Source organism: Streptomyces aurantiacus, from assembly GCF_027107535.1.
Lineage (GTDB): Bacteria > Actinomycetota > Actinomycetes > Streptomycetales > Streptomycetaceae > Streptomyces.
In genome coordinates this window covers 798,857-853,192 of record NZ_CP114283.1, presented here as the reverse complement: position 1 = coordinate 853,192, position 54,336 = coordinate 798,857, and the positions used below count along the sequence as shown (strand labels likewise).

Here is a 54,336-nt window from a genome sequence, read left to right as displayed (position 1 = left end):
TCTACGGCGCACCCGGCGGCGGCGGTCCGCAGGGGCCGGGCGGCCTGCGGGACCGGCCCGCGCCGAACTGGCGGCGGCGGATCAAGTGGATCTCGATCACGGTGGTCACGCTGCTGGTCGTGGTGTCCGTCGGCACGTACTTCTGGGCCGACTCCAAGCTCAACCGGGACGTCGACCTGTCGCAGGTCATCGACCGGCCCGACGCCGGCGAGGGCACGAACTACCTGATCGTCGGCTCCGACAGCCGCGCGGGCATGACCGCGGAGGAGAAGAAGAAGCTCCACACCGGTTCCGCCGAGGGCAAGCGCACGGACTCGATGATGATCCTGCACGTCGGCAGCAACGGGAACACCATGATCTCGCTGCCCCGCGACTCGAACGTGACGATCCCCACGTTCAAGGGCTCCGAGTCCGGCAAGACCTTCCCGGGCACCGGCCGCCAGGTGAAGCTGAACGCGGCGTACGCGGAGGACGGGCCCGAGCTGCTCGTCCGGACGGTCGAGGCCAACACCGGACTGCGCATCGACCACTACGCGGAGATCGGCTTCGCCGGCTTCGCGAAGATCGTCGACTCCGTGGGCGGCGTGGAGATCGACATCCCCAAGGGCGGCATGAAGGACTCCAAGTCCGGCGCCGACTTCGAGGCGGGCAAGCAGACCCTGAACGGCGAGCAGTCCCTCGCGTTCGTGCGGACCCGGTACGCGCTCGCGGGCAGCGACCTGGACCGTACGAAGAACCAGCAGAAGTTCCTCTCGGCGCTCGCCAACCAGACGGCGACCCCCTCGACGGTGCTCAACCCCTTCAAGCTCTACCCGACCCTGAGCTCCGGCCTCGACACCCTCACCGTCGACAAGGACATGTCCCTGTGGGACCTCGGCTCCATGTTCTGGGCCATGAAGGGCATCACCAGCGGTGACGGCAAGTCGATGAACATGCCGATCTCGGGCAACTCCGGCAACGGCAACCTCCAGTGGGACACCGCCAAGGTCAAGACCCTGGTGGACCAGCTGAAGAACGACGAGAAGGTCACGGTGACGAGCAACCGGTAGGCACCGGAAGCGCGATCCGTTCACGTACGGCGGGAGGCCCCCGGCATCTGCTCGATGCCGGGGGCCTCCCGCCGTCCGCGAAGGGGTGTGCCGCATGGTCTGCGGCAGGAGCCCTACGGCAGGTTCCGTGCCATCACGATCCGCTGGACCTGGTTCGTGCCTTCGTAGATCTGCGTGATCTTGGCGTCGCGCATCATGCGCTCGACCGGGTAGTCGCGGGTGTAGCCGTAGCCGCCGAGGAGCTGGACGGCGTCCGTGGTGACCTCCATGGCGACGTCGGAGGCGAAGCACTTGGCCGCCGCGCCCTGGAAGGTCAGGTCCTTGTCACCGCGCTCGGACTTCGCCGCGGCGGCGTACGTCAGCTGGCGGGCGGCCTCGATCTTCATGGCCATGTCGGCGAGCATGAACTGGATGCCCTGGAAGTCGGCGATCGGCTTGCCGAACTGCTTGCGCTCCTGGACGTAGCCCTTGGCGTAGTCGAGGGCGCCCTGCGCGATGCCGAGCGCCTGCGCGGCGATCGTGATGCGGGTGTGGTCCAGGGTCTTCATCGCGGTGGCGAAGCCCGTGCCCTCGTCGCCGATCATGCGGTCGGCAGGGATGCGGACGTTGTCGAGGTAGACCTCGCGCGTCGGGCTGCCCTTGATGCCGAGCTTGCGCTCGGGGGCGCCGAAGGAGACACCCTCGTCCGACTTCTCGACCACGAACGCCGAGATGCCCTTCGAGCGCTTCGTGGGGTCGGTCACGGCCATCACCGTGTAGTACTCCGACTCGCCGGCGTTGGTGATCCAGCGCTTCACGCCGTTCAGGACGTAGAAGTCGCCGTCCCGGACCGCCCTCGTCTTCATGCCGGCCGCGTCCGACCCGGCGTCCGGCTCGGAGAGGCAGTACGAGAACATCCCGTCGCCCTTGGCCAGCGGCGTCATGTACTTCTTCTTCAGGTCCTCGGAGCCCGAGAGGATGACGGGCAGGGAGCCGAGCTTGTTCACCGCGGGGATCAGGGACGAGGACGCGCAGACCCGCGCCACCTCCTCGATCACGATGACCGTCGCCAGCGCGTCCGCGCCCGCGCCGCCGTACGACTCCGGTACGTGCACGGCGTGCAGATCGGCGGCCACCAGGGCGTCGTGGGCCTCCTGGGGGAACCGGGCTTCCTCGTCCACCGCCGCGGCGTGCGGCGCGATCTTCGCCTCGGCCAGTGAGCGGATCGCGTCCCGGAGCATGTCGTGCTCCTCGGACGGGCGGTACAGGTCGAAATCAGCCGATCCGGCCAAGGTCTCTCACGCTCCAAAGACACAGTGATGCTGACGCTAATTACCGTTAAGTAACTCAAATTTTAAGGGCCTGCCCACGGGAGGGATACGTGACCTTGGCGACAAGGGAAAATCTGCCCGGTGAAGCGCTCGAACACGCCCCGACTATGCTCGGTCAGCGCACTCGGGGCGCACTGCCGGCGCATGCCTGACCGATACCTACTGGAGCATCCATGGCCCTCAAGATCACCGTGATCGGCACCGGCTATCTCGGCGCCACGCACGCCGCCGCCATGGCCGAGCTCGGTTTCGAGGTGCTGGGCCTGGACGTGGTGCCCGAGAAGATCGAGATGCTCCAGCGGGGCGAGGTCCCGATGTACGAGCCCGGTCTGGAGGAACTGCTGCGCAAGCACGTCGCCGGGATCGAGGGCGCCAGCGGGCGGTTGCGCTTCACCATGGACTACGCGGAGGCCGCGGCGTTCGGCGACATCCACTTCGTCTGCGTGAACACCCCGCAGAAGCACGGCGAGTACGCGTGCGACATGTCGTACGTCGACGCCGCCTTCGCCTCGCTCGCACCCCATCTGACGGGCCCCGCCCTCGTCGTCGGCAAGTCCACCGTGCCCGTGGGGTCGGCCGAGCGGCTGGCCCGTACCCTCGTCGAGCTCTCCCCCGCCGGCGAGGAGGTCGAGCTGGCCTGGAACCCGGAGTTCCTGCGCGAGGGCTTCGCCGTCCAGGACACCCTGCACCCCGACCGCATCGTCGCCGGCATCCGCAGCGAGCGCGCCGAGAAGCTGCTGCGCGAGGTGTACGCGACGCCGCTGGCCGAGGGCACGCCGTTCGTGGTGACCGACTTCCCGACCGCCGAGCTGGTGAAGACCGCCGCGAACTCCTTCCTCGCCACCAAGATCTCCTTCATCAACGCGATGGCCGAGGTCTGTGAGGCCGGGGGCGGCGACGTCGTGAAGCTCGCCGAGGCGATCGGGCACGACGACCGCATCGGGAGGAAGTTCCTGCGCGCGGGCATCGGCTTCGGCGGCGGCTGCCTGCCCAAGGACATCCGCGCCTTCATGGCCCGCGCGGGCGAGCTGGGCGCCGACCAGGCGCTCACGTTCCTGCGCGAGATCGACTCCATCAACATGCGGCGGCGCGGACAGATGGTGGAGATGGCCCGTGAGGCGCTGGGCGGGGGTTCCTTCCTCGGCAAGCGGATCGCCGTCCTCGGCGCGACGTTCAAGCCGGACTCGGACGACGTCCGGGACTCGCCCGCGCTGAACGTCGCCGGGCAGATCCACCTGCAGGGCGGCCAGGTCACCGTCTACGACCCCAAGGGCATGGACAACGCACGGCGGATCTTCCCCACGCTGGGGTACGCGGAGACGGCGGTGGACGCCGTACGCGGGGCCCACGCCGTGCTGCACCTGACCGAGTGGCGCGAGTTCCGCGAGCTGGACCCTGCGTCGCTCGGCGAGGTGACGACGGACCGCGTCATGCTCGACGGCCGCAACGCCCTGGACCCGGCCGTGTGGCGGGCGGCGGGCTGGACGTACCGGGCGATGGGACGCCCGACGGCCTGAGCGGCCCCTGAGCGGCACCCGGGCCCACCTGGACGGGCTTCCGGACGTGGGCCCTCTCCGGCCCTCTCCGGCCCTCTCCGGTCCTCTGCGGTCCGGTCCGGCTATTTGGCGCGGTAGCGGCGCATCTTGGCCCGGGCTCCGCAGACCGACATCGAGCACCAGCGGCCGCGTCCCGCAGGACTGCGGTCGTAGTACGCCCAGTGGCAGTCCGGGGCCTCGCAGGCCTTGAGCCGCAGCCAGGTGCCGGCGGTGAGGGACTCGGCGACAGCCGCCGCCACCCTGGAGGCCAGCGCTGACGGGTCCGCGGGCCTGAAGGCCGCCGAGCCGTCGCCCGCCGCGACCGTGACGACGAGCGGGGCCGACGCGAGCAGTTCGTCGAGCAGCCGTACCTGCCGGTGGGCCGGGTGGCCCGCGTGGGCGAGACACGCGACCCGCAGCGACTCGCGCAGTTCGCGCGCGTCCCGCGCCTCGCTCTCGCCCTCGCCGAGCCCGAACCGGGCCCGTCCCTCGGCCGTGTCGAGCGCGTCGACGCCCGACTCGATGTCGAGGCTGTTGACCAGGGACTGGATGAGGACCAGTCCGCCGGGTGCGGGCACACGCTCACTCATGCCTGCGACGTTACCCCCGGCGGGTAGCAGGCGGTAACAGCAGTCCTCGCCCCTCTTGTGCCGTTACCCCCAATGGGGCAGCATGCAGTAACGGTTACCTGATGAAACCCATAAGAGGTAACGAACCGAGGAGGAGAAGTCATGGCTCTCGCCAAGCTGGGCGCCGTCGCCCTGGACTGTCCCGACCCGCGCGCGCTCGCCACGTTCTACGCGGAGGTGCTCGGCGGCACCGTCGAGGGTGACGGCAACTGGTTCGAGCTGCGGCTGCCGGAGGGTGGGACGCTGGCGTTCCAGGCGGCCGCCGGTCACGTACCGCCTAAGTGGCCCGCGCCGGACGACTCGCAGCAGTTCCATCTGGACCTGACCGTCGAGGACCTGGACGCGGCCGAGAAGGAGGTCCTGGCACTGGGCGCGAAGGTGCTGGACGCGGAGGACCGCCGGCGCAACTGGCGGGTGTACGCCGATCCGGCCGGCCACCCCTTCTGCCTCTGCGCCTGCTGAGCGTCCGCGCCCTGCCGTGACCGGCCGTCCCCGTGAACCGTGGGCCCGTGGGCCCGTGAGCCCGTGAGCCCTAGCCGTCGAGCTCGGCGATCTTCGCGGTGGACGGCTCGCGTCGCTGCCGGGCGGCGCGGGCCGTGAAGTCCGCGCTGCGCAGGACTCGTTGGACGTTGCCCCAGGTGAGCAGGGCCAGGTCGGCCTCGGACCAGCCACGGCCGAGGAGTTCGGCGACGAGCCGCGGATAGCCCGAGGCGTCGGACAGGTCCCGCGGATGCGCGGCCCCGGAGTCGTAGGTCCCCGAGAGGCCGACGCACTCGGGCCCCGCGAGCGCCCGTACGTGGTCCAGGTGGTCGGCCACGTCACGGACGGACGGGCCCGTCTGCTCGGCGGTCAGCGGGACCAGGCACAGGCCCTTGGTGGCGCCCAGCTCGACGAGCACGTCGTCGGGGAGGTTCGCCGGGTGGGGGCGCAGGGCGCGGGCGGCGGAGCGGGTGCACATGACCGGCGCCTTGGAGATGGTGAGCGCACGGCGGACGGTCGCGTCGGACGCGCCGGAGAGGTCGGCGAGGACACCGATGCGGTTCATCTCGCGCACGACCTCCTCGCCGAAGCGGGTCAGCCCCCGCTCGCCGGCCCAGGAGGCGCCGGAGAGCGTGAGGGCGCGCAGACCGAGGGCGTGCAGTGCGCGCAGGATGCCGAGGGAGTCGTCCAGCGCGGCCGCGCAGGCCGGACCGAGCAGCACGGCGACGCGCCCGCAGTTCCGGGCGTCCGTGGCCTGCGCCGCGCTGTGGGCCATGCGCAGACCCTCCGGGTGCGTCTCCACCACGGTCTTCACCAGGTCGAGCTGCTCCAGCGTCGCTCCGACCGCCCGATCACCGACGAGTCCCTCGGGCAGGTGCAGCGCCCAGAACAACGCTCCCACGTGCCCTTCCCTGAGCCTGGGCACATCCGTGTCGACCGTGCTCTCGCCGAGCTCCAGGTCGTACCAGGGGACGTGCCGCAGCGCCCAGGGCAGACCGCTGTAGCCGTCCGCCACGGGGTGGGCGGCGAGGAGGGCGTGGGCGCGGGTGAGGAGGTCGTCGGCCGTGTCCGCGTCGGGGTCGGCGTCGGATGCGGGCACGGGCCCGGCGTCAGGTCCGACGGGCTCGAACTCCCTCTCCGCATCGGGGCGATCCAGCTCGCCGGCCTCGGCGGTTGCGTGCAGTTCGTCCTGCAGATCTGCCATGGCAGGGCTCCGGGGTCCGGTGGTGGCAACAGGTGATCCCACCGTGACACGCCCCCGGGACGGGGTCGCGGCGAGCGAAGCGTTCGGGCTACCGGCCGCACCCCGCCCGGCACGCGGGGCCACGACGTTGGCGGCTTTGCCACGCGGGCGCGCCCGGCCCCACGGACCGGCAAAGGCGCGGCAGCACTCTCGGCGGAGCGAACCGCGGAGTCCGGAGCGCGCCCTCATCGGGTGCCGAGGCGCGCCCGCGTCCAGCCGTGGCCCTCACTTCAGCGACTCCCACAGCTCGTTCGCCTCCGGCTCGTCCGCCACCACCCGGTTGCGGTCCGAGGGGGCGGTGACCACCGGCATGGTGACGGTCTCGGTGCGGGAGGAGGAGAGGGCCTTCAGGCTCTGGCCCAGACTCATCAGCTCGGTGAGGGAGTTGAGGTCGGTGTCCGTGGTGAGGCTGCTGGTGAGGGCGTCGGCGACCTTGTAGAGGCGGGTGGGGCTGGTGAGGAGGTCGGTGGAGGCGACCTGGTCGAGCAGGGCCTTCACCAGTGTCTGCTGGAGGCCTATGCGGCCGAGGTCGCTGCCGTCGCCTATGCCGTGCCGGGTACGGGCGAGGGCCAGGGCCTCCTTGCCGTCGAGGTGGTGGGTGCCCGCCTCCAGGTCGAGGTGGCTGTCCTCGTCGGAGATGTCCTCGTCCGTCGTCACCGTGACCCCGCCCAGCGCGTCCACCAGATCGGCGAAACCGGCGAAGTCGATCTCGACGTAGTGGTCCATGCGGACGTCCGTCATGGACTCCACCGTCTTGACGGCACAGACGGGCCCGCCGACCGAGTACGCGCTGTTGAACATCGCGCCGTACGCCACCGACGTCGAACCGCCCGAGGGCAGCGGGCAGGAGGGGCGCGTGACCAGGGTGTCGCGCGGGATGCTCACGACGGTCGCGTCGGAGCGGCCCTCGTCGACGTGGACGATCATCGCCGAGTCGGAGCGGGCTCCCCCGTCGCTGCTGCCGCCGCCGAGGGCCTTGTTGCGCTTGCCGCTGCGGGTGTCCGAGCCGAGGACCAGGATGTTGAGCGCGCCGCTCGGCAGCGGGGTCGCGGAGGCCGACGCCGGGCCGGTCGGGGTCGTCATCGCCCGGGGCGGCCGGTCGTCGCCGAGCGCGCTGTCGATGTCGACGCTCTTGATGTTGTGGTTCAGACGCCAGTACGCCCATGTCGCTCCGGCCGCCGAGGCGACGAGTACGCAGCCGAGGGCGACTCCCGCCACCCTGAACAGCCGTGACCGGCCGGACCAGTTCGGCCGTCGCCCCTTGCCGCGTCCCGCGGCGTCCCCGTCCCCGTGCTCGTCTTCTGCGCTCACAGACAGGAACGTAAGTCCGAATTATTACAAGGAGGAACCACTTTCCGTCTTTCCTTCAGAAACTCTCAGATTTCGTTGAGTTTTCTCAGATGCCGCCCGGTGACGGACGGGCGGCCCCGAAAGTCTTCGAAAGTTTCGACGCCACGGGACCGTTCACGACGGCTCCGCCGTGCTGCTCCGGACCACCAGGCTCGTCGCCAGCTCCACCCGGGTGGCCGTCGAGGGCCGCTCCGCGCGGCCGAGGTCGAGGACGAGCCGGGCCGCCGCCTCGGCCATCTCCGTGAGGGGCTGGCGCACGGTGGTGAGCGGCGGGCCGACCCAGCGGGCCACCGGCAGGTCGTCGAAGCCGACGATGCTGAGGTCCTCCGGGACGCGCAGACCCAGTTCGCGTGCGGCCTCGTACAGGCCGAGGGCCTGGAGGTCGTTGCCCGCGAACACGGCGGTCGGGCGGTCCGGCAGTTTCAGCAGCGCCAGCCCCTCCCGGTAGCCGCTCTCGTGGTGGAAGTCGCCGGTGCGCACGAGCGCCGGGTCGACCGGCAGTCCGGCCGTGTCCAGGGCCGCCCGGTAGCCGTCGAGCCTGGCCCGGCTGCACATCATCCGCGAGGGCCCGCTGATCACGGCGATGCGCCGGTGGCCGAGGTCTGCCAGATGCCGGGTCGCGGCAAGCCCGCCCTGCCAGTTGGTGGCGCCGACGGACGGCACGTCGTCGCCGGGGTCGCCCGCCGGGTCGACCACCACGAACGGGATGGAGCGGCTGGTCAGCAGCGCCCGCTGGGACTCGTCGAGCCCATTGAGGACGAGGACGACTCCGTGCGGGCGGCGCGCGGCGACCTGGTCGGCCCAGGTGCGCCCGGGCGTGAGCCGGCCCGCGCTCTCGGACAGGACGACGCTCAGGCCCTCGTCCCGCGCCACGTTCTCCACGCCCCGGATGACCTCCATCGCCCACGCGCTCTCCAACTCGTGGAAGACCAGGTCGATGAGGGGCGACCGGGACGCCTCGGCCCGGCGGCGCCGGTAGCCGTGGTGGCGCAGCAGGTCCTCGACCCGGGTGCGGGTCGCCGGGGCCACGTCGGCACGGCCGTTGAGCACCTTCGAAACAGTCGGGGCCGAGACTCCCGCCTCGCGGGCGATCTCGGCGAGTGTCGCTGACTGGGCTACAGCGGGATTCGGGCGAGTCATGAACGGGATCGTATCCCTGCGCAACCCCTTGACGAAGCCCCTGGACCGCCATACGTTCCCGGAACATTCGAACTACCACCCGAAACATTCGTGACGCGAGCGAGCCGAAGGGGGCGCGTCCGCGTCGGGAGTACGAGCGCGCGCAGGCCCGGGGAGGGCCGAGTGCGGCCGTGCTCCCGGCGCGGGTCGCGGCGCCCCGGTGGCGAGCGAGTCGGAGAAGAAGAGGTGCTGTCATGGAGTCGATCAGCGGGCGGTCCAACGGCGGGCAGCCCACGGGCGGAGGCCTGGGCGGCCGCACGTTCAGCAGGCGCTGGGTCCTCGGCGCCGGTGCCACCACCCTGCTCACCACCGGGCTCACCGCCTGCGGCTCCAGTGACGGTTCCGGCGGGGGCAGCGAGACGATCGACGCCTTCACGTACGGGGACGACGCGGTGAAGGTCCAGGCCGCGGCGGTCGACCGCTTCAACAAGTCCGCGGCCGCCAAGTCGGCCAAGGGCAAGGTGAAGCTGGTGAAGGTCCCGGGTGCGGACTACACGGCCAAGCTCCGTACGGCGATGGGCTCCCCGAGCGCCCCGGACGTCTTCTTCAACTGGGGCGGCGGCTCCATCAGGGCGTACCAGGAGGCGAAGCAGCTCCTCGACCTGACCGACACCATCGAGGGCGATCCGGTCCTGAAGAACGGCTTCCTGCCCGCGGTGCTCGCGGCCGGTGACCTCGGCGGCCGCCACTACGGCGTCCCGATGCGCGGCATGCAGCCGGTGATCCTCTTCTACAACAAGGCCGTCTTCGCCGAGCACAAGCTCCAACCGCCCACCACCTGGGACGAGTTGCAGGGCATCAACGCCAAGCTGAAGGCCGCGGGGATCACCCCGTTCGCGCTCGGCGGGGCGGACACCTGGACCGAGCTGATGTGGCTGGAGTACCTCGTCGACCGCATCGGCGGACCGGAGGTCTTCGCGAAGATCCAGGCCGGCGACTCGTCCGCCTGGGGCGACCCGGCCGTCCTCAAGGCCGCCGAGACGATCAAGGAACTGATCGACGACGACGTCTTCGGCTCCAAGTTCAGCTCGGTGTCGTACGTCAACGGCGGCGCCCCCGCGGTCTTCGCCAAGGGCAAGGCGGCGATGCACCTGATGGGTTCGTGGGAGTACTCGACCCAGCTCGGCAAGTTCCCGTCCTTCGCGAAGAAGAACCTGGGCTGGTGCGCGTTCCCCACGGTCGAGGGCGGCACCGGCGACATCCGCAACGTCGTCGGCAACCCCACCAACTACTGGTCCGTCAACGCCCGTACGCAGAACAAGGACGCGGCGATCGCCTTCCTGAAGGACTGCGCCTCGCAGACGTACGCGAAGGCGCTGGTCGCCAACGGCGACATCCCGACGACCGCCGGCGCGGCCGAACTGCTCGACGCCTCGCCCAACCCGCAGTTCGCCAAGTTCCAGTACGAGATGGTCGAGAAGGCACCGGCCTTCACGCTCTCCTGGGACCAGGCGCTCGGCGCCGACATCGCGACGCCGATGCTCACCGAGATCAACAAGCTGTTCGTCGGACAGTCCTCGCCGAGCGAGTTCGTGTCGGCGCTCAAGGAGCTGAAGTGAGCGCACCGAGCCCCACTAAGGCTCCGGCGGAGGACCGGGCCGCCGAGCACGGAGGGCCGGAGGAGCCCCGTCGGCCGAAGGGACCCGGCTCCTCCGCGGTCGGCCGCCCGCACGCCGCCTGGGCCCTTCCCGGCGTCCTCTTCTTCACCTTCTTCGCCGTGGTCCCGATGGGCCTGGCCTTCTACCTCTCGTTCACCGCCTGGGACGGCCTCGGCGACCCGCGGCCGGTCGGCCTCGACAACTGGCGCAAGCTGCTCGACGACGACCGGATGGTCCAGTCCCTGTGGCTGACCGTCCTGCTGACGGCGGCGAGCTGGGTCTTCCAGACCGTGATCGCCCTGCTGCTCGGCGTCTGGGCGGCGGGCCGCCAGCGCAACCGGGCGATCCTCTCGGCGGTCTTCTTCGTCCCGTTCCTGCTCTCGTCGACGGCGATCGCGCTGCTCTTCTACGCCCTGCTCGACCCGAACTTCGGCATCATCCGGGAGAACATCCTGGGTTCCTCCAACGGCGCGTTCCTCGCGATCGTCTTCATCGGCGCCTGGCAGTTCATCCCCTTCCACACCCTGATCTACCAGGGCGGGGCCCGCCAGATACCCGAGGTGCTCTACCAGGCGGCGGCGATCGACGGCGCGGGCCGCTACCGCCAGTTCTTCTCGATCACGCTCCCGCAGCTGCGCCACACCATCACGACGTCCACCGTCCTGCTGGTCGTCGGCTCGCTCACGTACTTCGAGACCGTGCTGATCCTCACCAAGGGCGGCCCGGGCACTGACACGGCGATCCTGCCGTACCTGATGTACGAGGCGGGCTTCAAGAGCTACGACTTCGGCTACGCCAGCGCCATCGCGTCGTTCCTGGTGCTGACGGCCACGGGTCTGTCCCTGGTCCTCGTACGACTGACCGGCTTCGGCCACATGCGCAGCACCCGCGAAGGGATGTGACGGAGTGTCACACGACACGTTGCCGCGCCCCCGCCCCCCGAAGACCGAGGAGCGTCCTCCTGTGCCGCCTGTGCCGCCCCGCCGCCGGCACTGGACGAAGCGCGCCAACCCCCTCGCGGGCCTGGGCTCGGTCGTCTGGCTCGCGGTCGTCCTCGTACCGATCTACGCGATGCTGTCCGCCTCGCTCACCAGTCAGGACAAGGCGCTCACCGGCAACCCGCTGAGCCCGCCCACGAGTCCGACGCTCGACAACTACAACACCGTGCTGAACAGCGGCTTCGGCCATCTGCTCAGCAACACCGCGATCGTGGCCGTCTCGGTCGTGGCCATCGTCCTCGGCCTCTCCCTCCCGCTCGCGTACGTCGCCGTCCGCACCCGCAACCGCTGGTCGGGGCTGGCCTTCCGGCTCTTCCTCCTCGGCGTGGCGATCCCGGCCCAGGCGGTCGTCGTCCCGCTCTATCTCCTGATCGCCAAACTCGACCTGTACGACAGCCTGTTGGCGGTCATCCTGCCGACGGCGGCCTTCGCGATGCCGGTCTCGGTGCTCGTCCTCGTGGGGACGCTCCGAGACGTCTCGGAGGAGCTGTACGAGGCGATGGCCCTGGACGGCGCCTCCCCGCAGCGGATGCTGTTCCAGCTCGCCGTCCCGATGGCGAAGGGCGGCATCAGCACGGTCGTCATCTTCTCGGCGCTCCAGGCCTGGAACGGCTTCCTCTTCCCGCTGATCTTCACCCAGTCCGACGGCCCGCGCGTGCTGACCCTCGGACTCTTCAACTACGTCAGCCAGTTCGGCGTGAACATCCCCGCCCTGCTCGCCTCGGTCGTCCTCTCCGGCGTGCCGATCTTCGCCGTCTACCTGGTGGCCCGCCGCGCGCTGATCGGCGGTCTGATGGGCGTGGGCGGAAAGTGAACCCACCCGACTCCGGCTCCGACCCCGACAGGAGTTCCATGACCACCGCCCCCTGGCGTGATCCCGCCCTGCCCGCCGAGGCCCGGGTCGACGACCTGCTCTCGCGGATGACCCTGGAGGAGAAGGCCGCCCAGCTGTACGGCGTGTGGGTGGGCGCCGCCACGGACGGTGACGGAGTCGCCCCGCACCAGGACGAGATGACCGCGGACTTCGACTGGGACGAGGTGATCACCCGCGGGCTGGGCCAGCTCACCCGCTCCTTCGGTACGGCCCCCGTGGACCCCGCGCTGGGCGCGCAGGCCCTCGCCCGCGCCCAGCGCCGGATCAGCGAGGCCGGCCGCTTCGGCATCCCGGCCGTCGCCCACGAGGAGTGCCTCGCCGGCTTCACCGCGTGGGGCGCCACCGCGTATCCCGTGCCGCTGGCCTGGGGCGCCTCGTTCGACCCGGACCTGGTCGAGGAGATGGCCCACCGGATCGGCCGCGACCTCGCCTCCGTCGGCGTCCACCAGGGGCTCGCCCCCGTCCTGGACGTCGTACGGGACCTGCGGTGGGGCAGGGTCGAGGAGACCATCGGCGAGGACCCGTACCTCGTCGGCACGATCGGCGCCGCCTATGTCCGCGGTCTCGAGTCCGCCGGGGTCGTCGCCACGCTCAAGCACTTCGCGGGGTACGCGGCCTCGGCCGGCGCCCGCAACCTGGCCCCCGTGCGGGCGGGTGTGCGCGAGTTCGCCGACATCACCCTGCCCCCGTTCGAGTTCGCGCTGCGCGAGGGCGGGGCCCGCTCGGTGATGGCCGCGTACACGGACACCGACGGGGTGCCCGCGTCCGCGGACCCGTACCTGCTGACCGAAGTCCTGCGGGAGCAGTGGAAGTTCGACGGAACGGTCGTCAGCGACTACTTCGGCGTCGGTTTCCTGCAGACCCTGCACCGGGTCGCGGGCACCGAGGCGGGCGCCGCCCACGCGGCCCTGGCCGCCGGCCTGGACGTCGAACTGCCGACGGTCCGCTGCTACGGGGAGCCGCTGGTCGAGGCGGTACGGGCCGGTGACATCCCGGAGTCCCTGGTGGACCGGGCGGCGGCCCGGGTCCTGCGCCAGAAGTGCGAGCTGGGTCTGCTGGACGAGGACTGGAACCCCGAGCCGGCCGGCCCGATCGACCTGGACTCGGCCGCGAACCGCGCCCTGGCCCGCCGCCTCGCCGAGAAGTCCGTCGTCCTGCTCTCCAACCCGGACGGGCTGCTCCCGCTCGCCCCGGACACCCGGATCGCCGTGGTCGGCCCGCGGGCCGCCGACGCCCTGGCCATGCTGGGCTGCTACTCGTTCCCCTCCCACGTCGGCACGCACCACCCCGACAAGCCGACGGGCATCGAGATCGCCACCCTGCTGGAGTCCCTCCGCGCGGAGCTCCCCGACGCCAAGATCACGTTCACCGAAGGATGCGACACCACCGGCCCGGACACCTCGGGCTTCGCGGAGGCCGTCGCGCGCTCCGCCGAGGCGGATGTCTGCGTGGCCGTGCTCGGCGACCGGGCGGGCCTCTTCGGCCGCGGCACCTCGGGCGAGGGCTGCGATGTCGGCGACCTGCGGCTCCCGGGCGCGCAAGCCCAGTTGCTGGACACCCTGACCGCCACCGGCACGCCCGTCGTGCTGGTCCTGCTGACCGGCCGCCCGTACGCGCTGGGCCGCTGGCACGACCGGCTGGCCGCCACGGTCCAGGCGTTCTTCCCCGGCGAGGAGGGCGGCCCGGCGGTGGCGGGTGTCCTGTCGGGCCGGGTGAACCCGTCGGGCCGGCTCCCCGTGAGCGTCCCGCAGGACCCCGGTGGCCAGCCGTGGACCTATCTCCAGCCCCCGTTGGGCCTGGCCGGCGCGGTCAGCAGCCTCGACCCGACCCCGCTCCACCCCTTCGGCCACGGCCTCGGCTACACGGACCTCACCTGGGAGGACACCGAGGACCGCCATGCGGAGATCACCACGGACGAGTCGTACGACGTATCGGTCACGGTCCGCAACACGGGCTCCCGGGAGGGCACGGAGGTCGTCCAGCTCTACCTCCACGACCCGGTGGCCAGGGTGACCCGCCCCGACGTCCGCCTCATCGGCTACCACCGCCTCACCCTGGCCCCGGGCGAGGCCCGCCGGGTCTCGTTCCGCTTCCACCCGGACCTGTCGGCGTTCACCGACCGCGCGGGCCGACGCGTCGTGGAACCGGGCGCCCTGGAACTGCGCCTGTCCAGGTCCAGCACGGACACCCGCCACACGACCCACATCACCCTGACGGGCCCGGAACGCCACCCGGGCCCGGACCGCCGCCTGCGCTGCGACTCGACGGAGACGGAGCCGCAGCCCAGGGGCGCGGGGAGCGACGCGGTCCTCTAGGGGCGCGGGGCCCTCTACCCGTCGACGGACTCGAACCGCCACCGATGAACGGCCCGCGCAACCAACCCCCCAGCCGGCTCCGGCAACTCGGGCAGCTCAGCCTCATACGCGGCATCCCACCACGTGATGACGAGCACCCGATCCCCCGGAGCCCGCAGGACCTCCCGACGCAGGGGCCGCGCCGGGAGGTCCTGCTCCCGCACCCACGCGAGCAGCTCGGCCCCCCTCCCCTGTACGGCCCGGGCTTCCCACATCAACGCGACGGTCATGAGTACAGGTTGTCCTTGCTGACCTCGTGCACATGGTCGTGACCGTGGCTGTGGTCGTGCGAACGCCCGGGGACATGCGGATCCGTGACGGGCAACGAGGAGTCCGCCGACAGATCCCAGTCGGAGGCGGCCCGCCCACGGGCCACCATCTCCGCACCGAGCGCGGCGACCATCGCCCCGTTGTCGGTGCACAGCTTCGGCCGCGGCACCCGAAGCCGGATGCCCGCGGCCTCGCACCGCTCCTGGGCGAGCACCCGCAGCCGCGAGTTCGCGGCGACTCCCCCGCCGATCATCAGGTGGTCGACGCCTTCGTCACGACAGGCCCGTACGGCCTTGCGGGTCAGCACGTCGACAACGGCCTCCTGGAAGGACGCGGCGACATCCCGCACCGGCACCTCCTCGCCCGCCGCCCGCTTGGCCTCGATCCACCGCGCCACGGCCGTCTTCAGCCCGGAGAAGGAGAAGTCGTACGCGGCGTCACGCGGCCCGGTGAGCCCGCGCGGGAACGAAATCGCGTTCGGGTCGCCCTCCTTCGCGTACCGGTCGATGACCGGCCCGCCGGGGAATCCGAGGTTGAGCACCCGCGCGATCTTGTCGAAGGCCTCGCCCGCCGCGTCGTCGATGGTCGCGCCCATGGGCCGTACGTCGCTCGTGATGTCGGAGGACAGCAGCAGCGAGGAGTGCCCGCCGGAGACGAGCAGAGCCATCGTCGGTTCGGGCAGCGCGCCGTGCTCCAGCTGGTCCACGCAGATGTGTGAGGCGAGGTGGTTGACGCCGTACAGCGGCTTCCCCAGCGCGTACGCGTACGCCTTCGCCGCCGACACCCCGACGAGCAGCGCGCCCGCGAGCCCGGGCCCGGCGGTGACGGCGATCCCGTCCAGGTCCCTGGCGCTCACCCCCGCCTCCTTGAGTGCCCGTTCGATGGTCGGCACCATCGCCTCCAGGTGCGCGCGGGACGCGACCTCCGGCACCACACCGCCGAAGCGCGCGTGCTCGTCGACGCTGGACGCGATGGCGTCCGCGAGCAGTGTCGTGCCCCGGACGATGCCGACGCCGGTCTCGTCGCAGGAGGTCTCGATGCCGAGGACGAGAGGTTCGTCAGCCATTGATCTCGGTTCCTTGTACGGAAGTTGACGGGTCGTTGAGGCGCATCACGAGGGCGTCCACGTTCCCCGGCTGGTAGTAGCCGCGCCGGAAACCGATCGCCTCGAAGCCGAAGCGCTCGTACAGCTTCTGGGCACGGACGTTGTCGACACGGCATTCGAGCAGCACCTCGGCGCACTCGAAGGCGGTGGCGGCCCGCAGCAGTTCGGTCAGGATCAGCGCGCCGAGGCCGGTGCCCCAGTGCTCCCGGGCGACGGCGATGGTCTGTACGTCACCGGTGTCCCCGGCGGAGGCGAGGCCCCCGTACCCGACGATCCGCCCGGCGCTCTCGGCGACGACGTACCGCCGTGTCGCCGCCGGCCCGCGCGCGTGGGCCAGGTCGGACCAGAACATGCCCCGCGACCAGGCGTCCTCGGGGAAGAGGTCCTTCTCCAGTTCCAGCACGGGCTCGATGTCCCACCAGCGCATCTCGCGCAGCACCGCGGTCGTCACTTGGGGGTGACCACCTTGTAGTTCTTGGGCACCTGGGCGTCGGGCCGGCGCAGGTAGAGGGGCCGGGGCGCCTCCAGTTCCTCGCCCGCCGCCAGCCGCTCGGCCGCCAGGGACGCGAGGGCGGCCGCCGAGACGTACTCGGGTCCGCGGGCGTCCTTGAAGGTGTCGGGGTAGAGCAGCGCTCCCGCGCCCACGGCGGGCAGCCCACCGATGTCCAGGTCCCCCGGCCGGTCCACGGCGGGCTCGGTGAGGCGCGTGCGGGAGTCGGCGTACCGCGCCCAGTAGACCTCCTTGCGCCGGGCGTCGGTCGCCACGACGAAGGGGCCGTCGGCAAGGGCGTCGTCGGCCGCGTACGCGAGACCGTCCAGGGTGCACAGTCCATGCACGGGGACTCCGAGCACGAGCCCGAACGTGTCGGCGGTCATCAGGCCGACCCTCAGCCCGGTGTACGGGCCGGGGCCCACGCCGACGACGATGCCGGTGACGGCGTCGAGCCGCATCCCGGCCTCGGCGAGCACCCGGTCGACGGCCGGCAGAAGCAGTTCCCCGTGCCGGCGCGCGTCCACCTGGCTGGAGGCGGCGACGACGGACGTCCCGTCGTGCAGGGCGACGGTGACTGCGGGGGTGGCGGTATCCAGAGCGAGCAAGAGCACGCGAACAGCCTACGGCGCCCGGACCCGGAGCACGGCCGCCTCAATCCGGCACCGACCTGCTGATAGCGTCATACCGGCACAGCACGGACAAATGCCGTACGAGAGGTGGCACTCAGGTGGTTCGGAGCAGCTCGGGAATCGTGACCGGGCTCACCGCGGCGGCGCTCGCCACGATCGGCTTCCTCGCCTACCAGGCGGCGGCGCACGTACCGGGCGGACCGGACGCGCCGCAGGCCGCCGACTCCTCCCCGGCCACCGCGCCGAAGGCCCCCCGGGACAGGGCGCACCCCACGGCGCTGCCCGCCGGGTCGGGCAGTGGTCGGCGGGTCGTCTACTCGGTGGACGACGACCGGGTGTGGCTGGTCGGTCCGGGTGACCGGGTCAGGGGGACGTTCGCGGTCACCCCCGGCACGGTGGATCCGCCGCCCGACACGTACGTCGTCACCTCACGCTCCGGCGTCATCACCGGCACGGACGGTGTGGCCGTCGAGCACGTCGTCCGCTTCGCGGACGTGGACGGCGTCGCGGTCGGCTTCAGCGCCGCGGTGGACGGCTCGGCCGCCGCCCCCGACCCCACCAAGAAGCTCGGCGGAATCCGAGAGTCCCGCCCCAACGGCAGAGCCATGTGGGAATTCGCAACAATCGGCACAAAAATCACCGTGATCAAGTAACCCCGCCCGCCCCTCACCCCCCAGCCGACCTCCTTCGGGCGCGGGGAACGGCGCGATCTCCTGGAGCTCGGGGAACTGCGCAGTCTTTTGGGGGCGCGGGGAACTGCGCAATCCCTGACCGGCACGCTGAACCGGCGCGCAACCCCCTCCAGGGGCGCGGGGAACGGCGCAGTCTTTTCAGGGGCGCGGGGAACTGCGCGACCAGCCACAGCGAACCCGCAGAACACCGACGGCAGTCACCGGCGACCCCCTACGCCGCCCGCCGAGGCACAACACACCCCACCGCCCCCACCGCCGGAGGCACCGGCACGGGAGGGGGCGTGGAAACGACCCGAGCGAACTCCCCGGCCGCAAGCAGCGCCGCCATCGACACCCCACGAGGCTCCACGGACCCCCGTCGCGGCACTTCACGTTCCGGCGGCGTCGGCATGGCGGCCTCCTGGGGCTCCGGGAACAGACGTGGTTAGGTAGACCTAACCAGCTCCTCCGCCCATGTGAACACGCCGGAGCCACCGGACGCAACATCTTCCCGACGCCATGTCGGAACGTTGGGCGAACGTACGGACCACGGGTGTGCCGAAGCCGTGAAAGGACCCGCCGTCAGGCGGAGAGCACGCCCGGATCGACCGTCGCCCAGCGCTCCCCGACCCCGGTCAGCGTGACGTGCCGTACCTCGTCCGTCGTGTCGCCGACGGCCCGGTGGATCAGGACGTGCAGCCGGTCGTCGGTCAGCTCCTCGACCTTGCCCTCGCCCCACTCCACGACGATCACGGAGTCGGACAGCGACACGTCGAGGTCGAGGTCCTCCATCTCGTCGAGCCCGCCGCCCAGGCGGTACGCGTCCACGTGGACCAGCGGCGGGCCCTCACCGAGAGGGGGGTGCACACGGGCGATCACGAAGGTCGGGGAGGTGACCGCGCCCCGGACGCCGAGACCCTCGCCGAGCCCGCGCGTCAGCGTGGTCTTGCCCGCGCCGAGCTCGCCGGTGAGCATCACGAGGTCGCCGGCCCGCAACAGCTTGGCGAGCCTGCGACCCAACTCCTTCATGTGTTCGGGGGAGTGGACGGTGATCTCGGTCCTGACGCCGGCCTGGGGACGCTCCGGGGGTCCCGAGGGGTCAGCCGGGTTGTGCGCTGCTGCTGGTGCTTCCATAGCCACCCACGGTAGCCCCTGCCGGGACGGCGCCGACGCGGGTCAGGAGGTCCGCGAGGCGGTCTATGACGACCTCGGGGTGCTCCATCATCACCAGGTGCCCGGCGTCCGGCACGAGCACCAGCTCGGCGTCCGGCAGCAGGTCGGCGATGGCCTCGCTGTGCTCGCTCGGCGTCACGAGGTCCTTGACCCCGGCCAGCACCAGCACGGGCAGCTCGGCGAAACAGGCGAGTGCCTCGGTCTTGTCGTGGTCGGTGAAGGCCGGGTAGAACTCGGCGACCACGTCGATCGGAGTGGCCTCGATGAGCCGCTCGGCGAACCGCGCGACCGCCGGGTCGACGTCCCTGGACGCGAACGAGTACCGCTTGATGATCCCCGCGAAGAGGTCGGCGGTGGCCCGGCGTCCGCGCTCCACCAGCTCGGCCCGCTGCCCGAGCGCCTTCAGCACGCCGGGCAGTATCCGCCGCACCGCGTTGACGCCCGCGACGGGCAGGCCGAAGTTGACCTCGCCGAGCCTGCCGGACGACGTCCCGATCAGGGCCACCCCGACCACACGCTCCCGGATCAGGGCGGGGTACTGGTCGGCGAGGGCCATCACCGTCATGCCGCCCATCGAGTGGCCGACGAGCACGAGCGGGCCCTCGGGCGCGGCCGCGTCGATGACGGCCTTCAGGTCCTGGCCCAGCTGGTCGATGGTGACCGGCTGGTCGTCCCGGACCTGGGCCACGCCCCGGCCCGAACGGCCGTGGCTGCGCTGGTCCCAGTGGACGGTCCGCACGACACCGCGCAGGGCGGCCCGCTGGAAGTGCCAGGAGTCCTGGCTGAGGCAGTAGCCGTGGCTGAAGACGACGGTGACGGGGGCGGGTGCCTTGCGGCCGAAGAGCCTGCGGCGGCGCGGGGCGAGGGTGGAGTCGGCCTCCACCTCGTCGACCTCGTAGTACAGCTCGGTGCCGTCGTCCGCGGAGGCCTTGCCCGGCATGCCGCGCAGCGCCCCGTACGGGCCGGCCGAGTCGAGGGCGAGCCTCGCCTTCATGCGCATGCCGCGGCCGACCGTGAGCCGCTCGATCGCGACTCCGGCGGCGGCGCCCGCGGCGACCACGCCTATCGCGGCGCCGGCGAAACCCGCCCTGCGCCAGCTCGCGGTCCCCGCGGAGACGGCCGAGGCCGCGGCCGTGACCGCTTCCGCCGCTGCCTCCGCACTGCTCTCGCTCACGAACCGCTCCTCTTCACCCAGGTCCTGCCGATGTCGGTTGTGCCCGCCGTTGCCACTGGTGCCCGCTGTGCCGTGTCCGGCACGTCCGCGGTAGCCCGCTTGTTCGTCGGTGTGGTTGTCCGCTGTTTCTCGGTGCGGCTACCCCGCTTGTTGCTCGTTCACGTAGACGCGCGGGACACGGGTTCCGATGCGGGTGACGATTTCGTACGCGATCGTGCCCGCGGCCTTGGCCCAGTCCTCCGCGGTCGGCTCCCCGTGGTCGCCGGGCCCGAACAGGACCACCCGGTCGCCGACCGGCGGCTCGTCCCCGCCGAGGTCGACCGCGAACTGGTCCATCGCGATGCGCCCCGCGACCGTCCGCCACTTGCCGCCGAGCAGCACGGGTCCGGCGCCGGAGGCATGACGGGGGATGCCGTCCGCGTATCCGACGGGCACGAGACCGAGGGTCGTGTCGCCGGCCGTGACGTAGTGGTGTCCGTAACTGACGCCGTGCCCCGCCGGCACGTGCTTGACCAGCGCGAGCGACGCCCAGAGCGTCATCACCGGGCGCAGCCCGAGGTCGGCGGGGGTGCCCAGCTCGGGGCTGGGCGAGATGCCGTACGTCGCGATCCCGGTCCGTACGAGGTCGAAGTGGCTCTCGGGCAGCGTGAGCGTGGCGGGCGAGTTGGCGATGTGCCGCACCTCGGGTCTCAGGCCCTGTCCCTCGGCGTGGGCCAGCATCTCGCGGAAGCGGGTGAGCTGGGCCGCGATGGAGGGGTGGCCCGGTTCGTCGGCGCAGGCGAGGTGCGACCACAGGCCGGTGACGGTGACCAGGCCCTCGGCCTCGGCGCGCCGCGCCTCGGCGACGAGCCCGGGCCAGTCGGCGGGCTGGCAGCCGTTACGGCCCAGGCCGGTGTCGGCCTTGAGCTGGACGCGGGCGGTACGGCCCGCCGCCCGCGCGGCCCGCGCCGCCTCCCGCAGGGACCACAGTCCGCTGACGCCCAGGTCCAGATCGGCCTCGACGGCTTCCCGCCACGGCCCGCCCGGGGTCCACAGCCAGCACATGATCCGGCCCGGCAGGCCGGCCGCGCGCAGGGCGAGGGCCTCCTCTGGGGTGGCCGTGCCCAGCCAGGTCGCCCCCGCGTCCAGGGCCGCGCGGGCGCACGGGACCGCCCCGTGTCCGTACGCGTCGGACTTGACCACCGCCATGAGGGCGGCGGCCGGCGCCTGGGCGCGCAGGGTCCGCACGTTGGCCCTCAGGGCGGCCAGGTCGATCTCGGCGCGGGCACGCGCGGAAGCTGTCTCAGTCATCGCGCCCAGTGTCTCAGAGGGCTCCGGCACCACCCTCAGGTACCGGGCTTGCGGCCCCACACATAGACGCGGTCGCCCGTGTAGAGCACCTTCCACAGGGTGCGGGCGTCGGCGATCCGCATGTTCACGCAGCCCATCGAGCCCGGCGGGTTGTGGACACTGCCGTAGATGCCGTGGAAGGCCTGGCCGCCGCTGAAGAACTGGCTGTACGGCATGGGGGTGTTGTAGAGCGTCGACCAGTGGTTCTTGTGCTTCCAGTAGACCTTGTGCCAGCCGCCCCTGGTCCGGTAGCCGGCCTTGCCGCTGCGGATCGGCACGGGCCCGAACACCACCCTGCTCCCCTTCTGCACCCAGGTCAGCTGCCGGGTGAGGTCGACGCAGGCGGTGCGGCCGGCCCGTACGGGGCACTTCCCGGCCGCGTTCGGCCTCTTCGCGGCGGACAGGAGCTGCATCCGGGCCCAGGTCACGGGCCCGGCGAAGCCGCTGTCGGGCCGGATCCCCTGTCTGTTCTGGAAGGCACGGACGGCCTGGCAGTCCGCCGCCGACTGCTTCCCGTCCACCCTGAGCCGCAGCCACCGCTCGACCTGCCGCTGGTACGGCCCGGTCTGCCTGCTGCACGCCACCGCCCCGGCCTGCCGCGCCACGGCGTCGCTCAGCGGTACGTACTCGATCAGCGCGTCGCTCCCGTCGGCGGCGGCGCGCGGTTCGAGGGCGTCCTCCTCGGCGCTCGGCGTGTACACGTTCGGGGCCAGCGCCTGGTCGGGGGTGTCCAGCTGCCACGGCTGGTACGGGCCCGGGGGCACCCCGGGCACCAGTTCACTCTGCGGTGCGGGGGCGCCGGGGGCCGGTGGAGGAGCCGCGACGGCCCCCGGCACGGCCAGCGCCGCGACGAGTGCGGCCAGGACGACGACGGTTCTGCGACGGGCGGTTCTGTGACGGACCATGGGCCCAGCGAAACCCCCGAGGGCGCCGAGCCGTGGTCAGCCGCGCGGCAGGGTCGCCCGTTGTGCGCACGCGCACGGGTGCCACCGGCTCAGTCCGTGACGTTCCGCCAGGCCTCGCGCACCGCCTCGGCGACGTCGTGCGCGCCGATGGGAGCCCCGGCCGCCGCGAGCCGCCCCGCCAGCCCGTGCAGGTACGCTCCCGCGCTGCCGGCGTCCAGCGCGTCGAGCCCGGCGGCGAGCAGCGACCCGGTCAGCCCGGACAGCACGTCCCCGCTCCCGGCGGTGGCCAGCCAGCCGGTGCCGGTGGAGTTCACCCGCACGGGCCCGCCCCCGGGGGAGGCGACCAGCGTCGTCGACCCCTTCAGCAGCACGGTGGCCCCGTACCGCTCGGCGAGCTCCCGTGCGGACGTCAGCCGCGCGCTCTCGACCTCGTCCCGGGAGACACCGAGCAGGGCGGCGGCCTCCCCGGCATGCGGTGTCAGCAGGGTGGGTGCCCGCCTCGCCCGTACGACCTCACGGTCCGCGAGCCGCAGTCCGTCGGCGTCCACGAGCACGGGCACCTCCGCCTTCAGTACGGCCGCCACGGCGTCGGCGTCGTCCCCGGCGCCGGGACCCACCACCCAGGCCTGCACCCGCCCGGCCCGCTCCGGCGAACCGGACGACACCAGCGTCTCCGGGAAGCGGGCGATCACCGCGTCCCCGGCGGGCCCGACGTACCGAACGGCTCCGGCGCCGCCGCGCAGGGCCCCGGCGACGGCGAGCACGGCCGCCCCCGGATAGCGGCCGGACCCGGCCGCGATGCCCACGACCCCCCGCCGGTACTTGTCGCTCTCGGCGCCCGGCACGGGCAGCAGGGCCGCGACGTCGGCGTGCTGCGGTGCCTCCAGCTCGGCCTCGCCGGGCAGCGACAGCCCGAGGTCGACGAGCCGCACGGAACCCGCGTACTCCCGTGCGGGATCGACGAGCAGGCCGGGCTTGTGCGTTCCGAAGGTCACGGTCACGTCGGCCCGTACGGCGGCTCCGCGCACTTCGCCGGTGTCGGCCTCGACACCGCTGGGCAGGTCGACCGCGACGACGGTGGCGCGGGTCTCGCCCAGCACCTCGACGAGCGACACGGCGTCCGGGCGCAGGCCTCCCTTGCCGCCGATCCCGACGATGCCGTCCACAACGAGGTCGGCCCGTCGGATCGGTTCACCGGCGGTCTCCGGCCCGCGCACCACCGTGCCACCGGCGCGGTTCAGGGCCGCGAGGCCGCCGGGGTGGGTGCGTTCGGGTGCGAGCAGCACCGCCGTGACACCCGCTCCCCGCCGGGCCAGCCGGGCTCCGGCGTACAGAGCGTCACCGCCGTTGTCGCCGCTGCCCACGAGCAGCACGACCCGGCTGCCGTACACCCGGCCCAGCAGCTCCGCGCAGGCGGCGGCGAGGCCGGCCGCCGCCCGTTGCATCAACACCCCTTCCGGAAGCCGTGCCATCAGCTCCCGCTCGGCCGCCCGGACCGTCTCCACGCTGTACGCAGTACGCATGGGATCGAGTGTCCCCCACCGGTCGGTGACGCGGGCGCGGGCACACCAACCGGTGCGCCCCGCCCGGCCCGTGGACCACCGCGCGCCGCCGCCGTGGCGTCCCGCGCGCCGTCAGCCCTCCGCCACCACCACCGCGGACGCCACCCCCGCGTCATGGCTGAGCGACACGTGCCAGGACCGCACCCCGAGCTCCGACGCCCGCGCCGCCACGGTCCCGGTCACCCGCAGCCGGGGCTGCCCACTGTCCTCGACGTACACCTCGGCGTCGGTCCAGTGCAGCCCGCCCGGGGCGCCGAGCGCCTTGGCCAGCGCCTCCTTCGCGGCGAACCGCGCGGCGAGCGAGGCGACACCCCGCCGCTTCCCGCTGGGCAGCAGCAACTCGCTCTCGAGGAACAGCCGCTCGGCCATTCCGGGCGTACGCTCCAGCGACACCGCGAACCTGTCGATCTCGGCCACGTCGATGCCGACGCCGATGATGCTCATCCGCGCACTCTACGAGCTGAGCGCCGACCGCGGCCGAGGGGGACGGAAACAGCTGCGTGGAATCGCGAACTCCCCCGCGCACACCGCCGTCCGCGACTCCACGACCCCGGCCAGGGCCGCCCTCACCTTCCCGGCGGGAGCCTTCGCCGTGTTTCCCGACGGGGTGAAGGGCTACTCCACCGTCACCGACTTCGCCAGGTTCCGGGGCTGATCCACCTCGTTGCCGCGGGCCGTCGCCAGCTCGCACGCGAAGACCTGCAGCGGCACGGTCGCCACGAGCGGCTGAAGCAGCGTCGGGGTCGCCGGGATCCGGATCAGGTGGTCCGCGTACGGGACCACCGTCTCGTCCCCCTCCTCCGCGATCACGATCGTCCGCGCGCCCCGCGCCCGGATCTCCTGGATGTTGGACACGATCTTGTCGTGCAGCACCGACCGTCCCCGGGGCGACGGCACGACCACGACGACCGGCAGGTCCTCCTCGATCAGGGCGATCGGCCCGTGCTTCAGCTCGCCCGCCGCGAAGCCCTCGGCGTGCATGTAGGCGAGCTCCTTGAGCTTGAGCGCACCCTCCAGCGCCACCGGGTATCCCACGTGGCGCCCCAGGAACAGCACGGTGTTCTTCGAGGCGAGGGAGCGCGCGAGTTCCCGTACCGGCTCCATCGTCTCCAGGACCCGCTCGACCTCGCGGGAGATCCGGGACAGCTCGCGTACGACGTCCTGGATCTCGTCGCCCCACTTGGTGCCGCGCACCTGTCCCAGGTACAGGGCCACGAGATAGCAGGCGACGAGCTGCGTCAGGAACGCCTTGGTCGAGGCGACCGCCACCTCGGGGCCCGCGTGCGTGTAGAGCACGGCGTCCGACTCGCGGGGGATCGTGGAACCGTTCGTGTTGCAGACGGCCAGGACCTTGGCGCCCTGCTCCCGCGCGTGCCGCAGAGCCATCAGCGTGTCCATGGTCTCGCCGGACTGCGAGATGGCGATCACCAGCGTCTGCGCGTCCAGGATCGGGTCCCGGTAGCGGAACTCGCTCGCGAGCTCGACCTCGCAGGGGATCCGGGTCCAGTGCTCGATGGCGTACTTGGCGATCAGCCCGGCGTGGAAGGCCGTACCGCACGCGACGATGACGACCTTGTCGACCTCGCGCAGCTCCGAGTCGCCGATCCGCACCTCGTCCAGCGTCAGTGAACCCGCCGCGTCGATGCGCCCCAGCAACGTGTCGGCGACCGCCTTCGGCTGTTCGGCGATCTCCTTGAGCATGAAGTAGTCGTAGCCGCCCTTCTCGGCGGCGGAGACGTCCCAGTCGACGTGGTACGAGCGCACCTCCGCCGGGCGGCCGTCGAAGCCGGTGACGGTCACCCCGTCCCTGCGCAGCTCGACCACCTGGTCCTGCCCCAGTTCGATCGCGGACCGGGTGTGCGCGATGAACGCGGCGACGTCCGAGGCGAGGAAGGCCTCGCCCTCCCCCACGCCCACGACGAGCGGCGAGTTGCGCCGCGCCCCGACGACCACGTCCGGCTCGTCGGCGTGCGCGGCCACCAGCGTGAAGGCCCCCTCCAGCCGCCGGCACACCAGCCGCATGGCCTCGGCGAGGTCGGCGCACGCGGAGAACTCCTCGGCGAGCAGGTGTGCGACCACCTCGGTGTCCGTCTCGGAGGACAGCTCGTGCCCCCGCTCGGCCAGTTCGGCCCGCAGGGCGGCGAAGTTCTCGATGATGCCGTTGTGGACGACCGCGACCCGTCCCGCGTTGTCGAGATGGGGATGCGCGTTCGCGTCCGTGGGTCCGCCGTGTGTGGCCCAGCGGGTGTGCCCGATGCCCGTCGAACCGGCCGGCAGAGGTCTCTCGACCAGCTCCTTCTCCAGGTTGGCGAGCTTGCCGGCCTTCTTCGCGGCGGCCATCCCGCCGTCCGCGAGCACCGCGACGCCCGCCGAGTCGTAACCCCGGTACTCCAGCCGCTTCAGCCCGGCCACGACCACATCGAGCGCCGACTGCGACCCCACGTATCCCACGATTCCGCACATGGCGGCAGCCTAAGGGCCGACGCCCGCCCGTTCGGGGCACCGCGTGCCCGATATCGGAAATCGCCGGGCGCCCGTACGTTCCGCGTCCGCGTGCGGGCGGTCCCGTCCTGGCGGCTCCCCGCCTACTCCCCGCGTTCGATCCGGTCGATGGCCTCCTGCACCATCCCCAGGTACTCGACCTCCTCGCAGCGCGGCTTGCTGCCCATCTCGTACAGGTCGATGCAGTCGTAGAGGTACTCCCCCAGGTCCTCGTCCGGCAGGTCGAGCGCCAGCTCGCTGCACACCCGGCCCTCCACATCGGCCGGCCGCCGACGCCCGGGTCTGCGTCCGACGAGGCCACGCACACGGAACCGTACGGTCATGACGACCATCCCCACCCCTGGCGTCCCGGGAGGCGGCTCGCCCCCGGATGGCCGGACGCTATCCCCGTACGACCCGGCGGTCCAGGGCTGGGACGCGTGCAGAACGCACCGACGTGACGGACTCCACCCTCCCCGGGCCCGAAAGGAGCAAGGGGGATCCCCTTCTCCGTTCAAACTCCCGTAACAATGAACTGTGATCTCACCGGCTCCCTCGTTGCCGCGGAGCGCCCACCGGCCCAGGCCGGAGGCGACTCCCTACGTCGACCTCACCCGCGCGGAGTGGAGCGCGCTGCGTGAGAAGACGCCGCTCCCACTGACCGCCGAGGAGGTGGAGAAGCTGCGCGGTCTGGGCGATGTCATCGACCTCGACGAGGTACGGGACATCTACCTGCCGCTGTCCCGGCTCCTCAACCTCTACGTCGGTGCGACCGACGGCCTGCGAGGCGCCCTGAACACCTTCCTCGGCGAGAAGGGCTCCCAGTCCGGTACGCCGTTCGTGATAGGCGTCGCGGGCTCGGTCGCCGTCGGCAAGTCCACCGTCGCGCGTCTGCTGCAGGCCCTGTTGTCCCGCTGGCCCGAGCATCCGCGGGTGGAGCTGGTCACCACGGACGGTTTCCTGCTGCCCACCAAGGAGCTCCAGGCCCGCGGCCTGATGTCCAGGAAGGGCTTCCCGGAGTCCTACGACCGCCGGGCGCTGACGCGGTTCGTCGCGGACATCAAGGCGGGCAAGGACGAGGTGACGGCCCCCGTCTACTCGCACCTCATCTACGACCGGGTCCCCGGCAAGCGGCTCACCGTCCGCCGCCCCGACATCCTGATCGTCGAGGGCATCAACGTCCTGCAGCCCGCCCTGCCCGGCAAGGACGGCCGCACCCGTGTCGGCCTCGCCGACTACTTCGACTTCAGCGTGTACGTGGACGCCCGCGCCGAGGACATCGAGCGCTGGTACCTGCACCGCTTCCGCAGGCTACGCGACACGGCGTTCCAGGACCCGTCCTCGTACTTCCGCAAGTACACCCAGGTCTCCGAGGAGGAGGCCCTCGACTACGCCCGCACGACCTGGCGGACCATCAACAAGGTCAACCTCCTGGAGAACGTGGCCCCGACCCGCGGCCGCGCCACCCTCGTCGTGCGCAAGGGCCCCGACCACAAGGTGCAGAAGCTCAGTCTGCGCAAACTCTGACCTCAACCCCGTCATCGGGTCCGGCTACCCTGCCCCCATGCTGCACCTGCGCCTGATCACCCCGCCCGACCGGACCGACGCCGTGGTCCGCCTGATCGAGAACACGGTCGGCACCACCCACCTGGCGGTCGTCGCGGGGGCCGCCCGCAACCCCGTCGGCGACATCGTGATGGTCGACGTGGCGCGCGAGGCGGGTGACGAACTGATCGGCGGACTGCGCGAGTTGGAGATCGACGAGTGCGGGTCGATCGCCGTCGAGAACATCGACCTGTCCCTGTCGAAGCGGGCCGACAAGGCGGAGGACGACGCACCCGGCGAGGGCTCGGACGCGGTCCTGTGGGAGCACCTGACGGACGCGACGCACGAGGAGTCGACGCTGTCGGTCACGTACGTCGCCTTCATCACGCTCGCCACGATGCTTGCGGCCTGCGGTGTGGTCCTCGACAACGCGATCCTGATCGTGGGCGCGATGGCGGTGGGCCCGGAGTTCGGTCCGCTGGCGGGATTCAGCACGGCTCTGGTCCGGCGGCGCCCCCGTCTGGCCGTGCGCTCGCTCGTCGCGCTGCTCGTGGGCTTCGCCGTGGCGATGGCGGCGACCGTGGCCTTCAGTGTGCTCATGGACGGCCTGGGGCTGTTCAGCGAGGGCCAGTTGGAGGCCGACCGGCCCAACACGGCCTTCGTCTACGCGCCCGACGCGTTCTCCTTCGTCGTGGCGGTGCTGGCGGGCATTGCCGGCACGCTCTCCCTGACGTCGGCCAAGTCGGGCCTGCTGGTGGGTGTGGCCATCTCCGTCACCACGGTCCCGGCGGCGGCCAACGCGGCCGTCGCCCTCAGCTACGGGGACACCGCCCAGACGATCGGCTCGACCAACCAGCTCCTGCTGAACCTGCTGGGCATCGCCCTGGCCGGCACCCTCACCCTGCTCACCCAGAAGTGGCTGTGGTCGAGGCAGCGCAACCGTACGAACGCCGCGTGAGGGAACGCCTCCGGCAGGACTCCGGAGGCTGAGCGCCCCGAAGGGGCGTGGGGGAACCGCGCGACAGGCCACGACGAACCCGCGGCCCGCGACGAACAGTTCCCCCACTCCCTACCCGGCCCCCGCGATCACCCCAGCGCGGACTTCACCGCGTCGGCGAGCCGCCCCGCGACGGACCGGGCCTGGTCGATGTCAGCCGCTTCCACCATGACCCGCACCAGCGGCTCGGTGCCCGACGGCCGGAGCAACACCCGGCCGGTGGCGCCGAGTTCGCGCTCGGCCTCGGTGACCGCGGAGGCCAGCTCGGCCGACGTGCCCACCCTGGACCGGTCGACGTCCGGCACGTTGATGAGGACCTGCGGCAACCGCTCCATGACGGACGCGAGGTCCTGGAGCGTACGGCCGGTCTCGGCGATCCGTGCCGCGAGCAGCAGCCCGGTCAGCGTCCCGTCCCCCGTCGTGGCGTGGTCGAGGATGATGACGTGTCCCGACTGCTCGCCGCCGAGCGCGTAGTCGTGCTCCTTCATCTCCTCCAGCACGTACCGGTCCCCGACGCCGGTCTGCACCAGGGACAGCCCCTCGCGCTCCATGGCCAGTTTGAACCCGAGGTTCGACATGACCGTGGCGACAACGGTGTCGGACCGCAGCTCGGAGCGCTCCCGCATCGCGAGGGCGAGTACGGCCAGGATCTGGTCCCCGTCGACCTCCGCACCGGTGTGGTCCACGGCGAGGCACCGGTCGGCGTCACCGTCGTGCGCGATGCCGAGGTCGGCGCCGTGCTCGAGGACGGCCGCCTTCAGCAGGCCGAGGTGGGTCGAGCCGCAGCCGTCGTTGATGTTCAGCCCGTCCGGCTCGGCGCCGATCGTGACGATCTCGGCGCCCGCACGCGTGAAGGCCTCCGGCGAGACCCGCGCGGCCGCGCCGTGCGCCTCGTCGAGGACGACCTTCAGACCGTCCAGACGGTTCGGAACGGCCGTGAGGAGATGGGAGACGTAGCGCTCGAAGCCCTCCTCGTACGACCGGACGCGGCCGACACCGGAGCCCGTCGGCCGGTCCCAGGGAGCGCCGGTGCGGTGCTCCTCGTAGAGGGCCTCGATCCGGTCCTCCAGCTCGTCGGGGAGCTTGTGGCCGCCGCGGGCGAAGAACTTGACGCCGTTGTCCGGCATGGCGTTGTGGCTCGCGGAGAGCATCACGCCGAGGTCGGCACCGAGAGCGCCGGTGAGGAACGCCACCGCGGGGGTCGGCAGGACGCCGACGCGCAGCACGTCCACGCCGGCGCTGGCGAGACCCGCGACCACGGCGGCCTCCAGGAACTCCCCGGACGCACGCGGATCCCGTCCGACCACCGCCGTCGGCCGGTGGCCCTCGAACGTTCCCGCCTCGGCCAGTACGTGCGCCGCCGCCACGGAGAGACCGAGCGTGAGCTCGGCCGTCAGATCCGCGTTGGCGACACCGCGTACGCCGTCCGTCCCGAAGAGTCGTCCCACTGGTGTCCTCCGAACTTGCTCAGGCTTACTCAGAATGTGCGGCTCGGGCCGAGGGTCCGGCCACGGCTCTTGTCGGGGTGCGGCTGCTCCCCCTTGCCCGGAGTGCGACTGCGGCCCCCCGGCCAGGGTCCGGCTCCGACCCCTGTCAGGTATATCCCCCGGGCCTGTATATCTCCCAGGCCTGTTCCAGTGCTGTGGCCAAAAGGCCGTGGTGCGCGGCTCACGCACACAGGCTGTGGTAACCGGCTCACACACAGCTTGTGGTAAACGAACGCCCCGGCGGCACAGAACGTGCCGCCGGGGCGATTCGTGCAGAACAGCGAGCGATGTTTAGCGCTTGCTGTACTGCGGGGCCTTACGGGCCTTCTTGAGACCGGCCTTCTTGCGCTCGACCGCACGGTCGTCGCGCTTGAGGAAGCCGGCCTTCTTCAGGGCGCCGCGGTTGTTGTCCACGTCCGCCTCGTTCAGGGCGCGGGCCACACCGAGACGCAGCGCGCCGGCCTGACCGGAGACACCGCCACCCGAGATGCGGGCGACGACGTCGTAGCGGTCGTCGAGCTCGAGCACCTTGAAGGGCTCGTTGACTTCCTGCTGGTGCACCTTGTTGGGGAAGTAGTCCTCAAGGGTGCGACCGTTGATCTTCCACTTGCCGGAGCCCGGGACGATCCGGACGCGGGCGATGGCGTTCTTGCGACGGCCCAGGCCGGCGGCCGGCTGCGGGTCACCGAAGCGGCCGGCGAGGGACTCCGAGGTGTACTCGCCCTCGACGGGCACCTCGGACTCGGTGGTGTAGCTCTCGGTGTCGACAAGCTCGGTCTCAGTCTCTTCGACCGGCTGCTCAACGGTGGTCTCGGCCACGATTCTCCTCAGATTCTTTTTCGTCTTAGGGGGTGGCCGGAACTACTGCGCGACCTGGGTGATCTCGAACGGCACCGGCTGCTGGGCAGCGTGCGGGTGCTGGTCGCCCGAGTAGACCTTCAGCTTCGAGAGCACCTGACGGCCCAGGGTGTTCTTGGGGATCATGCCCTTGATGGCCTTCTCGACGGCCTTCTCGGGGTTCTTCGCCAGCAGCTCGTCGTAGCGGACGGAGCGCAGACCACCCGGGTAACCGGAGTGGCGGTACGCCAGCTTCTGGGTCTTCTTGTTGCCGGAGAGGTGCACCTTGTCGGCGTTGATGATGATGACGAAGTCACCAGCATCGACGTGAGGCGCGTAAATCGGCTTGTGCTTGCCCCGCAGAATGTTCGCGGCAGTGGTCGCCAGACGACCCAGGACGACATCCTGGGCGTCGATGACGTACCACTGGCGAGTGATGTCGCCGGGCTTGGGGCTGAACGTACGCACGGTCGTAGCCTTCGCTTCTTCAGTGAGTGGGTCCTGACATGGACCACCACGGACGATGTACGACAGCCCTGGCGGACCTCGGTGACGCAACCGAGTCCTGCCGCTGGTCATCGGCCCGGTGGACCGGTGTAAGGGCCCCTCACGTGAGAATGAGCAAGCCAATACACATAACGAACCGCAAGAATACCCGCGGTGGCCCGTACGGGTCAAAACGCGGGATCACCCCCCCGGCGCCCACCGGGTTTCAGGGCGGCCCGGCACGGGCACGCGGGGCCCGGCCGCCCGCCCCACCACGCCGGTTCCGCCATGTTTCCGCACCGCCTCCACCCGCGTACGCAGGGCGTCCGCGCGCCACCCGTGCGCGCCGCGCCCCCGGTCCCGGCCCGCGCATCGCGGCGCGTCGGCCGCACCAACCACCCTGAGATGCCCCGTTTGGCCTCATTCACGCTTGACACGTCAGGACTTCGAGTGCTGCGGGACACGGACCAGCACACCCCCTGTCCCGTCTAAGATGCGCCCCATGAGCTTTGGGCAGGGGGGACCCCAGTGGGGTTCCGGGGGATCGGGTTCTCAGCAGCCGCAGTGGAGCAATCAGTCTCCGGACTGGGCGGCGCTGGCAGAGGCGTCCGAAACGCGCAACCGGCGCCGCAGATGGCTGCTGGTCGGCGGCGGAGCCCTGGCCACCATCGCCGTGGGCACGGCCGTCGCCGTGGCCGTGGTCTCGGCGGACGGCAACGAACAGGCCTCGAACAGGCCTGCCTCCGAGCTGCCCGCCTCCGCGGACATCCCGTCGGACACCACCGGCCCCGGCCCGTCCTTCGAGGAGACCTCGGCGCCGCCGCCGCTGGACCCGAAGGACTTCATATCCGACGTGAAGAAGGACACAGCGCCGCTCGCGCCGGACACCTTCTTCCCGGGCACCCAGCTGACGATGGGCGAGACCGTCTACAAGAAGGGCGCGATCGCGTCCACGAAGACCTGCGCGTCGGCCGCCCAGGGCACGCTCGGCGCGGTTCTCACCAAGAACGACTGCACGCGCCTCATGCGCGTCACGTACGAGAAGGACGGCGTCGCGGTGACGGTCGGCGTGGCCGTCTTCGACACCGAGGCCAAGGCGCTCAGGGCGAAGACCGACGCCGACGACAAAAGCGTCGTCGAGTCCCTCTCCGGTGAGGGCGTTGCCGTCTTCTGCCGCTCCGCGATCTGCCGCTCGACCACCAACTCGTACGGCCGCTACGCCTACTTCACGGTCGCCGGCTTCACCAACGGCAAGGACGTGACCCAGAAGGACGCCGCGGTCTTCACCACGGGCGACGACCTGGCCGAGTTCACGTTCCGCCAGATCCGCCGCCGCGGCGAGGCTCAGGCCTCGGAGGCCGCCAACCAGTAGCCGCGCCGGCCCGTCCGGTACAGCGGCCAGGGAGACCCCGGCCGGCCGAAAGAGCGGCGGCCCGCCTGAAGCCGGGCCGCCGCTCTTTCGTCACCCGTGCCCGGGCAGCGGCACTACTTGTGCTTGAGCCGCAGCTTCACCGGCACCATGGCCGACTCCAGCTGCGTGCGCAGGGTCATCTTCGAGACGCCCTCGGTCCGCTCCTCGAAGCGGATCGGGATCTCGACCGCGGAGTGACCGGCTCGTACGGCCTTGTACTTGAGCTCGACCTGGAAGCTGTAACCGGCGCTGTCCAGGGAGTGCAGGTCGACATCGCGCAGGGTCTGCGCGGACCACAGGTTGAAGCCCGCGGTGATGTCGCGGATCTTCGTGCCGAGCACGGTACGCGCGTAGCGGTTCGCGAAACGGGACAGCAGCACGCGGTGCGCGCCCCAGTCGTCGTCGAGCTGGCCGCCCTCGACGTACCGGCTGCCTATGACCAGGCCGACACCCGACGCCACGGCCGTGCCGAGCATCCGTGGGACCGCTTCCACGGGGTGGCTGCCATCGGCGTCCATCTGCACGACGTACTGCGCGCCCTCGTCCACCGCGGCGCTCATGCCCGCGACGTACGCGCGCCCGAGGCCGTCCTTCTCGGTGCGGTGCAGCACGCTCATCCGGCGCCGCCCGTCCCAGTTGAACTTCTCCGCCAGATCCTCGGCGATCTGTCCTGTACCATCCGGACTGGAGTCATCCACTACCTTCAAGTGGAGCCCGTTCAGCGGCAGTTGAAGCACAGCCTCGGCCATTCTCGGCAGATTGGCGGCTTCGTTGTACGTAGGCATCACCACGGTGACAGCCACGTCCGCCCCCACGTCGTACGTCATCTCTTTTCCCTCCCCATTCGATTGCCCCCCAACCGGGCACGGGGTCTCCCGCGCCCGGATCCCAACTCAGGTATGCACCTTGCGCTTGGCGGCGTCGTCCTTCTCCACAGAGGTGTCGTCCGTCGCGGCGCGTGTCCTTTCGAGGAGCACGAGCTGGAGGTATTTCAGCTTCTTGGTCTTCACGACCTTGAAGCTCTTCTGGATCACGGTGGCCGAGGTCTTCGGCATCCCGCTGAACGGCTTCCCGTCGAGCGTCGTCGACACGAGCCACAGCCGGTCGGCCTTGGCCAGGCACTTGGCGGGGTGCGGGCACTCGGCCGCGTCGAACGAGCCCCGCTCCTGCGGTGTGCGGTACATCAGCCAGTCCTTCGGGCGGCCCGCATCGTCGCGCAGCTCGTAGGCCATGGCCCGGCGCTCGGTCATCACACCGCTGAAGACGATGCCGTCGCCCTTCTTCTGCCCGGCCTCGATGATCTGCGCGGCACCCCGGAAGTCCGGCTCGCCCAGCGCGTTCTGGCGGGTCTCCCGGATGCCCGGCAGCGACTGGAAGGCGACCCCGGCGACCATGACGGCCACCAGCACCCAGCCGAAGCCCCGCCTCGCGACCGCCCCCCGCCCGGCCTTCGCCCCGGTCACGGGCCCTGCAATGCGGATCACGGCGACGGCCGCGAGCAGCACCCAGGCGGGCGCCGTGAACAGCAGGTAGCGCGGCAGGAAGAGGTGCAGCTGCGCGGCCGTGACGTAGGTCGCCACCGGCGGCAGCACGATCCACACGGCCAGCGGCAGGGCCAGCCGGCCCGCGAAGAACAGCCCGATCGCGCCGAGCACCATGACCGGCACGGCCACCGCCCAGGTACCGAAGAGGTTCTTGGGGAAGTCCATCAGGTCGTCGACGCCGGGGTTGTTCCAGGCGATCTGCCCGCTCTGCCCCGAGCCCGAGACGGCCATCGGGACGACGAAGCACATGCCCAGGGTGAAGGCCGCGGCGTAGGCCCAGCCCACGATCTTGTCGCCCGCGCGCCGCGCCATCACGATCATCACCAGATGCGCGCCGAGCACCGCCATCGAGGCCAGGTGACTCCAGCCGATCAGCGGCACCGACAGCGTGTAGGCGACCCACACCTTGAACGACGGCTTGTCCAGCGCCCTCGCGAGCAGCAGCGTCGACAGCAGGACCGCCGCCACGGCGAAGGCGTACGGCCGGATCTCCTGGCCGTACCGGGTCGTGATCGGCACGACGGCGAAGGCGAGTCCCGCGAGGATCCCCGCCTGGGTGGTGAACAGCCGTCGCCCGAGCAGGGCGAGCAGGCCGGCGGACGCCGCCATGGCCACCGCGCCGGGGATGCGCAGCGCGGTCGGGGAGTCCCCGGCGACGGCGACCCAGGCGTGCATGAACACGTAGTACGGCGTGAACACGACGTCGATCGAGCGGATCAGCAGGCTCAGGTCGTGCAGGGACAGCGAGGCCGCCCACCAGGTGGCGTGCTCGTCCCGCCACAGCTGGCGGTCGCCGATGCCGCGCAGGATCAGTGCGAAGGCGACCGCCGTGGGCAGGAGAAAGGTCACTGCAGTGGCGAACCGTCCGCCCTTCGGGCCTTCGGGCTCCTCGTCGCCGGGCTCGTCCGCGGGCGGCTCCGGGTCGACCGGATCCGGCGTGACGGGCTCGGCCACGTGCGCTTCCTGCTGCCCGGGGGCGGCATGGGCACCCGGGTCGGCGTACTGCCCGGGAGCCGCGTACCCGCCGGGGCCGCCGTACGCGCCCTGCCCCGGATCGGCGTACGTGCCGTGTCCGGGCTCGGCATAGGGGACCTGACCGTTGCCGCCGTAACCGCCCTGGCCGGTGTACGTGTCCTGCCCGGGGTAGGCGCCCTGACCCGCGTACGGGTCCTGGCCCCCCTGGGCGTCGGGATATCCGCCGCCGTACGGCGGAGAGGCATTGACACTCATCGCTTCACCCAAATCCGGAACGCGCCGTCGCCCTTACTCGTGGTGAAGCGCGACACGGCTGCCAGGCGGTAGTGGGAATTCCCGCGCAGCGCGTCGGTCACGGCCTGGTCGACCTCGGGCGTGACCGTCCCGCGCAGCACGATGATGTCGAACTTCGCGTCCTTGACCGCGGCACGGTAGGCGTCGGGGCCGGAGTACTGCTTGCCCTTCTTGTCCTTGTAGTCCATGCCGAATGTGCTCTGCCACTGGTCGTAGTCGGTCTTGTCCCGCAGGTAGTACGCGGGAACCTCGTGCTCCTCGGCGAGATAGCTGCCCTTGCGGTCGACCATGGTGCGCAGGATCGCCGTCATCTCCTTGGAGTCCGGGAAGCTGTACGCCTGCTGCGACTGCACCATGCCGAACACCAGCGTCAGCACGTACAGGATGATCCCGAGCTGCGGGTGCCGGAAGTGCGGTCCGACGAGCCGCGACATGCCGAGACCCGCCATCGGTCCGGCGAAGAGCAGGCCGAAGCCCACGTGCTTGAACAGCGAGATCTCCGTCTGGAGGTGGATCTGGTAGGCCGGGGCCAGCAGCGCCGTCCCGGTCAGTACCACTCCGAGCGAGATCCGCCGGAACCTCCCGGGCCCCTTCTGGTCGACCCACGGCATCTCGCCCATGTTCGGGCGGAGCACATAGGCGATGGAGCCCCCGAGCGCCGCGAGGAACATCAGCCCGCCCCACTCGGAGCTGTGCTGCAGGATCGTCATCGCCGTGTCGGCGCCCTTGGCACGGTCGGTGGTGGTCTGGCTGATACCGCCGAGCGACCCGGCGAAGACGTAGGCGACGCCCAGCATGAGGGCCATCGCCCCGCCGAGCACCGCACCGCGGACCAGCGCCAGCATCCCGCGGTGGCGGTAGGCGGTCAGCACCGCGAGGACCACCAGGGTCGGCAGGTACAGGCCCGCCGCGTACTTCGTACCGAAGGCCAGGAACGCCGGGGGCGCCGCGAGCACGACCGCCAGGATGTGCGACCGGCCGGTCCGTACGATGATCCAGAAGGCCAGGGCCAGCAGGAAGATCGCCGCGGCGTCGAAGGTGGCGAAGTTGCCGAGGAACACCGTCGACTGGATGACGGAGAAGAGGGCCGCCGCGCCGAGCGCCGCCCGGACGTTGAACATCCGGCGGGTCGTCGCGTACAGCAGCGCGGTCGCGCCGAGCATGAAGAAGAGGCTGACGATGCGCACTCCGGCGAGCCCGCCCACGCTGTCGGCCATGGCCGCGAGCACCGGGTACAGCTTCGGGTAACCCGAGAAGTAGCCCTCGAAGTCACCCGGCACGGGCGTGCCGTGCAGGATGTTGCCGACCTCGTAGTGGCCGGCCGCGATGTAGAGCGCCTCGTCCTGGAACGCGGTGCCGCGCAGCCGCAGCGAGAGCCCCGTCTGGATGAACAGCACACAGAGCAGCACCCAGCGTCCCAGCAGCTTGCTGCGCCCGCCGTCCACCGCCCACGCCGACTCCTGCACAGGCGGCAGCGTGTAACCCGGCTTCTCCGGCTCCGGCGCAACGGGCGCGGCGACCGGCTCGGGCTCGACCGCGGTGTGCGAGGCATACGGGTCGAAGGGCGCGTACGTGTCGTAGGTCTGCTGGTCGGGATACGAGGTCGTCCGGCCGTGGACGTCGAAACGCCAGCTGCCGGTCTCGGTGAAGTAGCCGGGCTGGTAGGCCTGCTCCTGCTGCGGAGGGTAGGCCGACTGCGCCCGGGACGGGGACTGGGCCTGGGCCTGCTGTGCGTACTGCCGCAGGCTCTCCTGCTGCTGGTACCGCTGCTGGTCCACGCCGTGGCCGTACTGCTGCTGTCCCTGGCCGTACTGCTGGTGCTGCCCGTTCTGCTGCGGGTACCCGTTGCCACCGTTGTCGTACTGCTGGTGGTTCTGGGGGTTCTGGTGCTGCTGATGCTGGTGCTGCTGCTGACCCTGTTGCTGCCCGTATCCGTATTCGTCGTACAGCTCGGAGTCGTCCGCCCACGTGGGCGTGCGTCGGTCGGTCATGGCTTCGTCACATCGAATCCGAAGCGCGGGTTCGCGGCCTCCTGCTTGAAGGTCTTCTCGGAGAGCGGGCCGCTGTTGATGCGCCAGTCCGTCTCCTTGTCGAAGTTGAACCAGACGAACCCGATGACGTCGTCGCGCTCGGCCGTCCCCGCGAAGAGGGACTTGATGTCGGCGGGCTTGCGCTCACCGGCCTGCGCGGCCGTCTCCGCGATGATGAACGGTTTCTTCGTGAAGCCGCGGATCTGGGTCATCGTCGGCCCGTACAGCGACTGGTAGGTGTTGGGCCCGGTGGCCGCGTAGTAGCCGATGACACCGACCCAGTCGACGTAGTCGTCGCCCGGCCAGTACGGCTTGAGCTTCACCTTCGGCATCGGGTGGGTGACGTTCGGGCTCCACACCCAGATGACCTGGGTGGCGCCCTCGTCGTCGAAGAGGTCGTGGATGTGCTTGTACGCGGCGGTGAAGTCGGCCGCGCTCGTCTTCTTGGTGCCCCACGGGTACCAGAAGCCGTTCATCTCGTGCGCGAAGCTGATCGCGACCGGCAGGTTCAGCTCCTTGACGGACTTCGCGTACTCACGGATGTACGCGTCCTCCTTGCCGGAGGCGATGTCCTTCATGCTCGTCTCGAAGGGCTCCCAGGCGATGAACGCGACAGCGCCGTAGTCCCACGAGTTCGTCACGAGCTCCTGCTCGTACTGGTCGCCCCACGCGGAGTAGAACTCCATCAGGTTGGGCTTCTTGCCGGCCCGCTTCGCGAAGTCCTGGACGGCCTTCATCTTGGCGGGAGCGCCGTCGGCGGCCACCCCGAGGTACTTCTTCTTCGGCTCCAGCAGCGGCCGCACGTCGTACGGCGGCTCCGGCTTCGCGGACTCACTGGCCTCACCGGTGCCCTCGGGACCCGGCTGCTCGCCCTGGCCGCGCTCGTACTGGTCGCGGCCCTCCTCGGAGAACGTGCTGCACCCGGCCAGCAGCGCACCGGCGAGGAGCGTGGCGACGAGCGCCCGCACGGGCCGTGATGCCCGCACTCGGCGTACGGAGAAACTCATGCGGTCGCTTCCTGCACTTCCTGGGCACGCGGCTGCACGAGAACGCGGCCGACGACCATCGCGTAGAAGAGGCCGGCGGACAGCATCAGCGCGAAGTCCGGCGGATAGAGGGTGAGCATGCGCCAGGCGGCGACGACGATCCAGACCACGGCCGTGCCGCCGGTCCAGAAGATCATGCAGTTCCAGTAGCGGCGCATGCCGTTCTTCTTGGCGCCCGCCGAGCCCGTGGGCTTCCAGCCCATCGGACGGCCCCGCAGCACGTCCCAGACGGCGAAGACGTGCGACCAGCCGTACATGATCCGCACGGCCCAGGCCTCCAGCCGGTACGGCGCCCGGTGCCACAGCGGCAGCACCAGCGTCACGTACGCGATGCTCGGCAGCACCCACATGGCGGCCTCGGCACGCAGCAGGTCGGGGCGCAGGATCATCAGGGCGAGCGGGATGACCGGCGCGATGAACGTGGCGAGCGCGGTCTGGAGGTAGTACAGGAACCCCGACACGTAGCAGAGCCGGGTCTTGAACTTGAGGTCCATCTCCCAGAAACGCTTGCTGGTGAGGAGCTCCAGCGAGCCCATGCACCAGCGGTACTGCTGGTTGTGGAAGGCACCGGCCGTGTCCGGGCACACTCCGGCGGACAGCGCGACGGGCACGTAGCGCAGCTTCCAGCCGAGGGCCCGCAGGTCGAAGCCGGTGTACATGTCCTCGGAGTGCTCGATCAGCGTGATGCCGTTGGTCTGCTCCAGGGCCGCGCGCCGGTAGATCGCACACGAGCCGACGCAGATCGACCCGTCCTTGTCCTCACGGGAGGTCTGCACGGACCGGTAGAACTGCTCCTGCACGGCGCCCGCGCCGCGCTCGATCCAGTTCTGCCGGTCGACGATGCGGAAGAACTGCGGCGACTGCACGATGGCGACCTTCTCGTCGTCGTCCATGTGCGGCAGCAGTTCGTCCAGCAGGTCGGCACGCGGCGCGAAGTCGGCGTCGAGGATGAGGATGTGGTCGCCGTCGGTCTTCTCGAAGGCGTGATTGAGGTTGCCGGCCTTCTTGAACCAGCCGCGGTTGGGCCGCACCACGTACTGGAACCCGAAGTCGGTGGCCATGGCCCCGACCTCGTCCTCGGCCGCGTCGTCCAGGACGTACGTGTTGACGACGCCCTGGTAGCTGCTGGCGAGCCGGTTCACATGGACCCAGGTGTTGTGCAGGACCTCCAGGGGCTCACCGCACACCGGCAGGAAGATGTCCACGCTCGGGTACACCGCGGGCTGCCACTTGCGCACGAGGCGCTTGTGGCCCTTGATGTCGAAGTCCTTGCTGAGCCCGTCGAGGTACAACGAGATCAGGTAGTCCGCGATGATGAACGCCAGCAACGGCAGCGTCAGCCAGAACCACGGGCTCGACGCCGTGAACAGGAACTGGCTCATCGCCAGACACGCGAAGCTGATCAGCGAACCGAACGTCAGCACCCACAGATACCGACGGCTGTACGAGTACTTCTCCACGTCGTCCGGCGGCGTCGGCAGCAGCCCATGACTCTGCGGCGTTTTCTTGCGTTTCCTGTTCTGCGGAACACGAGCAGTCCCCACTGCACTCATGCACAACCCCCGGGGCCGATCCGGCCCGTTACCCCCACCCGAACTCGGCCAACCCCTAATCGAACTCTCAGCCGAGCAGCGAAATCATAACTGAGTTTCAGAGGTTACGTCCGAACGTACGTGTTACGCAGGGGTTTCATCACACATCACAGCGGGCATATGTACCCACTTAGGCACCGTCGGGGGCCCGTCAGCAGCAGCCGGCACCGGGCAGCGAGCGCCGGTTCCGGGCCTCCTTGTTGCGGGCGGCGAGCAGCTCGTCGGCCGGATACCCGACCTCTTCGAGGGTCAGCCCGTGCGGTCGCACGACGTGCACGGCGGAGTCCCGGACCCCGGCGGCGAGCACCTCTCCGGGCCAGTTGGGCCCCCGGTGCCCGTCCCCCACGAACAGCAGCGCCCCGATCAGCGACCGCACCATGTTGTGGCAGAAGGCGTCGGCCCGCACGGTGGCGGTGACGATCCCGTCACTCCCCCGCTCCAGCCGCAGCTCCTGGAGCGTACGGATGGTCGTGGCGCCCTCGCGCTTCTTGCAGTAGGCGGCGAAGTCGTGCTCCCCGAGGAGCCTCTTCGCGGCCTCGTTCATGGCGTCGACGTCGAGCGGCCAGTCGTGCCACAGCACGTGACCGCGCAGCAGGGGGTCGACCCCGCCCTGGTTGTCGGTGACGCGGTAGGCGTACCGCCGCCAGATCGCCGAGAACCGCGCGTTGAAGCCGCTCGGCGCCTCCGCGAGCGCCCACACCCGCACGTCCTTCGGCAACCGCCCGGCCAGCCGCTTCAGCAGCTTCTCCCGGTGCTCGCCCCACAGCTCCTCGGGCAGGTCGACATGAGCGACCTGGCCCCGGGCGTGCACCCCGGCGTCGGTCCGCCCGGCCACGGTCAGCTCGTACGTGGTGTCCCCCGACCGCGTCACGGTCCGCAGGGCGTCCTCGATCTCGCCCTGCACGGTCCGCCGTCCCGCGGCCTGCTTGGCCCACCCGGAGAACTCCTTCCCGTCGTAGGAAAGGTCCAGCCGTACCCGTACGAACCCGGGCTCCACTTCGTCACTCACACACAGATCCTCTCAGTGGCCCGCTCTTGCGGGAACGCGAGAGCGGGCCCGCCCCGTAGGGGGCGGACCCGCTCACTGTCAGGCAGAGCCTCAGGCGTCCTTGGACTCGTCCTTGGCGTCGGCCGGAGCCGCGTCCTCGACGACCTCGTCGGACTTGGCCTCGACGGCCTCGTCCTTCTTGGGGGCGTCGTCCTTCTTCAGGGTGTCTTCCTTGACGGCACGCTTGGTCGCCGCCTCGGCCTCACCGGTGGCCTCCTGGGCCACGGTCAGGGCCTCCACCAGCTCGATGACAGCCATGGGCGCGTTGTCGCCACGGCGGTTACCGATCTTGGTGATACGGGTGTAGCCACCCGGGCGGTTCTCGTAGCGCGGGCCGATCTCGGTGAAGAGCGTGTGCACGATGCTCTTGTCCGTGATGATCGACAGGACCTGACGGCGGTTGTGAAGGTCGCCCTTCTTCGCCTTGGTGACCAGACGCTCGGCGTACGGCCGCAGGCGGCGGGCCTTCGCCTCGGTGGTCGTGATCTTGCCGTGCTCGAAGAGCGACTTCGCGAGGTTCGCGAGAAGCAGCTTCTCGTGCGCGGCGCTGCCACCCATACGGGCACCCTTGGCGGGCTTCGGCATGATGTTTCTCCTAGGTGTCTGCCCCGGCCGTATCAGGTACCGAGGTCAGTGTCCGAGCAGGCGATCGCCTGTCGAAGATCCGAGACCTCTTTCAAGGCCCCGGAGGACCCGCGCCCCGTCAGGGGCGCGGGGAACTGCGACCGGCCACGAACCGGGCCGCAGCCAAGAACCGGCAGTCGGTCCCCAGCTCTTAGTACTGCTCGGTCTCGACGAAGCCCGCGTCCGCGTCGTCGTCGGCGCCGAAGGCGTCAGCGGCGGCGGTCGGGTCGAACCCGGGAGGCGAGTCCTTCAGGGCCAGGCCCATGCCGGCCAGCTTCGCCTTGACCTCGTCGATCGACTTCGCACCGAAGTTGCGGATGTCGAGCAGGTCGGCCTCGGAACGGGCCACGAGCTCACCCACGGAGTGGATGCCCTCGCGCTTGAGGCAGTTGTACGACCGAACGGTGAGCTCGAGCTCCTCGATCGGCAGGGCGAGATCGGCGGCGAGGGCGGCGTCCGTCGGGGACGGACCCATGTCGATGCCCTCGGCGTCGATGTTGAGCTCACGCGCCAGACCGAACAGCTCGACCAGGGTCTTACCGGCCGACGCCATGGCGTCACGGGGACGCATGGCCTGCTTGGTCTCGACGTCGACGATCAGCTTGTCGAAGTCGGTGCGCTGCTCGACACGAGTCGCCTCGACCTTGTACGTGACCTTGAGAACCGGCGAGTAGATCGAGTCGACCGGGATGCGCCCGATCTCCTGACCGACCTGCTTGTTCTGCACGGCGGAGACGTAACCGCGACCGCGCTCGACCGTCAGCTCCATCTCCAGCTTGCCCTTGCCGTTGAGCGTGGCGAGGACGAGGTCGGGGTTGTGGACCTCGACACCGGCCGGGGGCGCGATGTCGGCGGCGGTGACCAGACCCGGGCCCTGCTTGCGCAGGTACATCACGACCGGCTCGTCGTGCTCCGAGGAGACGACCAGCTGCTTGATGTTGAGGATCAGGTCGGTGACGTCCTCCTTGACGCCCGGCACGGTGGTGAACTCGTGCAGGACCCCGTCGATCCGGATGCTGGTGACAGCGGCTCCGGGGATCGAGGAGAGGAGGGTGCGACGGAGGGAGTTGCCGAGGGTGTAGCCGAAGCCCGGCTCCAGCGGCTCGATCACGAACCGGGAGCGGAATTCGTCGACGACCTCTTCGGTCAACGAGGGACGCTGAGCAATCAGCATGTTGCGATCCTTCAGTCATGGGCGCCCGCTATTTGACACCCTGCTGTTACTGCAAGGGTACGGGCGGCACGCCTCCGAGGAGCCGTACCGCCCGAACCCAGGAAAAACTAAGACAACCGTGCGTCAGACGCGACGGCGCTTGGGCGGACGGCAGCCGTTGTGCGGCGTGGGCGTCACGTCCTGGATCGAGCCGACCTCGAGGCCGGTGGCCTGGAGGGAGCGGATCGCGGTCTCGCGACCGGAGCCCGGGCCCTTCACGAAGACGTCAACCTTGCGCATGCCGTGCTCCTGCGCGCGGCGGGCGGCCGACTCGGCGGCCATCTGCGCGGCGAAGGGGGTGGACTTGCGCGAGCCCTTGAAGCCGACGTGGCCGGCGGAGGCCCAGGAGATCACGTTGCCCGAGGGGTCCGTGATCGAGACGATCGTGTTGTTGAACGTGCTCTTGATGTGCGCGTGCCCGTGAGCGACGTTCTTCTTTTCCTTGCGGCGCACCTTCTTGGCAGCGCCCTGACGACCCTTGGGGGGCATCTATAACTCCTACGGGGAGGTGGTCGGTCCTACAGCGAAGACCGCTGGTGAAGCGTTGTCCGCTGAGGACTACTTCTTGCCCGGCTTCTTCTTGCCGGCGATGGCGCGACGCGGGCCCTTGCGGGTACGAGCGTTCGTGCTGGTGCGCTGGCCGTGGACGGGCAGGCCACGACGGTGGCGCAGACCCTGGTAGCAGCCGATCTCGACCTTGCGGCGGATGTCGGCCTGAACCTCACGGCGGAGGTCACCCTCGGTCTTGAAGTTGTTGTCCACGTACTCGCGGATCCTGACCAGCTCCTCCTCGGAGAGGTCACGAACGCGGGTGTCGGGGTTGACGCCGGTATCGGCCAGCGTCTTCTGTGAGAGGGTCCGGCCGATGCCGAACACATAGGTGAGGGCAACCTCCACGCGCTTTTCGCGCGGGATGTCAACACCGGAAACGCGTGCCATTCAATGGCTCCAGTTGTCGTTCGGAGGTCTTCCGCAGAACCGGATCCCGCCCGCCGTCATCTTCGTCACTGGAAGACTCGGTACGAACCGGGTCCCCGGCCTCCGACCGGGGGTGTCGGATCCCTGCGAACAGGCGATCCGGGCTCTGCGTATGAACATGTTCTGCTTGCGTCGCGCGAAGTTCTGCGGGTGCAGAAGGTGCGGTCGTGCGTCAGCCCTGGCGCTGCTTGTGGCGCGGGTTTTCGCAGATGACCATGACCCGGCCGTGACGGCGGATCACCCTGCACTTGTCGCAGATCTTCTTGACGCTCGGCTTGACCTTCATTGGGTGAGGTTCTCCGGGTCAGTGCCACCACCCCGCGGAAGCGGGGCACAGGCAAGATCTACTTGTACCGGTAGACGATCCGGCCACGCGTGAGGTCGTACGGAGACAGCTCCACCACGACCCGGTCGTCAGGGAGGATACGGATGTAGTGCATACGCATCTTGCCGCTGATGTGAGCCAGGACCTGGTGGCCGTTCTGGAGCTCGACCTTGAACATGGCGTTCGGAAGAGACTCGACGACAGTGCCCTCGATCTCGATGGCACCTTGCTTCTTGGCCACGCTTCGCCCTTCGAATCGACTACCTTGATCGACTCCGCGCTTACCGCATGCAGACATGCGGATGCACGAGAGCCGACGAGTCAGTCTACGCCAGGGCCCTCGGAAAGACGAATCGAGAAAGTCTGCCCCATACGGAAGATCCCTAAGCAGCGAGCTCGGAGCCGCCCTCGCGAACGGCTGGGCACGGGCGCCCCGTCAGGGGCGCGGGGCTGTGACACATACGGCTCCGCCGCGCGGGCGCGACCAGCCACGGACAACCCGCAGCCGACGCACAACAGGACCCCGACACCCACTCCGAGGGCGGATTCAGCCCAGGGGATCAGGCGCGGCCGTGATCCCGTACTCGGCGAGCTTCGCCTTGCCCCCGTCGGGAGCGGTGAGAACCAGCGGGCCCTCATCCGTCAGCGCGACGGAGTGCTCCCAGTGCGACGACCACGTGCCGTCGGTCGTGATGACCGTCCAGTCGTCGGAGAGGACCTCGGTCCTCGGCGTACCCAGCGACACCATGGGCTCGATGGCGAGGCAGAACCCGGGCACCAGCTTCGGGCCCTTGCCCCGCCGGCGCTCCACGTAGTTCAGCAGATGCGGGTCCATGTGCATCTCGGTCCCGATGCCGTGGCCGCCGTAGTCCTCGATGATCCCGTACTTGCCGCCGCCGGGCTTCGGCTGGCGGCGGATGTACGTCTCGATGGCCCGGGAGACGTCGACGAGCCGGTTCCCCAGCTTCATCGCCGCGATTCCGGCCCACATCGACTCCTCGGTCACCCGGGAGAGCTCAATCAGTTCCGGAGCGTGACCGGACCCCACGAACGCCGTGTACGCGGCGTCCCCGTGCCAGCCGTCGATGATCGCGCCCGCGTCGATCGAGATGATGTCCCCGTCCTTGAGGACGACGTCGTCGCTCGGGATGCCGTGGACGACGACCTGGTTCGCCGAGGTGCAGATCGTGGCGGGGAAGCCGCCGTAGCCCAGGAAGTTCGACTTCGCCCCGTGCTCGTCGAGCACCTTGCGGGCGACCTGGTCGAGATCGCGTGTCGTGGCGCCGGGCACCGCCGCTTCCCTCGTCGCCTTGTGGACGGCGGCGACGACCAGGCCCGCCTCACGCATCTTGGCGATCTGCTCGGGGGTCTTGATCTGCACCATGGGGGCCCGCGCTCTCCGTCTTCCGTCTACTCGGATACCTACACAACAGTAAGGCCGCGGCGCCCGTCGAGGGCACCGCGGCCGAACCAGCCAGGACGACTACTTGTCGCCGTCGCCCTCGCTGTCGTTCTTGCCCTCGGCCTGACGCTTGAGGGCGTCCATCGCACGCTTGGTGACCTCGTCCACCTTGCCGAGCGCGGTGATCGTCACTACCAGGCCCTGGGCCCGGTAGTAGTCGATGATCGGCTCGGTCTGGGTGTGGTAGACCTCCAGGCGCTTGCGGACGGTCTCCTCGGTGTCGTCGTCACGCTGGTACAGCTCGCCGCCGCAGACGTCACAGACGCCTTCCTTCTTCGGCGGGCTGTACGTCACGTGGAAGACGTGGGCCGAGTCCTTCCGGCAGATGCGGCGGCCGGCGATGCGCTTGACCACCTCGTCCTCGGGGACCTCCAGGTCGAGCACCCCGTCCAGCTCCACACCATCGCCCTTGAGGGCCTGGTCGAGCGCCTCGGCCTGCGAGACGTTCCGCGGGAAGCCGTCGAGCAGGAAGCCGTTCACGGCGTCCGACTGCTCCATGCGGTCCCTGGCCATCGCGATGGTGACCTCGTCCGGTACGAGGTTGCCCTCGTCCATGTACGACTTGGCCAGTTTGCCCAGTTCCGTCTGGCGGCTGATGTTCGCACGGAAGAGGTCGCCCGTGGAGATGTGCGGGATCGACAGGTTCTGGGCGAGGAACGCGGCCTGCGTTCCCTTGCCCGCACCGGGTGGCCCGACGAGGACGATTCGCATCAGCGGAGGAACCCTTCGTAATTGCGCTGCTGGAGCTGGCTCTCGATCTGCTTCACCGTCTCCAGACCGACACCCACGATGATGAGGATGCTGGTACCACCGAACGGGAAGTTCTGGTTGGCGCCGAAGCCCGCCAACGCCATCGTCGGCACGAGAGCGATCAGACCCAAGTACAGCGAACCCGGCCAGGTGATCCGGTTGAGCACGTACGACAGGTACTCAGCGGTCGGTCGGCCAGCCCGGATGCCCGGGATGAAGCCACCATACTTCTTCATGTTGTCCGCGACTTCCTCGGGGTTGAACGAGATCGCCACGTAGAAGAACGCGAAGAAAACGATCAGGAAGAAGTAGAGGACGATGTGCGGTGGCGCGGCCGTGTCCGCGAGATTCTGCTCGATCCAGGTCTTCCAGCCGGAGGTGCCACCGGCGAACTGCGCGACGAGCGCCGGGATGTAGAGCAGCGACGAGGCAAAGATCACAGGGATGATGCCCGCCTGGTTCACCTTCAGCGGGATGTACGTCGACGTGCCGCCGTAGGACCGGCGGCCGATCATGCGCTTGGCGTACTGAACCGGGATACGGCGCTGAGCCTGCTCCACGAAGACGACCAGGCCGATCATGACCAGGCCGACCGCGACCACGGTGCCGAACTCGATCCAGCCGTCCGCCAGGTTGCCCTGCTGCTTGATGGCCCACAGCGCCGACGGGAAGGTGGCGGCGATCGAGATGAACATCAGGATCGACATGCCGTTGCCGATGCCGCGGTCGGTGATGAGCTCACCGAGCCACATGACCATGGCCGTACCGGCGGTCATGGTGACCACCATCGTGATGGTCACGAAGATCGACTGGTCGGGCACGATCTGGTTGCGGACCGGGCAGGTGGCGAACAGCGCACCGCTGCGGGCGGTGGCCACCAGGCCCGTGCCCTGCAGGATGGCCAGAGCCACCGTGAGGTACCGGGTGTACTGCGTGATCTTCGCGGTACCCGCCTGGCCCTCCTTCTTGAGGGCTTCGAGGCGCGGGATCACCACGGTCAGCAGCTGCAGAATGATGCTCGCCGTGATGTACGGCATGATGCCCAGTGCGAAGATCGTGATCTGCAGCAGGGCGCCACCGCTGAACATGTTGACCAGGCCGAACAAGCCGGTGTTCTGGCTCGCGTCGTCGATACAGGTCTGGACGTTCTTGTAGTCGACACCAGGGATCGGGATGTGCGTGCCCACCCGATAGACCACGATGATGCCGAGCGTGAAGAGCAGCTTCTTGCGCAGGTCGGGCGTCTTGAACGCCCGGGCGAACGCGGTGAGCACGGTGCCTCCTGCGACCCCCGCGCAAGTGCGCCAGAGGTGACGGTCTTGAGGTTCGACGAATAAGTAACGGACAGCTAACTAACAGTCAGAAGCCGCCCGGAGTTCCCTGGCGGCACACCGGGCGAAAATCAGCAGCGCAGGCCACCTTACCGGCGACACCGCTCCCCTAGGAACGACCAACCGGGGATGCCCCTTTTGTGGGGCATCCCCGGTCGGGATCGCTCAAGTCATCGAGGCGCCTGCTGAATTCAGACGAGCTCGGTGACGGTACCGCCGGCGGCGGTGATCTTCTCCTTGGCGGAGCCGGAGACGGCGTCGACCGTCACCTGCAGTGCCACGGAGATCTCGCCCTGGCCGAGGACCTTGACGAGGCTGTTCTTGCGAACCGCACCGTTGGCGACGAGTCCCTCGACGGTGACTTCGCCACCCTCCGGGTACAGCGACGCCAGCTTGTCGAGGTTCACGACCTGGTACTCGGTCTTGAACGGGTTCCGGAAGCCCTTGAGCTTCGGGAGACGCATGTGGAGGGGCATCTGGCCACCCTCGAAGCGCTCCGGAACCTGGTAACGGGCCTTCGTGCCCTTGGTACCACGACCGGCCGTCTTACCCTTCGACGCCTCACCACGACCAACACGGGTCTTGGCGGTCTTGGCGCCCGGGGCGGGACGGAGGTTGTGGATCTTGAGCGGGTTGTTCTCCGCCATGATCAGTCGACCTCCTCAACCGTCACGAGGTGGCGGACGGTGTGAACCATTCCGCGGAACTCGGGGCGGTCCTCCTTGACGACCACATCGTTGATCCGCTTGAGGCCAAGCGAACGAAGGGTGTCGCGGTGGTTCTGCTTGCTGCCGATGTACGACTTCGTCTGCGTGATCTTGAGCTGAGCCATGACTACGCACCCGCTCCCGCACGTGCACGCAGCAGAGCCGCGGGGGCGACGTCCTCGAGGGGCAGACCACGGCGGGCCGCGATCTCCTCGGGACGCTGCAGGCCCTTGAGGGCCGCCACGGTCGCGTGCACGATGTTGATCGCGTTGGACGAGCCGAGCGACTTCGACAGGATGTCGTGAACGCCGGCGCACTCGAGGACAGCACGCACCGGGCCACCGGCGATAACGCCGGTACCGGGGGAGGCAGGCTTGAGCAGGACGACGCCCGCGGCCTTCTCGCCCGTGATCGGGTGCGGGATGGTGCCCTGGATACGGGGGACCTTGAAGAAGTGCTTCTTGGCCTCTTCAACACCCTTGGCGATCGCGGCCGGCACCTCCTTGGCCTTGCCGTAACCGACACCCACGGTGCCGTCACCATCGCCCACTACGACGAGCGCAGTGAAGCTGAAGCGACGACCACCCTTCACAACCTTGGCGACGCGGTTGATCGCGACAACGCGCTCAACGTACGCGGTCTTCTCGGCAGCAGCGCCGCCGTCACGGCCCTTCCGGTCCCGCCGCTCGCCGCCACCGGCACCGCTTCCGCGGCGCTGGGGTCCAGCCATTGGAATTACCTCTCTCTGTTTCCGCTAGCTACGGAACCAGGACTCAGAACTTGAGTCCGGCTTCGCGGGCGGCGTCCGCCAGAGCGGCAATGCGCCCGGCGTACTGGTTTCCACCACGGTCGAATACGACAGCCTCGACACCGGCGGCCTTGGCGCGCTCGGCGACCAGGGCGCCGACCGACTTGGCCTGCTCGGACTTGTCGTTCTCGCCGCCGCGGATCGACGTGTCCAGGGTGGACGCCGACGCGAGGGTGTGACCCTTAACGTCGTCGATCACCTGGGCCACGATGTGGCGGTTCGAGCGCGTCACGACCAGGCGAGGACGCTCAGCCGTACCCGAGATGTGCTTACGGATCCGGATGTGACGCCGCTTGATGGCAGCACGCTTGTAAGCGTCGCCCTTAGCAATCTTGACACCGTATGCCATGGCTTACTTACCCGCCTTTCCGACCTTGCGCCGGACGACTTCGCCCTCGTACTTGACGCCCTTGGCCTTGTACGGGTCGGGCTTGCGCAGCTTGCGGATGTTGGCCGCAACCTCGCCGACCTTCTGCTTGTCGATTCCCTCGACCGAGAAGTGCGTCGGGTTCTCGACCTTGAACGAGATGCCCTCGGGCGCCTCGACCGTGATCGAGTGGCTGTAGCCGAGCGAGAATTCCAGGTTGGAACCCTTCGCCAGGACGCGGTAACCGACACCGCTGATTTCGAGCTTCTTCACGTAACCCGTGGTCACGCCGGTGATCATGTTCGCCACCAGCGTGCGGGACAGGCCGTGGAGGGCCTTGTTCTGACGCTCGTCGTTCGGGCGGGTGACATTGAGAATGCCGTCCTCACCCTTGGCGACCTCGATCGGCGCCGCGACGGTGTGGGAGAGAGAGCCCTTCGGGCCCTTCACCTGGACCGTACGGCCGTCGATGGTGACGTCCACGCCGGCGGGAACCGTGATGGGGAGCTTGCCAATACGCGACATAGCTGTTTCCTCCGTTCCCTTCCGCTACCAGACGTAGGCGAGAACTTCTCCGCCTACGCCCTTCTTGCCGGCCTGCTGTCCGGTGAGGAGGCCGTGCGACGTGGAGATGATCGCCACGCCGAGGCCACCCAGCACCTTGGGCAGGGAGGTGGACTTCGCGTACACACGCAGACCCGGCTTCGAGATCCGCTTGATGCCCGCAATGGAGCGCTCGCGGTTCGGGCCGAACTTCAGCTCGAGGACGAGCTTCTTGCCGACCTCGGCATCCTCGACCTTCCAGCCGGTGATGAAGCCCTCCTGCTGGAGGATCTCCGCGATGTGCGACTTGATCTTGCTGTGTGGCATCGCGACATCGTCGTGGTACGCCGAGTTCGCGTTACGCAGACGAGTAAGCATGTCTGCGATGGGATCAGTCATGGTCATGAATTGGCCTTCGGCCTCTCTCGCCGGGGTTTCCTGTATGCGCCATCCCTCTCCCCACTCAGTGGCGGGACGGGTGCGGTGCGGGGACCTACGGCGTAGTAAGCGTTAACTAGTGGGCTGTGCCCACGGGCGGTCAGACGCCCAACCCTCCTAGCCTAAGCCATGGAGGGGTGGGCATCCGACCGAACCCATTGCTTACCGAGAGCCTCTGGAGTCCAGAAGTACTGGACTACCAGGAGCTCTTGGTCACGCCCGGCAGCTCTCCACGGTGAGCCATCTCACGAAGGCACACGCGGCAGAGGCCGAACTTGCGGTACACGGAGTGCGGGCGGCCGCAGCGCTGGCAGCGGGTGTAGCCACGCACACCGAACTTGGGCTTACGAGCAGCCTTGGCAATCAGAGCCTTCTTCGCCATCTCGCTTACGCCTCCTTGAAGGGGAAGCCGAGGTGACGGAGAAGGGCACGGCCTTCGGCGTCGTTGGTCGCCGTGGTGACCACGGTGATGTCCATACCCCGGACGCGGTCGATCTTGTCCTGGTCGATCTCGTGGAACATGACCTGCTCGGTGAGACCGAAGGTGTAGTTGCCACGACCGTCGAACTGCTTGGGAGACAGACCACGGAAGTCGCGGATGCGCGGAAGCGCCAGCGACAGGGTGCGGTCCAGGAACTCCCACATGCGGTCGCCACGAAGTGTGACGTGGCAGCCGATCGGCTGTCCCTCACGCAGCTTGAACTGCGCGATGGACTTGCGGGCCTTGGTGACGGCCGGCTTCTGACCGGTGATCGTGGTGAGGTCGCGGATGGCGCCATCGATCAACTTGGAGTCGCGGGCGGCGTCGCCCACACCCATGTTGACCACGATCTTGACGAGACCCGGGGTCTGCATGACGTTCTCGTACGAGAACTCTTCCTGCAGCTTGCCCGCGATCTCCTCGCGGTACTTCGTCTTGAGACGCGGAATGGTGGTGGTAGCCATCAGATGTCCTCACCCGTCCGCTTGGCAACGCGGATCTTGTTGCCCTCGTCGTCGAAGCGGAAACCGACGCGCGTGACGACCTTGTTGCCGTCCTTCTCAACGACCAGCTGGACGTTGGAGACGTGGACGGGCGCCTCGGTCGTGACGATGCCGCCGGCCTGCGAACCGCGAGCGGTGGGACCGGCCTTCGTGTGCTTCTTGACCCGGTTGACACCCTCGACCAGGACGCGCTCGTCGCGCGGGTAAGCGGCAATGACCTTGCCCTGCTTGCCCTTGTCCTTGCCGGTGATGACCTGGACCAGGTCGCCCTTCTTGATCTTCATGCTTACAGCACCTCCGGCGCGAGCGAGATGATCTTCATGAACTTCTTCTCGCGCAGCTCACGGCCGACGGGGCCGAAGATACGGGTGCCGCGAGGGTCGCCGTCGTTCTTCAGAATGACGGCGGCGTTCTCGTCGAAGCGGATGTACGAGCCGTCCGGACGGCGGCGCTCCTTGACGGTGCGAACGATGACCGCCTTGATGACGTCACCCTTCTTCACGTTGCCGCCGGGGATCGCGTCCTTGACGGTGGCGACGATGACGTCACCGATGCCCGCGTAGCGGCGACCGGAGCCACCGAGCACACGGATGCAAAGGATTTCCTTCGCACCAGTGTTGTCGGCGACACGCAGTCGCGACTCCTGCTGGATCACGTCTATCTCCTGATTGTCTGCCGGTTCCCGGGACGGGGCCGCTTGTTACGGCGACCCCGCCCCGAGCCTGGCGGAACCAACCTGAGGGAATGCCCTCAGGTAATTACTTGGCCTTCTCGAGGATCTCGACGATGCGCCAGCGCTTCGTCGCGGACAGCGGCCGAGTCTCCATGATGATGACTCGGTCGCCGACGCCTGCGGCGTTCTGCTCGTCGTGGGCCTTGAGCTTGTTCGTACGGCGGATGACCTTGCCGTACAGCGCGTGCTTGACGCGGTCCTCGACAGCGACGACGACGGTCTTGTCCATCTTGTCGCTGACGACCAGACCCTCACGGGTCTTGCGGAAACCGCGGCTCGTCTTGGTCTCTTCAGTCACGTTGCTCTCGCTCATCAGGCGCTCTCCACCGTCTCGATGCCCAGCTCGCGCTCACGCATCAGGGTGTAGATCCGCGCGATGTCCTTGCGGACGGCCTTGAGCCGCCCGTGGTTCTCGAGCTGACCGGTCGCCGCCTGGAAGCGGAGGTTGAACAGCTCTTCCTTGGCTTCGCGGAGCTTCGCGAGAAGCTCCTCGTCACCCAGTTCGCGCAGCTCGGACGCCTTGGTACCGGCCGACATCACGCTTCACCTGCCTCGCGCTTGACGATCCGGCACTTCATCGGCAGCTTGTGGGCTGCGCGAGTAAGGGCCTCACGGGCGATCTTCTCGTTGGGGTAGGACAGCTCGAACATGACCCGGCCGGGGTGCACGTTCGCGACCCACCACTCGGGGGAACCCTTACCGGAACCCATGCGGGTCTCGGCGGGCTTCTTGGTCAGCGGGCGGTCCGGGTAGATGTTGATCCAGACCTTGCCGCCACGCTTGATGTGACGGGTCATCGCGATACGAGCCGCCTCGATCTGGCGGTTCGTCACGTATGCCGGCGTGAGGGCCTGAATGCCGTACTCGCCGAACGAAACCTGCGTACCGCCCTTGGCCTGACCACGGCGCTTCGGGTGGTGCTGCTTGCGGTGCTTGACCCTACGAGGGATCAGCATGTCGGTCAGGCCTCCGTTCCGGTGCTCTCAGCCGGAGCGGCAGCGGCGGCGGGAGCCTCGGCCTTGGGGGCCTCGGCAGCCGGCGCGGACTGCTGCTGCGGCTTGCGGCCGCGGCCGCCACGCTCGCCACCACGACCACCACGGGCAGGGCGGTCGGCGCCGCCACCGGCACCGCCACGGGCCGGGCGGTTACCCGCGCGGGCCGCAGCGTTCTCGGCGCGGACCTCGGCGATGTTCTTGACGTCGCCCTTGTAGATCCAGACCTTCACGCCGATACGGCCGAAGGTCGTCTTGGCCTCGAAGAAGCCGTAGTCCACGTTCGCGCGGAGCGTGTGCAGGGGCACACGGCCCTCGCGGTAGAACTCCGAGCGGGACATCTCGGCGCCGCCGAGACGGCCACCGCACTGGATCTTGATGCCCTTGGCGCCGGCCTT

The 54,336-nt window shown here is 69.7% G+C and carries 61 protein-coding genes (2 of these 61 only partly in view); 12 read left to right on the top strand and 49 right to left on the bottom strand.

Going from position 1 to position 54,336, the window contains the following annotated elements; all coding sequences use genetic code 11:
• Positions 1-1,049, top strand: partial view of an LCP family protein gene (locus O1Q96_RS05600; protein WP_269247115.1) — the 3' portion only. 217 nt of this gene lie to the left of the window's left edge; the window shows 1,049 of its 1,266 coding nt (coding positions 218-1,266); the start codon falls outside the window, past its left edge; the stop codon is at positions 1,047-1,049.
• Between the two features lie 113 nt (positions 1,050-1,162).
• Here the strand turns inward: O1Q96_RS05600 and O1Q96_RS05595 are convergent, their stop codons facing one another.
• A complete protein-coding gene (locus tag O1Q96_RS05595; RefSeq protein ID WP_217454786.1) occupies positions 1,163-2,320 on the bottom strand; it encodes an acyl-CoA dehydrogenase family protein in 1,158 nt (385 codons plus the stop codon).
• Between the two features lie 212 nt (positions 2,321-2,532).
• Here O1Q96_RS05595 and O1Q96_RS05590 point away from each other — a divergent pair, with 212 nt between their 5' ends.
• Positions 2,533-3,876: a UDP-glucose dehydrogenase family protein gene (locus O1Q96_RS05590; RefSeq protein ID WP_269247114.1), complete on the top strand. Its 1,344-nt coding sequence runs from the start codon at positions 2,533-2,535 to the stop codon at positions 3,874-3,876.
• A 101-nt stretch (positions 3,877-3,977) separates the two neighbouring features.
• Here the strand turns inward: O1Q96_RS05590 and O1Q96_RS05585 are convergent, their stop codons facing one another.
• Positions 3,978-4,484, bottom strand: coding sequence for a CGNR zinc finger domain-containing protein (locus O1Q96_RS05585; protein ID WP_269247113.1), 507 nt, complete (start codon positions 4,482-4,484; stop codon positions 3,978-3,980).
• A 141-nt stretch (positions 4,485-4,625) separates the two neighbouring features.
• Between O1Q96_RS05585 and O1Q96_RS05580 the strand changes: the two genes are divergently transcribed.
• On the top strand, positions 4,626-4,985 hold the full coding sequence (locus O1Q96_RS05580) for a VOC family protein (protein WP_269247112.1): 360 nt from the start codon (positions 4,626-4,628) through the stop codon (positions 4,983-4,985).
• 70 nt (positions 4,986-5,055) lie between these two features.
• Here O1Q96_RS05580 and O1Q96_RS05575 read toward each other — a convergent pair whose 3' ends face one another.
• From O1Q96_RS05575 to O1Q96_RS05565, 3 genes are all read right to left on the bottom strand, one after another.
• The gene (locus O1Q96_RS05575) at positions 5,056-6,207 is read right to left on the bottom strand and encodes a dipeptidase (protein ID WP_269247111.1); all 1,152 of its coding nucleotides are present in this window, start codon (positions 6,205-6,207) and stop codon (positions 5,056-5,058) included.
• Between the two features lie 264 nt (positions 6,208-6,471).
• Positions 6,472-7,557 (bottom strand): LCP family protein, encoded by a 1,086-nt coding sequence (locus O1Q96_RS05570; protein ID WP_419586426.1) that lies wholly within the window; start codon positions 7,555-7,557, stop codon positions 6,472-6,474.
• A gap of 153 nt (positions 7,558-7,710) precedes the next feature.
• Entirely contained in the window at positions 7,711-8,736 is a 1,026-nt protein-coding gene (locus O1Q96_RS05565) for a LacI family DNA-binding transcriptional regulator (protein WP_269247110.1), read from the bottom strand.
• A gap of 233 nt (positions 8,737-8,969) precedes the next feature.
• Between O1Q96_RS05565 and O1Q96_RS05560 the strand changes: the two genes are divergently transcribed.
• From O1Q96_RS05560 to O1Q96_RS05545, 4 genes are read left to right on the top strand one after another with little or no spacing between them, the layout of a single operon-like run.
• Positions 8,970-10,334: an ABC transporter substrate-binding protein gene (locus O1Q96_RS05560; protein ID WP_269247109.1), complete on the top strand. Its 1,365-nt coding sequence runs from the start codon at positions 8,970-8,972 to the stop codon at positions 10,332-10,334.
• Positions 10,331-11,275, top strand: coding sequence for a carbohydrate ABC transporter permease (locus tag O1Q96_RS05555; RefSeq protein ID WP_269247108.1), 945 nt, complete (start codon positions 10,331-10,333; stop codon positions 11,273-11,275). The genes O1Q96_RS05560 and O1Q96_RS05555 overlap by 4 nt, the downstream gene beginning before the upstream one ends.
• A 4-nt stretch (positions 11,276-11,279) precedes the next feature.
• The gene (locus O1Q96_RS05550) at positions 11,280-12,185 is read left to right on the top strand and encodes a carbohydrate ABC transporter permease (RefSeq protein ID WP_419586425.1); all 906 of its coding nucleotides are present in this window, start codon (positions 11,280-11,282) and stop codon (positions 12,183-12,185) included.
• 38 nt (positions 12,186-12,223) lie between these two features.
• Positions 12,224-14,560: a beta-xylosidase/alpha-l-arabinosidase gene (locus O1Q96_RS05545; protein ID WP_269247106.1), complete on the top strand. Its 2,337-nt coding sequence runs from the start codon at positions 12,224-12,226 to the stop codon at positions 14,558-14,560.
• 14 nt (positions 14,561-14,574) lie between these two features.
• On the opposite strand, the gene O1Q96_RS05540 is transcribed toward O1Q96_RS05545, so the two are convergent.
• From O1Q96_RS05540 to tsaB, 4 genes are read right to left on the bottom strand one after another with little or no spacing between them, the layout of a single operon-like run.
• Positions 14,575-14,829, bottom strand: coding sequence for a hypothetical protein (locus tag O1Q96_RS05540; RefSeq protein ID WP_269247105.1), 255 nt, complete (start codon positions 14,827-14,829; stop codon positions 14,575-14,577).
• Positions 14,826-15,935 carry a tRNA (adenosine(37)-N6)-threonylcarbamoyltransferase complex transferase subunit TsaD gene (tsaD, locus tag O1Q96_RS05535; RefSeq protein ID WP_269247104.1) on the bottom strand — a complete coding sequence of 370 codons (1,110 nt, stop codon included), beginning with the start codon at positions 15,933-15,935 and terminating at the stop codon, positions 14,826-14,828. Before tsaD ends, O1Q96_RS05540 begins: the two co-directional genes overlap by 4 nt.
• A complete protein-coding gene (gene rimI / locus O1Q96_RS05530; RefSeq protein ID WP_269253483.1) occupies positions 15,928-16,401 on the bottom strand; it encodes a ribosomal protein S18-alanine N-acetyltransferase in 474 nt (157 codons plus the stop codon). Before rimI ends, tsaD begins: the two co-directional genes overlap by 8 nt.
• Before the next feature lie 20 nt (positions 16,402-16,421).
• A complete protein-coding gene (tsaB, locus tag O1Q96_RS05525; RefSeq protein ID WP_269247103.1) occupies positions 16,422-17,078 on the bottom strand; it encodes a tRNA (adenosine(37)-N6)-threonylcarbamoyltransferase complex dimerization subunit type 1 TsaB in 657 nt (218 codons plus the stop codon).
• Between the two features lie 116 nt (positions 17,079-17,194).
• Here tsaB and O1Q96_RS05520 point away from each other — a divergent pair, with 116 nt between their 5' ends.
• Positions 17,195-17,749, top strand: coding sequence for a hypothetical protein (locus O1Q96_RS05520; protein ID WP_269247102.1), 555 nt, complete (start codon positions 17,195-17,197; stop codon positions 17,747-17,749).
• A gap of 600 nt (positions 17,750-18,349) precedes the next feature.
• Here the strand turns inward: O1Q96_RS05520 and tsaE are convergent.
• The 6 genes from tsaE to O1Q96_RS05490 form a co-directional block, all read right to left on the bottom strand.
• Positions 18,350-18,901 (bottom strand): tRNA (adenosine(37)-N6)-threonylcarbamoyltransferase complex ATPase subunit type 1 TsaE, encoded by a 552-nt coding sequence (gene tsaE, locus O1Q96_RS05515; protein ID WP_269247101.1) that lies wholly within the window; start codon positions 18,899-18,901, stop codon positions 18,350-18,352.
• Positions 18,867-20,114 (bottom strand): alpha/beta fold hydrolase, encoded by a 1,248-nt coding sequence (locus tag O1Q96_RS05510; RefSeq protein WP_269247100.1) that lies wholly within the window; start codon positions 20,112-20,114, stop codon positions 18,867-18,869. The genes tsaE and O1Q96_RS05510 overlap by 35 nt, the downstream gene beginning before the upstream one ends.
• A 138-nt stretch (positions 20,115-20,252) precedes the next feature.
• Positions 20,253-21,404: an alanine racemase gene (gene alr / locus O1Q96_RS05505; protein WP_269247099.1), complete on the bottom strand. Its 1,152-nt coding sequence runs from the start codon at positions 21,402-21,404 to the stop codon at positions 20,253-20,255.
• A gap of 35 nt (positions 21,405-21,439) precedes the next feature.
• Positions 21,440-22,348: a L,D-transpeptidase family protein gene (locus tag O1Q96_RS05500; RefSeq protein ID WP_269247098.1), complete on the bottom strand. Its 909-nt coding sequence runs from the start codon at positions 22,346-22,348 to the stop codon at positions 21,440-21,442.
• A gap of 89 nt (positions 22,349-22,437) precedes the next feature.
• The gene (locus O1Q96_RS05495) at positions 22,438-23,871 is read right to left on the bottom strand and encodes an NAD(P)H-hydrate dehydratase (protein WP_269247097.1); all 1,434 of its coding nucleotides are present in this window, start codon (positions 23,869-23,871) and stop codon (positions 22,438-22,440) included.
• A gap of 111 nt (positions 23,872-23,982) precedes the next feature.
• Positions 23,983-24,354, bottom strand: a complete 372-nt coding sequence (locus O1Q96_RS05490) for a holo-ACP synthase (protein ID WP_269247096.1) — start codon at positions 24,352-24,354, stop codon at positions 23,983-23,985.
• Between O1Q96_RS05490 and O1Q96_RS05485 the strand changes: the two genes are divergently transcribed.
• Positions 24,344-24,565: a DUF397 domain-containing protein gene (locus tag O1Q96_RS05485; RefSeq protein ID WP_269247095.1), complete on the top strand. Its 222-nt coding sequence runs from the start codon at positions 24,344-24,346 to the stop codon at positions 24,563-24,565. The two genes, O1Q96_RS05490 and O1Q96_RS05485, sit on opposite strands and share 11 nt — an antisense overlap.
• Here O1Q96_RS05485 and glmS read toward each other — a convergent pair.
• Positions 24,526-26,373 (bottom strand): glutamine--fructose-6-phosphate transaminase (isomerizing), encoded by a 1,848-nt coding sequence (glmS, locus tag O1Q96_RS05480; protein WP_269247094.1) that lies wholly within the window; start codon positions 26,371-26,373, stop codon positions 24,526-24,528. The two genes, O1Q96_RS05485 and glmS, sit on opposite strands and share 40 nt — an antisense overlap.
• A 122-nt stretch (positions 26,374-26,495) precedes the next feature.
• Positions 26,496-26,735, bottom strand: a complete 240-nt coding sequence (locus O1Q96_RS05475; RefSeq protein WP_217454825.1) for a hypothetical protein — start codon at positions 26,733-26,735, stop codon at positions 26,496-26,498.
• Positions 26,736-26,928: 193 nt separating this feature from the next.
• Here O1Q96_RS05475 and coaA point away from each other — a divergent pair, with 193 nt between their 5' ends.
• Positions 26,929-27,918, top strand: a complete 990-nt coding sequence (gene coaA, locus O1Q96_RS05470; protein ID WP_269247093.1) for a type I pantothenate kinase — start codon at positions 26,929-26,931, stop codon at positions 27,916-27,918.
• Positions 27,919-27,955: 37 nt separating this feature from the next.
• On the top strand, positions 27,956-28,894 hold the full coding sequence (locus O1Q96_RS05465; protein WP_269247092.1) for a DUF389 domain-containing protein: 939 nt from the start codon (positions 27,956-27,958) through the stop codon (positions 28,892-28,894).
• A 128-nt stretch (positions 28,895-29,022) separates the two neighbouring features.
• On the opposite strand, the gene glmM is transcribed toward O1Q96_RS05465, so the two are convergent.
• From glmM to rplM, 3 genes are all read right to left on the bottom strand, one after another.
• Complete coding sequence (gene glmM / locus O1Q96_RS05460) at positions 29,023-30,381, bottom strand: phosphoglucosamine mutase (RefSeq protein ID WP_269247091.1); 1,359 nt, start codon at positions 30,379-30,381, stop codon at positions 29,023-29,025.
• A gap of 330 nt (positions 30,382-30,711) precedes the next feature.
• The gene (gene rpsI, locus O1Q96_RS05455) at positions 30,712-31,239 is read right to left on the bottom strand and encodes a 30S ribosomal protein S9 (protein WP_217454762.1); all 528 of its coding nucleotides are present in this window, start codon (positions 31,237-31,239) and stop codon (positions 30,712-30,714) included.
• A gap of 42 nt (positions 31,240-31,281) precedes the next feature.
• Positions 31,282-31,725, bottom strand: coding sequence for a 50S ribosomal protein L13 (rplM, locus tag O1Q96_RS05450; RefSeq protein ID WP_055614906.1), 444 nt, complete (start codon positions 31,723-31,725; stop codon positions 31,282-31,284).
• A gap of 520 nt (positions 31,726-32,245) precedes the next feature.
• On the opposite strand from rplM, the gene O1Q96_RS05445 reads away from it, so the two are divergent.
• Positions 32,246-33,115 carry a hypothetical protein gene (locus O1Q96_RS05445; protein ID WP_269247090.1) on the top strand — a complete coding sequence of 290 codons (870 nt, stop codon included), beginning with the start codon at positions 32,246-32,248 and terminating at the stop codon, positions 33,113-33,115.
• A 113-nt stretch (positions 33,116-33,228) separates the two neighbouring features.
• Here O1Q96_RS05445 and O1Q96_RS05440 read toward each other — a convergent pair whose 3' ends face one another.
• The 29 genes from O1Q96_RS05440 to rpsC all read right to left on the bottom strand — a co-directional run.
• On the bottom strand, positions 33,229-33,981 hold the full coding sequence (locus O1Q96_RS05440) for a polyprenol monophosphomannose synthase (RefSeq protein ID WP_217454760.1): 753 nt from the start codon (positions 33,979-33,981) through the stop codon (positions 33,229-33,231).
• Positions 33,982-34,047: 66 nt separating this feature from the next.
• Positions 34,048-35,928 carry a glycosyltransferase family 39 protein gene (locus O1Q96_RS05435; protein ID WP_269247089.1) on the bottom strand — a complete coding sequence of 627 codons (1,881 nt, stop codon included), beginning with the start codon at positions 35,926-35,928 and terminating at the stop codon, positions 34,048-34,050.
• Positions 35,925-37,958: an ArnT family glycosyltransferase gene (locus O1Q96_RS05430; protein WP_269247088.1), complete on the bottom strand. Its 2,034-nt coding sequence runs from the start codon at positions 37,956-37,958 to the stop codon at positions 35,925-35,927. Before O1Q96_RS05430 ends, O1Q96_RS05435 begins: the two co-directional genes overlap by 4 nt.
• Positions 37,955-39,004 carry a glycoside hydrolase family 26 protein gene (locus tag O1Q96_RS05425; protein WP_269247087.1) on the bottom strand — a complete coding sequence of 350 codons (1,050 nt, stop codon included), beginning with the start codon at positions 39,002-39,004 and terminating at the stop codon, positions 37,955-37,957. The genes O1Q96_RS05430 and O1Q96_RS05425 overlap by 4 nt, the downstream gene beginning before the upstream one ends.
• On the bottom strand, positions 39,001-40,596 hold the full coding sequence (locus tag O1Q96_RS05420; RefSeq protein WP_269247086.1) for a glycosyltransferase family 2 protein: 1,596 nt from the start codon (positions 40,594-40,596) through the stop codon (positions 39,001-39,003). Before O1Q96_RS05420 ends, O1Q96_RS05425 begins: the two co-directional genes overlap by 4 nt.
• Before the next feature lie 190 nt (positions 40,597-40,786).
• Entirely contained in the window at positions 40,787-41,644 is an 858-nt protein-coding gene (truA, locus tag O1Q96_RS05415; RefSeq protein WP_269247085.1) for a tRNA pseudouridine(38-40) synthase TruA, read from the bottom strand.
• A 90-nt stretch (positions 41,645-41,734) separates the two neighbouring features.
• Positions 41,735-42,268 carry a 50S ribosomal protein L17 gene (gene rplQ, locus O1Q96_RS05410; RefSeq protein WP_269247084.1) on the bottom strand — a complete coding sequence of 178 codons (534 nt, stop codon included), beginning with the start codon at positions 42,266-42,268 and terminating at the stop codon, positions 41,735-41,737.
• 190 nt (positions 42,269-42,458) lie between these two features.
• Positions 42,459-43,481 carry a DNA-directed RNA polymerase subunit alpha gene (locus tag O1Q96_RS05405; RefSeq protein WP_003966937.1) on the bottom strand — a complete coding sequence of 341 codons (1,023 nt, stop codon included), beginning with the start codon at positions 43,479-43,481 and terminating at the stop codon, positions 42,459-42,461.
• Between the two features lie 123 nt (positions 43,482-43,604).
• Positions 43,605-44,009 (bottom strand): 30S ribosomal protein S11, encoded by a 405-nt coding sequence (gene rpsK / locus O1Q96_RS05400; protein WP_003956432.1) that lies wholly within the window; start codon positions 44,007-44,009, stop codon positions 43,605-43,607.
• A gap of 69 nt (positions 44,010-44,078) precedes the next feature.
• Positions 44,079-44,459: a 30S ribosomal protein S13 gene (gene rpsM / locus O1Q96_RS05395; protein ID WP_055513621.1), complete on the bottom strand. Its 381-nt coding sequence runs from the start codon at positions 44,457-44,459 to the stop codon at positions 44,079-44,081.
• A 211-nt stretch (positions 44,460-44,670) separates the two neighbouring features.
• A complete protein-coding gene (gene rpmJ / locus O1Q96_RS05390; protein ID WP_003998809.1) occupies positions 44,671-44,784 on the bottom strand; it encodes a 50S ribosomal protein L36 in 114 nt (37 codons plus the stop codon).
• A 58-nt stretch (positions 44,785-44,842) separates the two neighbouring features.
• Positions 44,843-45,064 (bottom strand): translation initiation factor IF-1, encoded by a 222-nt coding sequence (gene infA, locus O1Q96_RS05385; RefSeq protein ID WP_003948620.1) that lies wholly within the window; start codon positions 45,062-45,064, stop codon positions 44,843-44,845.
• A gap of 306 nt (positions 45,065-45,370) precedes the next feature.
• A complete protein-coding gene (gene map / locus O1Q96_RS05380) occupies positions 45,371-46,207 on the bottom strand; it encodes a type I methionyl aminopeptidase (RefSeq protein WP_269247083.1) in 837 nt (278 codons plus the stop codon).
• 99 nt (positions 46,208-46,306) lie between these two features.
• Positions 46,307-46,996 (bottom strand): adenylate kinase, encoded by a 690-nt coding sequence (locus O1Q96_RS05375; protein ID WP_269247082.1) that lies wholly within the window; start codon positions 46,994-46,996, stop codon positions 46,307-46,309.
• Positions 46,996-48,309, bottom strand: a complete 1,314-nt coding sequence (secY, locus tag O1Q96_RS05370; RefSeq protein WP_269247081.1) for a preprotein translocase subunit SecY — start codon at positions 48,307-48,309, stop codon at positions 46,996-46,998. Before secY ends, O1Q96_RS05375 begins: the two co-directional genes overlap by 1 nt.
• A 248-nt stretch (positions 48,310-48,557) precedes the next feature.
• Positions 48,558-49,013 (bottom strand): 50S ribosomal protein L15, encoded by a 456-nt coding sequence (rplO, locus tag O1Q96_RS05365; RefSeq protein ID WP_043676833.1) that lies wholly within the window; start codon positions 49,011-49,013, stop codon positions 48,558-48,560.
• A 2-nt stretch (positions 49,014-49,015) separates the two neighbouring features.
• On the bottom strand, positions 49,016-49,198 hold the full coding sequence (gene rpmD / locus O1Q96_RS05360) for a 50S ribosomal protein L30 (protein WP_033319647.1): 183 nt from the start codon (positions 49,196-49,198) through the stop codon (positions 49,016-49,018).
• Positions 49,199-49,200: 2 nt separating this feature from the next.
• The gene (rpsE, locus tag O1Q96_RS05355) at positions 49,201-49,803 is read right to left on the bottom strand and encodes a 30S ribosomal protein S5 (RefSeq protein ID WP_055513610.1); all 603 of its coding nucleotides are present in this window, start codon (positions 49,801-49,803) and stop codon (positions 49,201-49,203) included.
• 43 nt (positions 49,804-49,846) lie between these two features.
• Complete coding sequence (rplR, locus tag O1Q96_RS05350) at positions 49,847-50,230, bottom strand: 50S ribosomal protein L18 (RefSeq protein WP_189776125.1); 384 nt, start codon at positions 50,228-50,230, stop codon at positions 49,847-49,849.
• A 3-nt stretch (positions 50,231-50,233) separates the two neighbouring features.
• The gene (gene rplF, locus O1Q96_RS05345) at positions 50,234-50,773 is read right to left on the bottom strand and encodes a 50S ribosomal protein L6 (RefSeq protein ID WP_269247080.1); all 540 of its coding nucleotides are present in this window, start codon (positions 50,771-50,773) and stop codon (positions 50,234-50,236) included.
• A gap of 24 nt (positions 50,774-50,797) precedes the next feature.
• Positions 50,798-51,196: a 30S ribosomal protein S8 gene (gene rpsH, locus O1Q96_RS05340; RefSeq protein ID WP_081218894.1), complete on the bottom strand. Its 399-nt coding sequence runs from the start codon at positions 51,194-51,196 to the stop codon at positions 50,798-50,800.
• Positions 51,197-51,425: 229 nt separating this feature from the next.
• Positions 51,426-51,611, bottom strand: coding sequence for a type Z 30S ribosomal protein S14 (locus O1Q96_RS05335; protein WP_003948630.1), 186 nt, complete (start codon positions 51,609-51,611; stop codon positions 51,426-51,428).
• A gap of 5 nt (positions 51,612-51,616) precedes the next feature.
• Positions 51,617-52,174, bottom strand: a complete 558-nt coding sequence (gene rplE, locus O1Q96_RS05330) for a 50S ribosomal protein L5 (RefSeq protein WP_269247079.1) — start codon at positions 52,172-52,174, stop codon at positions 51,617-51,619.
• The gene (gene rplX / locus O1Q96_RS05325) at positions 52,174-52,497 is read right to left on the bottom strand and encodes a 50S ribosomal protein L24 (protein WP_055513601.1); all 324 of its coding nucleotides are present in this window, start codon (positions 52,495-52,497) and stop codon (positions 52,174-52,176) included. The genes rplE and rplX overlap by 1 nt, the downstream gene beginning before the upstream one ends.
• A gap of 2 nt (positions 52,498-52,499) precedes the next feature.
• Complete coding sequence (gene rplN / locus O1Q96_RS05320; protein WP_003992364.1) at positions 52,500-52,868, bottom strand: 50S ribosomal protein L14; 369 nt, start codon at positions 52,866-52,868, stop codon at positions 52,500-52,502.
• Positions 52,869-52,971: 103 nt separating this feature from the next.
• Complete coding sequence (rpsQ, locus tag O1Q96_RS05315; protein ID WP_143642848.1) at positions 52,972-53,259, bottom strand: 30S ribosomal protein S17; 288 nt, start codon at positions 53,257-53,259, stop codon at positions 52,972-52,974.
• Entirely contained in the window at positions 53,259-53,483 is a 225-nt protein-coding gene (gene rpmC, locus O1Q96_RS05310) for a 50S ribosomal protein L29 (protein ID WP_003998824.1), read from the bottom strand. The genes rpsQ and rpmC overlap by 1 nt, the downstream gene beginning before the upstream one ends.
• Positions 53,483-53,902 (bottom strand): 50S ribosomal protein L16, encoded by a 420-nt coding sequence (gene rplP, locus O1Q96_RS05305; RefSeq protein WP_099500627.1) that lies wholly within the window; start codon positions 53,900-53,902, stop codon positions 53,483-53,485. The genes rpmC and rplP overlap by 1 nt, the downstream gene beginning before the upstream one ends.
• 5 nt (positions 53,903-53,907) lie before the next feature.
• On the bottom strand, positions 53,908-54,336 hold the 3' portion of the coding sequence (rpsC, locus tag O1Q96_RS05300) for a 30S ribosomal protein S3 (RefSeq protein WP_269247078.1). The gene runs 423 nt beyond the window's last position; only the last 429 of its 852 coding nucleotides appear in the window; the start codon falls outside the window, past its right edge; the stop codon is at positions 53,908-53,910.

Coding starts and splice junctions, on each gene's coding strand:
- O1Q96_RS05590 (WP_269247114.1), top strand. CDS start 2,533: ATGGCCCTCAAGATCACCGTGATCGGCACCGGCTATCTCGGCGCCACG.
- O1Q96_RS05585 (WP_269247113.1), bottom strand. CDS start 4,484: ATGAGTGAGCGTGTGCCCGCACCCGGCGGACTGGTCCTCATCCAGTCC.
- O1Q96_RS05580 (WP_269247112.1), top strand. CDS start 4,626: ATGGCTCTCGCCAAGCTGGGCGCCGTCGCCCTGGACTGTCCCGACCCG.
- O1Q96_RS05575 (WP_269247111.1), bottom strand. CDS start 6,207: ATGGCAGATCTGCAGGACGAACTGCACGCAACCGCCGAGGCCGGCGAG.
- O1Q96_RS05565 (WP_269247110.1), bottom strand. CDS start 8,736: ATGACTCGCCCGAATCCCGCTGTAGCCCAGTCAGCGACACTCGCCGAG.
- O1Q96_RS05560 (WP_269247109.1), top strand. CDS start 8,970: ATGGAGTCGATCAGCGGGCGGTCCAACGGCGGGCAGCCCACGGGCGGA.
- O1Q96_RS05545 (WP_269247106.1), top strand. CDS start 12,224: ATGACCACCGCCCCCTGGCGTGATCCCGCCCTGCCCGCCGAGGCCCGG.
- O1Q96_RS05540 (WP_269247105.1), bottom strand. CDS start 14,829: ATGACCGTCGCGTTGATGTGGGAAGCCCGGGCCGTACAGGGGAGGGGG.
- tsaD (WP_269247104.1), bottom strand. CDS start 15,935: ATGGCTGACGAACCTCTCGTCCTCGGCATCGAGACCTCCTGCGACGAG.
- rimI (WP_269253483.1), bottom strand. CDS start 16,401: ATGCGCTGGTGGGACATCGAGCCCGTGCTGGAACTGGAGAAGGACCTC.
- tsaE (WP_269247101.1), bottom strand. CDS start 18,901: ATGGAAGCACCAGCAGCAGCGCACAACCCGGCTGACCCCTCGGGACCC.
- alr (WP_269247099.1), bottom strand. CDS start 21,404: ATGACTGAGACAGCTTCCGCGCGTGCCCGCGCCGAGATCGACCTGGCC.
- O1Q96_RS05500 (WP_269247098.1), bottom strand. CDS start 22,348: ATGGTCCGTCACAGAACCGCCCGTCGCAGAACCGTCGTCGTCCTGGCC.
- O1Q96_RS05495 (WP_269247097.1), bottom strand. CDS start 23,871: ATGCGTACTGCGTACAGCGTGGAGACGGTCCGGGCGGCCGAGCGGGAG.
- O1Q96_RS05485 (WP_269247095.1), top strand. CDS start 24,344: ATGATGCTCATCCGCGCACTCTACGAGCTGAGCGCCGACCGCGGCCGA.
- O1Q96_RS05490 (WP_269247096.1), bottom strand. CDS start 24,354: ATGAGCATCATCGGCGTCGGCATCGACGTGGCCGAGATCGACAGGTTC.
- glmS (WP_269247094.1), bottom strand. CDS start 26,373: ATGTGCGGAATCGTGGGATACGTGGGGTCGCAGTCGGCGCTCGATGTG.
- O1Q96_RS05475 (WP_217454825.1), bottom strand. CDS start 26,735: ATGACCGTACGGTTCCGTGTGCGTGGCCTCGTCGGACGCAGACCCGGG.
- O1Q96_RS05465 (WP_269247092.1), top strand. CDS start 27,956: ATGCTGCACCTGCGCCTGATCACCCCGCCCGACCGGACCGACGCCGTG.
- O1Q96_RS05445 (WP_269247090.1), top strand. CDS start 32,246: ATGAGCTTTGGGCAGGGGGGACCCCAGTGGGGTTCCGGGGGATCGGGT.
- O1Q96_RS05440 (WP_217454760.1), bottom strand. CDS start 33,981: ATGACGTACGACGTGGGGGCGGACGTGGCTGTCACCGTGGTGATGCCT.
- O1Q96_RS05435 (WP_269247089.1), bottom strand. CDS start 35,928: ATGAGTGTCAATGCCTCTCCGCCGTACGGCGGCGGATATCCCGACGCC.
- O1Q96_RS05430 (WP_269247088.1), bottom strand. CDS start 37,958: ATGACCGACCGACGCACGCCCACGTGGGCGGACGACTCCGAGCTGTAC.
- O1Q96_RS05425 (WP_269247087.1), bottom strand. CDS start 39,004: ATGAGTTTCTCCGTACGCCGAGTGCGGGCATCACGGCCCGTGCGGGCG.
- O1Q96_RS05420 (WP_269247086.1), bottom strand. CDS start 40,596: ATGAGTGCAGTGGGGACTGCTCGTGTTCCGCAGAACAGGAAACGCAAG.
- rplQ (WP_269247084.1), bottom strand. CDS start 42,268: ATGCCGAAGCCCGCCAAGGGTGCCCGTATGGGTGGCAGCGCCGCGCAC.
- O1Q96_RS05405 (WP_003966937.1), bottom strand. CDS start 43,481: ATGCTGATTGCTCAGCGTCCCTCGTTGACCGAAGAGGTCGTCGACGAA.
- rpsK (WP_003956432.1), bottom strand. CDS start 44,009: ATGCCCCCCAAGGGTCGTCAGGGCGCTGCCAAGAAGGTGCGCCGCAAG.
- rpsM (WP_055513621.1), bottom strand. CDS start 44,459: ATGGCACGCGTTTCCGGTGTTGACATCCCGCGCGAAAAGCGCGTGGAG.
- rpmJ (WP_003998809.1), bottom strand. CDS start 44,784: ATGAAGGTCAAGCCGAGCGTCAAGAAGATCTGCGACAAGTGCAGGGTG.
- map (WP_269247083.1), bottom strand. CDS start 46,207: ATGGTGCAGATCAAGACCCCCGAGCAGATCGCCAAGATGCGTGAGGCG.
- O1Q96_RS05375 (WP_269247082.1), bottom strand. CDS start 46,996: ATGCGAATCGTCCTCGTCGGGCCACCCGGTGCGGGCAAGGGAACGCAG.
- rplO (WP_043676833.1), bottom strand. CDS start 49,013: ATGGCGGAGAACAACCCGCTCAAGATCCACAACCTCCGTCCCGCCCCG.
- rpmD (WP_033319647.1), bottom strand. CDS start 49,198: ATGGCTCAGCTCAAGATCACGCAGACGAAGTCGTACATCGGCAGCAAG.
- rpsE (WP_055513610.1), bottom strand. CDS start 49,803: ATGGCTGGACCCCAGCGCCGCGGAAGCGGTGCCGGTGGCGGCGAGCGG.
- rplR (WP_189776125.1), bottom strand. CDS start 50,230: ATGGCATACGGTGTCAAGATTGCTAAGGGCGACGCTTACAAGCGTGCT.
- rplF (WP_269247080.1), bottom strand. CDS start 50,773: ATGTCGCGTATTGGCAAGCTCCCCATCACGGTTCCCGCCGGCGTGGAC.
- rpsH (WP_081218894.1), bottom strand. CDS start 51,196: ATGACCATGACTGATCCCATCGCAGACATGCTTACTCGTCTGCGTAAC.
- O1Q96_RS05335 (WP_003948630.1), bottom strand. CDS start 51,611: ATGGCGAAGAAGGCTCTGATTGCCAAGGCTGCTCGTAAGCCCAAGTTC.
- rplE (WP_269247079.1), bottom strand. CDS start 52,174: ATGGCTACCACCACCATTCCGCGTCTCAAGACGAAGTACCGCGAGGAG.
- rplX (WP_055513601.1), bottom strand. CDS start 52,497: ATGAAGATCAAGAAGGGCGACCTGGTCCAGGTCATCACCGGCAAGGAC.
- rpsQ (WP_143642848.1), bottom strand. CDS start 53,259: ATGAGCGAGAGCAACGTGACTGAAGAGACCAAGACGAGCCGCGGTTTC.
- rpmC (WP_003998824.1), bottom strand. CDS start 53,483: ATGTCGGCCGGTACCAAGGCGTCCGAGCTGCGCGAACTGGGTGACGAG.
- rplP (WP_099500627.1), bottom strand. CDS start 53,902: ATGCTGATCCCTCGTAGGGTCAAGCACCGCAAGCAGCACCACCCGAAG.